The organism is Vibrio sp. 99K-1, from assembly GCF_013114585.1.
Taxonomy (GTDB): Bacteria; Pseudomonadota; Gammaproteobacteria; order Enterobacterales; family Vibrionaceae; genus Vibrio; species Vibrio chagasii_B.
Genome location: NZ_VTXF01000012.1, coordinates 57213 through 114883, shown reverse-complemented (window position 1 = coordinate 114883; position 57671 = coordinate 57213). Strand labels below are relative to the sequence as shown.

The 57671-nt window shown below is 46.0% G+C and carries 53 protein-coding genes (2 of these 53 cut by a window edge); 33 read left to right on the top strand and 20 right to left on the bottom strand.

Annotated features, from left to right (window positions below; translation table 11 throughout):
* From F0228_RS11495 to tatC, 5 genes are all read left to right on the top strand, one after another.
* Nucleotides 1-549, top strand: the 3' portion of a protein-coding gene (locus F0228_RS11495; RefSeq protein ID WP_004740977.1) for an SCP2 domain-containing protein. 57 nt of this gene lie to the left of the window's left edge; only the last 549 of its 606 coding nucleotides appear in the window; the start codon falls outside the window, past its left edge; it ends in the stop codon at nucleotides 547-549.
* Complete coding sequence (gene ubiB / locus F0228_RS11490) at nucleotides 546-2180, top strand: ubiquinone biosynthesis regulatory protein kinase UbiB (RefSeq protein ID WP_102425552.1); 1635 nt, start codon at nucleotides 546-548, stop codon at nucleotides 2178-2180. The genes F0228_RS11495 and ubiB overlap by 4 nt, the downstream gene beginning before the upstream one ends.
* Nucleotides 2181-2233: 53 nt before the next feature.
* Complete coding sequence (gene tatA, locus F0228_RS11485; RefSeq protein WP_008218506.1) at nucleotides 2234-2476, top strand: Sec-independent protein translocase subunit TatA; 243 nt, start codon at nucleotides 2234-2236, stop codon at nucleotides 2474-2476.
* A 3-nt stretch (nucleotides 2477-2479) separates the two neighbouring features.
* Nucleotides 2480-2887 (top strand): Sec-independent protein translocase protein TatB, encoded by a 408-nt coding sequence (gene tatB / locus F0228_RS11480; RefSeq protein WP_061033095.1) that lies wholly within the window; start codon nucleotides 2480-2482, stop codon nucleotides 2885-2887.
* Nucleotides 2888-2953: 66 nt separating this feature from the next.
* Nucleotides 2954-3706 carry a twin-arginine translocase subunit TatC gene (gene tatC, locus F0228_RS11475; protein WP_102425553.1) on the top strand — a complete coding sequence of 251 codons (753 nt, stop codon included), beginning with the start codon at nucleotides 2954-2956 and terminating at the stop codon, nucleotides 3704-3706.
* Nucleotides 3707-3993: 287 nt separating this feature from the next.
* On the opposite strand, the gene F0228_RS11470 is transcribed toward tatC, so the two are convergent.
* Nucleotides 3994-4755: a TatD family hydrolase gene (locus F0228_RS11470; RefSeq protein WP_171762246.1), complete on the bottom strand. Its 762-nt coding sequence runs from the start codon at nucleotides 4753-4755 to the stop codon at nucleotides 3994-3996.
* 208 nt (nucleotides 4756-4963) lie between these two features.
* Between F0228_RS11470 and hemB the strand changes: the two genes are divergently transcribed.
* The 3 genes from hemB to polA all read left to right on the top strand — a co-directional run bounded on the left by hemB (nucleotide 4964) and on the right by polA (nucleotide 10016).
* Nucleotides 4964-6007, top strand: a complete 1044-nt coding sequence (hemB, locus tag F0228_RS11465) for a porphobilinogen synthase (protein WP_004741486.1) — start codon at nucleotides 4964-4966, stop codon at nucleotides 6005-6007.
* Nucleotides 6008-6084: 77 nt separating this feature from the next.
* Nucleotides 6085-6525 carry a GNAT family N-acetyltransferase gene (locus F0228_RS11460; protein ID WP_061033097.1) on the top strand — a complete coding sequence of 147 codons (441 nt, stop codon included), beginning with the start codon at nucleotides 6085-6087 and terminating at the stop codon, nucleotides 6523-6525.
* A gap of 695 nt (nucleotides 6526-7220) precedes the next feature.
* Nucleotides 7221-10016, top strand: a complete 2796-nt coding sequence (gene polA / locus F0228_RS11455; RefSeq protein ID WP_171762245.1) for a DNA polymerase I — start codon at nucleotides 7221-7223, stop codon at nucleotides 10014-10016.
* A gap of 506 nt (nucleotides 10017-10522) precedes the next feature.
* Here the strand turns inward: polA and F0228_RS11450 are convergent.
* The gene (locus F0228_RS11450) at nucleotides 10523-11122 is read right to left on the bottom strand and encodes a GTP-binding protein (RefSeq protein ID WP_116869839.1); all 600 of its coding nucleotides are present in this window, start codon (nucleotides 11120-11122) and stop codon (nucleotides 10523-10525) included.
* Between the two features lie 224 nt (nucleotides 11123-11346).
* Nucleotides 11347-12006: a ribosome biogenesis GTP-binding protein YihA/YsxC gene (gene yihA / locus F0228_RS11445; RefSeq protein ID WP_032498332.1), complete on the bottom strand. Its 660-nt coding sequence runs from the start codon at nucleotides 12004-12006 to the stop codon at nucleotides 11347-11349.
* 148 nt (nucleotides 12007-12154) lie between these two features.
* Here yihA and F0228_RS11440 point away from each other — a divergent pair, with 148 nt between their 5' ends.
* The 5 genes from F0228_RS11440 (at nucleotide 12155) to hemN (ending at nucleotide 16707) form a co-directional block, all read left to right on the top strand.
* Nucleotides 12155-12772, top strand: a complete 618-nt coding sequence (locus F0228_RS11440; RefSeq protein WP_061033100.1) for a c-type cytochrome — start codon at nucleotides 12155-12157, stop codon at nucleotides 12770-12772.
* A gap of 570 nt (nucleotides 12773-13342) precedes the next feature.
* Nucleotides 13343-13981 (top strand): class I SAM-dependent methyltransferase, encoded by a 639-nt coding sequence (locus F0228_RS11435; protein ID WP_171762244.1) that lies wholly within the window; start codon nucleotides 13343-13345, stop codon nucleotides 13979-13981.
* Nucleotides 13981-14538, top strand: coding sequence for a Der GTPase-activating protein YihI (gene yihI, locus F0228_RS11430; protein ID WP_171762243.1), 558 nt, complete (start codon nucleotides 13981-13983; stop codon nucleotides 14536-14538). Before F0228_RS11435 ends, yihI begins: the two co-directional genes overlap by 1 nt.
* A gap of 6 nt (nucleotides 14539-14544) precedes the next feature.
* Nucleotides 14545-15033 carry a DUF2489 domain-containing protein gene (locus tag F0228_RS11425; RefSeq protein ID WP_008218483.1) on the top strand — a complete coding sequence of 163 codons (489 nt, stop codon included), beginning with the start codon at nucleotides 14545-14547 and terminating at the stop codon, nucleotides 15031-15033.
* Nucleotides 15034-15315: 282 nt separating this feature from the next.
* On the top strand, nucleotides 15316-16707 hold the full coding sequence (gene hemN, locus F0228_RS11420) for an oxygen-independent coproporphyrinogen III oxidase (RefSeq protein ID WP_008218481.1): 1392 nt from the start codon (nucleotides 15316-15318) through the stop codon (nucleotides 16705-16707).
* Nucleotides 16708-16790: 83 nt separating this feature from the next.
* On the opposite strand, the gene F0228_RS11415 is transcribed toward hemN, so the two are convergent.
* From F0228_RS11415 to glnA, 5 genes are all read right to left on the bottom strand, one after another.
* Nucleotides 16791-19355: an EAL domain-containing protein gene (locus F0228_RS11415; RefSeq protein WP_171762242.1), complete on the bottom strand. Its 2565-nt coding sequence runs from the start codon at nucleotides 19353-19355 to the stop codon at nucleotides 16791-16793.
* Between the two features lie 107 nt (nucleotides 19356-19462).
* Nucleotides 19463-20866, bottom strand: coding sequence for a nitrogen regulation protein NR(I) (gene glnG, locus F0228_RS11410; protein WP_102423528.1), 1404 nt, complete (start codon nucleotides 20864-20866; stop codon nucleotides 19463-19465).
* Nucleotides 20867-20973: 107 nt separating this feature from the next.
* Nucleotides 20974-22050: a nitrogen regulation protein NR(II) gene (glnL, locus tag F0228_RS11405; RefSeq protein WP_171762241.1), complete on the bottom strand. Its 1077-nt coding sequence runs from the start codon at nucleotides 22048-22050 to the stop codon at nucleotides 20974-20976.
* A gap of 168 nt (nucleotides 22051-22218) precedes the next feature.
* A complete protein-coding gene (locus tag F0228_RS11400) occupies nucleotides 22219-22776 on the bottom strand; it encodes a DUF4124 domain-containing protein (protein WP_061033104.1) in 558 nt (185 codons plus the stop codon).
* Nucleotides 22777-23009: 233 nt separating this feature from the next.
* The gene (glnA, locus tag F0228_RS11395) at nucleotides 23010-24419 is read right to left on the bottom strand and encodes a glutamate--ammonia ligase (RefSeq protein WP_008218471.1); all 1410 of its coding nucleotides are present in this window, start codon (nucleotides 24417-24419) and stop codon (nucleotides 23010-23012) included.
* Nucleotides 24420-24981: 562 nt separating this feature from the next.
* Here glnA and typA point away from each other — a divergent pair.
* Complete coding sequence (gene typA / locus F0228_RS11390; protein ID WP_008218470.1) at nucleotides 24982-26817, top strand: translational GTPase TypA; 1836 nt, start codon at nucleotides 24982-24984, stop codon at nucleotides 26815-26817.
* A 240-nt stretch (nucleotides 26818-27057) separates the two neighbouring features.
* Here typA and F0228_RS11385 read toward each other — a convergent pair whose 3' ends face one another.
* Together F0228_RS11385 and F0228_RS11380 are read right to left on the bottom strand one after the other, a co-directional pair.
* Nucleotides 27058-27588 carry an AAA family ATPase gene (locus F0228_RS11385; protein ID WP_171762240.1) on the bottom strand — a complete coding sequence of 177 codons (531 nt, stop codon included), beginning with the start codon at nucleotides 27586-27588 and terminating at the stop codon, nucleotides 27058-27060.
* A 20-nt stretch (nucleotides 27589-27608) separates the two neighbouring features.
* Nucleotides 27609-28250 (bottom strand): DUF2959 domain-containing protein, encoded by a 642-nt coding sequence (locus tag F0228_RS11380; protein ID WP_171762239.1) that lies wholly within the window; start codon nucleotides 28248-28250, stop codon nucleotides 27609-27611.
* A 221-nt stretch (nucleotides 28251-28471) separates the two neighbouring features.
* Here F0228_RS11380 and F0228_RS11375 point away from each other — a divergent pair, with 221 nt between their 5' ends.
* The 3 genes from F0228_RS11375 to F0228_RS11365 are packed head-to-tail and all read left to right on the top strand — an operon-like array spanning nucleotide 28472 to nucleotide 30774.
* Nucleotides 28472-29416 carry a virulence factor BrkB family protein gene (locus F0228_RS11375; RefSeq protein ID WP_032498328.1) on the top strand — a complete coding sequence of 315 codons (945 nt, stop codon included), beginning with the start codon at nucleotides 28472-28474 and terminating at the stop codon, nucleotides 29414-29416.
* On the top strand, nucleotides 29388-29822 hold the full coding sequence (dtd, locus tag F0228_RS11370) for a D-aminoacyl-tRNA deacylase (RefSeq protein WP_004741469.1): 435 nt from the start codon (nucleotides 29388-29390) through the stop codon (nucleotides 29820-29822). Before F0228_RS11375 ends, dtd begins: the two co-directional genes overlap by 29 nt.
* A 16-nt stretch (nucleotides 29823-29838) precedes the next feature.
* Nucleotides 29839-30774 carry a bifunctional GNAT family N-acetyltransferase/hotdog fold thioesterase gene (locus F0228_RS11365; protein ID WP_004741468.1) on the top strand — a complete coding sequence of 312 codons (936 nt, stop codon included), beginning with the start codon at nucleotides 29839-29841 and terminating at the stop codon, nucleotides 30772-30774.
* Nucleotides 30775-30818: 44 nt separating this feature from the next.
* Here F0228_RS11365 and F0228_RS11360 read toward each other — a convergent pair whose 3' ends face one another.
* From F0228_RS11360 to hslR, 4 genes are all read right to left on the bottom strand, one after another.
* Nucleotides 30819-32789, bottom strand: a complete 1971-nt coding sequence (locus F0228_RS11360; RefSeq protein ID WP_239930752.1) for an AsmA family protein — start codon at nucleotides 32787-32789, stop codon at nucleotides 30819-30821.
* A 154-nt stretch (nucleotides 32790-32943) separates the two neighbouring features.
* Complete coding sequence (gene pckA, locus F0228_RS11355) at nucleotides 32944-34569, bottom strand: phosphoenolpyruvate carboxykinase (ATP) (protein ID WP_171762238.1); 1626 nt, start codon at nucleotides 34567-34569, stop codon at nucleotides 32944-32946.
* Between the two features lie 337 nt (nucleotides 34570-34906).
* Nucleotides 34907-35785, bottom strand: a complete 879-nt coding sequence (gene hslO, locus F0228_RS11350) for an Hsp33 family molecular chaperone HslO (protein ID WP_061033109.1) — start codon at nucleotides 35783-35785, stop codon at nucleotides 34907-34909.
* Nucleotides 35786-35803: 18 nt separating this feature from the next.
* A complete protein-coding gene (gene hslR, locus F0228_RS11345; RefSeq protein ID WP_004741464.1) occupies nucleotides 35804-36190 on the bottom strand; it encodes a ribosome-associated heat shock protein Hsp15 in 387 nt (128 codons plus the stop codon).
* 330 nt (nucleotides 36191-36520) lie between these two features.
* On the opposite strand from hslR, the gene gspC reads away from it, so the two are divergent.
* The 12 genes from gspC (at nucleotide 36521) to F0228_RS11285 (ending at nucleotide 47999) form a co-directional block, all read left to right on the top strand.
* The gene (gspC, locus tag F0228_RS11340) at nucleotides 36521-37402 is read left to right on the top strand and encodes a type II secretion system protein GspC (RefSeq protein WP_061033110.1); all 882 of its coding nucleotides are present in this window, start codon (nucleotides 36521-36523) and stop codon (nucleotides 37400-37402) included.
* Between the two features lie 41 nt (nucleotides 37403-37443).
* The gene (gene gspD, locus F0228_RS11335) at nucleotides 37444-39468 is read left to right on the top strand and encodes a type II secretion system secretin GspD (protein WP_116869832.1); all 2025 of its coding nucleotides are present in this window, start codon (nucleotides 37444-37446) and stop codon (nucleotides 39466-39468) included.
* Nucleotides 39468-40970 carry a type II secretion system ATPase GspE gene (gene gspE, locus F0228_RS11330; RefSeq protein WP_061033112.1) on the top strand — a complete coding sequence of 501 codons (1503 nt, stop codon included), beginning with the start codon at nucleotides 39468-39470 and terminating at the stop codon, nucleotides 40968-40970. Before gspD ends, gspE begins: the two co-directional genes overlap by 1 nt.
* 1 nt (nucleotide 40971) lies before the next feature.
* Nucleotides 40972-42195, top strand: a complete 1224-nt coding sequence (gene gspF / locus F0228_RS11325) for a type II secretion system inner membrane protein GspF (protein ID WP_171762237.1) — start codon at nucleotides 40972-40974, stop codon at nucleotides 42193-42195.
* Nucleotides 42196-42277: 82 nt separating this feature from the next.
* A complete protein-coding gene (gene gspG, locus F0228_RS11320; protein WP_004741459.1) occupies nucleotides 42278-42721 on the top strand; it encodes a type II secretion system major pseudopilin GspG in 444 nt (147 codons plus the stop codon).
* 66 nt (nucleotides 42722-42787) lie between these two features.
* Nucleotides 42788-43381, top strand: a complete 594-nt coding sequence (gspH, locus tag F0228_RS11315) for a type II secretion system minor pseudopilin GspH (RefSeq protein ID WP_171762236.1) — start codon at nucleotides 42788-42790, stop codon at nucleotides 43379-43381.
* Nucleotides 43368-43742, top strand: coding sequence for a type II secretion system minor pseudopilin GspI (gene gspI / locus F0228_RS11310; RefSeq protein ID WP_105057736.1), 375 nt, complete (start codon nucleotides 43368-43370; stop codon nucleotides 43740-43742). Before gspH ends, gspI begins: the two co-directional genes overlap by 14 nt.
* Nucleotides 43729-44478, top strand: a complete 750-nt coding sequence (gspJ, locus tag F0228_RS11305) for a type II secretion system minor pseudopilin GspJ (RefSeq protein WP_171730399.1) — start codon at nucleotides 43729-43731, stop codon at nucleotides 44476-44478. Before gspI ends, gspJ begins: the two co-directional genes overlap by 14 nt.
* A complete protein-coding gene (gspK, locus tag F0228_RS11300) occupies nucleotides 44462-45511 on the top strand; it encodes a type II secretion system minor pseudopilin GspK (protein WP_061033116.1) in 1050 nt (349 codons plus the stop codon). The genes gspJ and gspK overlap by 17 nt, the downstream gene beginning before the upstream one ends.
* Nucleotides 45480-46709 (top strand): type II secretion system protein GspL, encoded by a 1230-nt coding sequence (gspL, locus tag F0228_RS11295; protein WP_171762235.1) that lies wholly within the window; start codon nucleotides 45480-45482, stop codon nucleotides 46707-46709. The genes gspK and gspL overlap by 32 nt, the downstream gene beginning before the upstream one ends.
* Nucleotides 46710-46729: 20 nt before the next feature.
* The gene (locus tag F0228_RS11290; protein WP_061033118.1) at nucleotides 46730-47218 is read left to right on the top strand and encodes a type II secretion system protein M; all 489 of its coding nucleotides are present in this window, start codon (nucleotides 46730-46732) and stop codon (nucleotides 47216-47218) included.
* Between the two features lies 1 nt (nucleotide 47219).
* On the top strand, nucleotides 47220-47999 hold the full coding sequence (locus F0228_RS11285; RefSeq protein ID WP_116869826.1) for a type II secretion system protein N: 780 nt from the start codon (nucleotides 47220-47222) through the stop codon (nucleotides 47997-47999).
* A 119-nt stretch (nucleotides 48000-48118) separates the two neighbouring features.
* Here F0228_RS11285 and cysQ read toward each other — a convergent pair whose 3' ends face one another.
* The 4 genes from cysQ to F0228_RS11265 form a co-directional block, all read right to left on the bottom strand.
* On the bottom strand, nucleotides 48119-48946 hold the full coding sequence (gene cysQ, locus F0228_RS11280; RefSeq protein WP_004741451.1) for a 3'(2'),5'-bisphosphate nucleotidase CysQ: 828 nt from the start codon (nucleotides 48944-48946) through the stop codon (nucleotides 48119-48121).
* Nucleotides 48947-48980: 34 nt separating this feature from the next.
* Nucleotides 48981-49532: an ADP compounds hydrolase NudE gene (gene nudE, locus F0228_RS11275; RefSeq protein ID WP_061033119.1), complete on the bottom strand. Its 552-nt coding sequence runs from the start codon at nucleotides 49530-49532 to the stop codon at nucleotides 48981-48983.
* A gap of 288 nt (nucleotides 49533-49820) precedes the next feature.
* Nucleotides 49821-50405, bottom strand: a complete 585-nt coding sequence (gene nfuA, locus F0228_RS11270) for a Fe-S biogenesis protein NfuA (RefSeq protein WP_004741449.1) — start codon at nucleotides 50403-50405, stop codon at nucleotides 49821-49823.
* A 109-nt stretch (nucleotides 50406-50514) separates the two neighbouring features.
* Nucleotides 50515-51228 (bottom strand): ComF family protein, encoded by a 714-nt coding sequence (locus F0228_RS11265; RefSeq protein ID WP_171762234.1) that lies wholly within the window; start codon nucleotides 51226-51228, stop codon nucleotides 50515-50517.
* Between the two features lie 93 nt (nucleotides 51229-51321).
* Here F0228_RS11265 and bioH point away from each other — a divergent pair, with 93 nt between their 5' ends.
* Both bioH and F0228_RS11255 read left to right on the top strand, forming a co-directional pair.
* Nucleotides 51322-52098, top strand: coding sequence for a pimeloyl-ACP methyl ester esterase BioH (gene bioH / locus F0228_RS11260; protein ID WP_061033120.1), 777 nt, complete (start codon nucleotides 51322-51324; stop codon nucleotides 52096-52098).
* 252 nt (nucleotides 52099-52350) lie between these two features.
* Complete coding sequence (locus tag F0228_RS11255) at nucleotides 52351-52824, top strand: hypothetical protein (protein WP_061033121.1); 474 nt, start codon at nucleotides 52351-52353, stop codon at nucleotides 52822-52824.
* Between the two features lie 267 nt (nucleotides 52825-53091).
* Here the strand turns inward: F0228_RS11255 and F0228_RS11250 are convergent, their stop codons facing one another.
* Both F0228_RS11250 and greB read right to left on the bottom strand, forming a co-directional pair.
* Entirely contained in the window at nucleotides 53092-55422 is a 2331-nt protein-coding gene (locus F0228_RS11250) for a Tex family protein (protein WP_171730404.1), read from the bottom strand.
* Between the two features lie 663 nt (nucleotides 55423-56085).
* Nucleotides 56086-56568 carry a transcription elongation factor GreB gene (gene greB / locus F0228_RS11245; RefSeq protein ID WP_116869822.1) on the bottom strand — a complete coding sequence of 161 codons (483 nt, stop codon included), beginning with the start codon at nucleotides 56566-56568 and terminating at the stop codon, nucleotides 56086-56088.
* Between the two features lie 174 nt (nucleotides 56569-56742).
* Here greB and ompR point away from each other — a divergent pair, with 174 nt between their 5' ends.
* Entirely contained in the window at nucleotides 56743-57462 is a 720-nt protein-coding gene (gene ompR, locus F0228_RS11240; RefSeq protein WP_008218409.1) for a two-component system response regulator OmpR, read from the top strand.
* A gap of 166 nt (nucleotides 57463-57628) precedes the next feature.
* Nucleotides 57629-57671, top strand: partial view of a two-component system sensor histidine kinase EnvZ gene (gene envZ / locus F0228_RS11235; protein WP_105057739.1) — the 5' end (the start) only. It continues 1253 nt past the right edge of the window; the window shows 43 of its 1296 coding nt (coding positions 1-43); the start codon lies at nucleotides 57629-57631; its stop codon lies off the right edge, out of view.

Here is a 57671-nt window from a genome sequence, read left to right as displayed (position 1 = left end):
AACGATGACCCAGCACTGGTTCGTCGTTTGTCTCGCTTAAAAGGGCAGATCATTCAAGTCAATTTGAAAGAGTTGAATAAAACACTTACGTTCGTTTTCAGCCAACAAATTGATGTGTTGTCAGAGTACGAAGGGCAACCGGATTGCTACTTATCTTTGAACCTATCCGTGTTACCTGAACTGCGTGAGCAATCGAATATCACTAAGCTTATCAAGCAAGATAAGTTGATTTTGGAAGGTGATATTCAGTTGGCACAGAAGTTTTCTCAGCTGATGACAGACTGCAAACCTGACTTGGAAGAGTGGTTGTCTCGCGTGACAGGTGATGTGGTGGCTCATACCTTGGTCCAAGGCGTTAAGAATGTTGGTGGCCTTGTGGCTAAGCAAGCGACCAAACATCAAAACCACTTCGCTCAAGTTCTGACTGAAGAGTGGAAGATCGCTCCAGCGCCATTAGAGGTGGCACATTTTTGCGATCAGGTTGACGACGTGAAAAGCTCAGCTGCACGCCTTGAAGCTAAGTTGAACGCTCTGTTGGAGAAAGCATGACCCCAACAGAACTGAAACGTCTTTATCATATTATCAAGGTACAGTTGGAATATGGCCTTGATGAATTGATGCCAGAGCACCAATTGACCAAAGCACCTCTGTTGGCGAGAAAGTCACTGTTTTGGATTAAGAACAAGCACAAAGATAAAGAGTTAGGGCATCGTCTACGTCTGGCTTTGCAAGAGCTAGGGCCTGTGTGGATCAAGTTTGGACAGATGATGTCGACACGTCGTGATCTGTTCCCCCCTCATATCGCTGACCAGTTGGCATTGCTGCAAGACCAAGTGGCGCCGTTTGATGGTGAACTGGCTAAGCAAGATATGGAGAAGGCACTGGGTGGCAGTTTAGACAACTGGTTTACTGACTTCGATATTACACCGCTTGCTTCAGCGTCTATTGCTCAGGTGCATACTGCGAAGTTAAAAGAGAACGGCCGAGAGGTAGTTCTGAAGGTAATTCGACCAGATATTCGCCCGGTGATTGATGCAGATCTAAAACTGATGCATCGAATGGCGAGTATAGTCGCTAAGTCGCTTCCTGAAGCACGTCGTTTAAGACCGGTTGAGGTGGTTCACGAGTACGAAAAAACCTTACTTGATGAATTGGACCTACGCCGAGAGGCTGCAAATGCCATTCAACTGCGTCGTAATTTTGAAGGCAGCGAAGAGCTATACGTTCCTGAGGTGATTCCTGATTTAAGCAGCGAAACCTTGATGGTATCAGAGCGTATTTACGGTATTCAGGTGTCGGATGTTGAGACCTTAAAAGCCAACGGCACTAACATGAAATTGTTGGCGGAACGTGGTGTGACAGTATTTTTCACCCAAGTGTTTCGAGACAGCTTTTTCCATGCCGACATGCACCCAGGGAACGTCTTCGTTAACCCTGAGAATCCAGACAACCCTCAATGGATTGGTCTCGATTGTGGCATTGTCGGCACACTCAACAGTGAAGATAAGCGTTATTTAGCTGAAAACTTGCTGGCTTTCTTCAACCGAGATTATCGTAAAGTCGCAGAACTGCACGTTGATTCGGGCTGGGTACCGCACGATACCAATGTGAACGATTTCGAGTTCGCGATCCGCATGGTGTGTGAGCCGATCTTTGCTAAGCCACTGGGTGAGATCTCATTTGGCCATGTGTTGCTAAACTTATTTAATACAGCAAGACGTTTCAACATGGAGGTTCAGCCTCAGTTGGTACTTCTGCAAAAGACCTTGTTGTATGTTGAAGGGTTAGGTCGTCAGTTGTATCCACAACTCGACTTGTGGGAAACAGCAAAGCCTTTCCTTGAAACTTGGATGATGAATCAGGTGGGGCCGCAAGCTGTGATTAACGCAGTGAAAGAGCGAGCGCCATTCTGGGCAGAAAAACTGCCAGAGCTGCCAGAGTTACTTTATGACAGCTTGCGCCAAGGTAAAGCGATGAACCACAGAATGGATCAGCTTTACCAAGGTTACCGAGAGAGTAAGCGTCAGCAAGCAACTGGAAAGTTTTTGTTTGGCGTTGGAGCCACTTTAGTCGTATGCTCCGCAATATTAGTTTCAAGCCCTTATGAGCAGCTATCTATGGGCTGTGGCATCGCAGGTGTCACATTTTGGCTGCTTAGTTGGCGAGCTTACCGTCGTTAGACAGTAGACTCTCTTTATATTTTTTTGTGTAGACAGACCCGAGGACAATGACAATGGGTGGTATCAGTATTTGGCAACTTCTAATCATTGCTGTAATTGTAATTTTGCTATTCGGAACGAAGAAACTGCGCGGTATGGGTGGTGACTTAGGTTCAGCGGTTAAAGGCTTCAAGAAAGCAATGAGCGATGATGAAAAGCCTGCAGACAAGAAAGACGCAGACTTCGAACCAAAGAATATTGAACAGCAGAAGACAGAAGCGACTGCTGAAACAAAGAAAGACAAAGAGCAGGCGTAAATCGTGTTTGATATCGGTTTTTGGGAACTGGTATTAATATCTGTCGTTGGGTTAGTGGTTCTAGGGCCTGAGCGTTTGCCTGTAGCAATTCGCAGTGTATCCAAGTTTGTGGGTGCGGCGAAAAGTATGGCAAACAGTGTGAAAGATGAACTTTCTCACGAGCTTAAGGTGCAAGAGCTACAAGAAAATCTACGCAAGGCGGAACAAATGGGTATGGAAGATTTATCTCCAGACCTTAAAGCGTCAGTCGATGAACTAAAGCAGGCCGCTGCTGAAGTTCAACGTCCATACGCTAAGCCTGAGTCTGATAAGCCAAGTGAGACTAAACCTAGTGTCACGGAAACTGTGGAATCTGAAACCATTCAGGTTAACAGTGAAGCTTCAGCACCGTCAGATAAAAAAGCCGAATAGTCTCGCAAGGAGGGGTCGCCAGATATACGCGGCTCCTTTTCGATCTTCCTGTTTAAGAGGTTTGAAATGTCTTCGACTGAGCAGACACAGCCTTTAATTAGCCATCTTCTAGAACTCCGTAATCGACTACTACGATCGATTCTTGCCGTTTTAGTGGTGTTTATCGGGCTAATTTATTTTGCTAATGATATTTATGAATTCGTATCAGCACCTTTGGTAGATCGCCTACCTGAAGGGGCGACGATGATCGCAACCGATGTTGCATCGCCATTTTTCACACCTTTAAAACTAACGTTAATTGCTGCTGTGTTTGTTGCGGTGCCGTTTATTTTGTATCAGGTGTGGGCTTTTGTGGCTCCGGGTTTATACAAGCATGAGAAGCGCTTGATCATGCCACTTTTGGCTTCAAGTTCTCTGTTGTTTTACTGTGGTGTGGCGTTCGCTTACTTCGTGGTATTCCCATTGGTATTCAGCTTCTTTACGGCTATCTCGTTAGGGCAGGTAGAGTTTGCGACGGACATATCGAGTTATCTTGATTTTGTACTCGCACTGTTCTTTGCTTTTGGTATTGCCTTTGAAGTACCAGTGGCGATTATCTTGTTGTGTTGGACGGGTGCAACGACACCTAAAGCGCTAGCCGAGAAGCGCCCTTACATTGTCGTGGGTGCTTTTATTATCGGTATGATGCTGACACCACCAGATATGATTTCTCAAACACTGTTGGCGATTCCAATGTGTATCCTGTTTGAGATCGGTCTGTTCTTCGCTCGCTTTTATGTGCGTAAGCCTGATGCTGATGAAGAAGAAGCGGAATCGTAAGTCAGAGCTCTGCAGCAAAAATCAAAGAATAAAAAAAGCGGCCCTAGGCCGCTTTTTTATTCTTCTTCGTTATCGAATTTTCAACTGATAGCCACAGTTCTGACATACATAGAGCTCTTTAATGCCCAAGACTTTATGCCATAGAGTTCGATGCTGACGTTGTAAGTATTGTGAGTGGTCACACATTATTAACTACCTCTATATGCAGGCGGTTGATAATATACATGTCACCCTGTTTTAACAAATGAATTTTATTGAAAACAATAGAAATTGGTTATCTATATTGTTTATAAATTAAACAATGATTTAGCGTTGGCTGTTGTGATTTTTTCAACCTCTTCTAGAGTGATGCCTCTTAGCTCTGCAATGCGCTTTGCGACTAACTCTGTGTACGCAGGTTCATTGCGTTTACCACGGTTTGGCGCTGGCGCTAAGTAAGGGCAGTCTGTTTCTAAGATAACGAAGTCCATATCAAGGTGTGGAATCACCTTATCCATACCTGAATTCTTAAAGGTCGAAACACCACCTAAACCAAGGTGGAAGCCGAGCGCATTGATCGCTTGAGCTTCTTCTAGGCTACTGCCAAAGCAGTGAAATACACCACGTAAGCTGCCGTTTTGTTCTTGTTTTAGCAGAGTCAGGGTCTCTTCTATTGAATCGCGAGTGTGGATCACCACCGGCAGGTCGAGCTCTTTTGCCCACTGCAGTTGGGTAACGAAAGCCATCTCTTGTTCGGCTTTAAAGGTTTTATCCCAGTAGAGGTCGATACCGATTTCACCCACTGCGATAAAGTCGCGTTTATCGAACCAAGCGCGAATGGTCTTTAGCGTTTCTTCAATATTTCCATCCACATAACAAGGGTGTAAGCCCATCATTGAACGACATACTTCCGGAAATTGAGCTTCCGTTGCTAGCATTGGCTCGATAGATTCTAGGTCGATGTTTGGTAGTAGAATCGTATCAATACCTTGAGCCAGTGCGCGCTGCACTACCTGTTCGCGGTCTTCATCGAATTCGCTAGCGTAAATATGAGCATGAGTGTCGATCATTGTTTTGTCCTGAATGCGGTCTTTACTGAGTTGCCATGAGTATACGGCAGTGTGAGGAGAAGGTCATTTTTTGCCATTTCTCCCTGTTTTTGAGTGGGTTTTATATTTTACTGCTAGCGTCCTGAGCCATCAGTGATATGCTTTTGCCTGTATTTAGCACTTTTCATATCTGAGTATTTCGGTACTTAGACTAGGCAAGGAGAATCTAGTGTCTGTTTCAATTCAAGGTCAATTCCCAGGTCGCCGTATGCGCCGTATGCGTAAGCACGACTTTAGCCGTCGCCTAATGGCAGAAAATCAATTGTCTGTGGATGATCTAATCTACCCAATGTTTATCCTAATGGGTAAAGACCGCCGCGAGCCTGTAGAGTCTATGCCGGGTGTTGAACGCCTGTCGATCGACCTTATGCTTGAGGAAGCGGATTACCTTTCTAAATTGGGTGTTCCTGCGATTGCTCTATTCCCAGTCGTGAACCAAGATGCTAAAAGCTTATGCGCGGCTGAAGCCCATAACTCTGAAGGTTTGGTTCAGCGTGCTGTACGTTCACTAAAAGAACATGTGCCGAACATTGGTGTTATCACAGATGTCGCGTTAGACCCGTTCACCACACATGGCCAAGATGGCATCATCGATGAAGATGGCTACGTGATGAATGATGAGACAACAGAGGTGCTGATCAAACAGGCACTGTCTCACGCTGAAGCGGGTGCCGACGTGGTTGCCCCATCGGACATGATGGATGGCCGTATCGGTAAGATTCGTGAAGCGTTAGAAGAAGCGGGTCACATTCACACTCAAATCATGGCGTACTCTGCGAAATACGCGTCGTGCTACTACGGCCCATTCCGTGATGCTGTCGGCAGTGCATCTAACCTGAAAGGTGGTAACAAGAAGAACTACCAGATGGATCCTGCAAACAGTGATGAAGCCATTCACGAAGTCGCTATGGACCTTAACGAAGGTGCGGACATGGTGATGGTTAAACCGGGCATGCCTTACCTAGATATCGTGCGCCGCGTGAAGCATGAGCTGCAAGCTCCGACGTATGCATACCAAGTGTCTGGCGAATACGCGATGCACAAAGCGGCGATTCAAAACGGCTGGCTGAAAGAGCGCGATACAGTTATGGAATCACTACTGTGCTTTAAGCGTGCTGGTGCGGATGGCATCCTAACTTACTTTGCTAAAGATGTCGCTGAGTGGCTAGCTGAAGACAATGCAAAGGCCGCAGAGCACCTAAGAGAAAAGTAACGACTTTAGGTTAAGCTAAAAGATTATTTAAAGGGTTGGCCGTCGTGCCAACCCTTTCGTTTATGAGGGGGGAAAGTATGTCAGTCATCGTACGTGAAGGCTCACTGGAAGAAGTGGTTTCGGTTGTTGAGCAGATTGACGAGTTTGCTCAAAAAGAGAGTGTGGCTTCTCTTTCACAACGCTTATCAGGCAAAAAGAGTTTGATTTTAGTCGCGGAAGAAGCGGGCGTGCTACTGGGTTTTAAGATCGGCTATGAATTGGAACCGAACACTTTTTACAGTTGGTTTGGTGGTGTATCGCCGCTCGCTAGAAACAAAGGAGTCGCACAGGCTCAATTAGATGTGCAAGAACAGTGGGTGAAACAACAAGGCTACCAACAACTCAAAGTGAAATCGCGTAATCAGTTTCCTGCTATGCTGCGCCTATTACTGAGGAATGGTTACCAAATCGAAAAACTGGAAGAAAAAGAGGATATTCGAGAGCATCGTATTCATTTCGTGAAGCAACTATCGGCATAAGTAACGTCTCGAATTCGTGGCATTAATCAGTCAAATGAAATTAAATGAGATTTATTATCATTTAATTGTTGACTATCAAATGAGAATCATTATTATTAACTTCGTCTTAGGGAATGAGGAAATGTTCACAAGGATGTTAAGTACTCAAGTATCTACTTGGTTACCCAACAGAATTCTCGCGAACTTGTACTAAGTTCTTTTTGACACGACATTGCTCACATTGCTTCCAGTGTAATTTATAGCTTTTAGGTAAAGCTGTGGTATTCAATTTGAATGGCTTTACCGGTTTTTGCTAGGCGACATCTTCGGGTGTCGCTTTTTTTATACCTATCATTTCAACAAGATGCATATTTAGTGGCACGTATTTTTATGAATAAAACGCCATCAGCATTCTTTTCCACAACGCAAGATCGAGAAAAGATCGTTGATCATCTGTTCGATCTGTAAAATTATTCTTTATTTTCAGTTATTTATTGGTGTTTTTTGAGTTGTTCACCTTAGTTCTCAACAGGGAGGATAAATAATATAAACAGAGTTATCCACAGAACGCTTGCGTCTAAGAACAAAAAATAACAACAAATCGATTATAACGAACACAACCGAGTGAACGGATACAGATCGACAACGTGGAATCCAACCAACAGACGTGGCATTCTTAACAGATAATTTCTGTACTTACTGGATACACAAACATTATGGCTCGTATTCCTGATAATCCATTGATTCTGATCGATGGCTCTTCTTACCTATATCGCGCGTTCCATGCTTACCCTGGCACAATGAGCAATGGTGATATCCCAACTAACGCTGTTTACGGTGTAGTTAACATGCTGCGCAGCATGATGCGTCAATTTGCTTCTGATCGTATTGCGGTAATTTTTGATGCGAAAGGAAAGACGTTCCGTGATGACATGTACCCAGAGTACAAGGCAAATCGTCCACCGATGCCAGATGATCTTCGTTGCCAGATTGAGCCTTTGCACAATGTGATTCGTGCAATGGGTTTGCCACTTATCTCTATTCCCGGCGTTGAAGCGGATGATGTGATCGGTACGCTTGCTTCTCAAGCTTCTGCGATGGGTATGCCTGTGCTTATTAGTACTGGCGATAAAGATATGGCGCAGTTGGTTGATGACAACGTTACTCTGATCAACACTATGACCAACGTAGTAATGGATCGTGAAGGTGTGATTGAGAAGTTTGGCATCCCGCCTGAGCTTATCATCGACTATCTCGCGCTGATGGGCGATAAAGTCGATAACATTCCAGGCGTTCCGGGTGTCGGTGACAAGACAGCGACTGCTCTGCTGCAAGGCATTGGTAGCATCGAAAAGCTGTATCAAAACCTTGATGATATTGCCGCTCTTGGCTTCCGTGGTTCAAAAACCATGGCTAAGAAGCTGATTGATAATAAAGACAACGCTGAGATGTCTTATCAGCTTGCAACAATCAAACTGGATGTTGAGCTTGAAGAGACACCTGAATCATTGGTAAAAGCACAACCAAATACGGATGAGCTGATTAAGCTATACGGCCAACTGGTCTTCAAATCTTGGCTAAACGAGCTACTTGAAGGTGGCAGCGGTGTGGTTGAAGCTGATGAGAAGTCGGGAGCTGTTCGCAGCAGCACTGCAACAACGTCTACCGTCGAAATGAACACGGCTGCTGTGACGATTGATCGCAGCAACTACGAAACCATCCTCGATGAAGCTTCATTCAATGTTTGGTTAGAGAAACTGAAAGCGTCAGAGGTGTTTGCCTTTGATACCGAAACAGATAGCCTAGATTACATGGTGGCTAACTTGGTTGGTCTATCATTCGCAACTGAAGAAGGCGTTGCCGCTTACGTACCGGTTGCCCATGATTACCTAGATGCACCGCAGCAGCTGGATCGTGACTGGGTACTTGAACAGCTTAAGCCAATTCTTGAAGATGATGCACAAGCGAAAGTAGGTCAGAACCTTAAGTACGATATGAGTGTGCTAGCGCGCTACGGTATCGAGATGAAAGGCATCAAACACGACACCATGTTGGCGTCTTACGTTTTCAATAGCGTAGGTGGCAAGCATGATATGGACAGCCTAGCGCTACGTTTCCTACAGCACAGCTGCATCTCATTTGAGCAAATCGCAGGTAAAGGTAAGAAACAGCTTACTTTCAACCAGATTGAGCTGGGTGAAGCGTCTCCATACGCAGCAGAAGATGCAGACATAACACTACGTCTTCATAACCGCTTAATGGAAAACATTGAACAAGATGAAAAGCTAAAAGCCATCTATGAAGAAATCGAAGTACCACTGATCCCTGTAATGTCTCGCGTTGAACGTACTGGCGTATTCATCGATGACATGCTGCTAGGCGCTCAATCGCAAGAGATTGCGGTTCGTCTGGATGAGTTAGAGCAGAAAGCTTACGAGATTGCAGAGCAAGAGTTCAACATGAACTCGCCAAAACAACTGCAAGCGATCCTGTTTGAGAAAATGGGTCTGCCAGTTATCAAGAAAACACCATCAGGTGCGCCTTCAACCAATGAAGAAGTGCTGCAAGAACTGGCTCTTGATTACCCGCTACCTAAGCTGATCATTGAGTATCGTGGTCTTGCGAAACTCAAGTCTACCTACACAGATAAACTACCGAAGATGATCAACGCTGAAACGGGTCGTGTTCACACGTCTTATCACCAAGCGGTGACAGCAACGGGTCGTTTGTCTTCGACTGATCCAAACCTACAGAACATCCCAATTCGTAATGAAGAAGGTCGTCGTATCCGCCAAGCATTCGTTGCACAACATGGTTGGAAGATTCTAGCGGTCGACTACTCTCAAATTGAATTGCGTATCATGGCGCACCTATCGGGTGATAAAGCGCTTTTGGAAGCGTTCCAACAAGGCAAAGATATCCACGCGGCAACGGCGGCTGAGATCATTGGCGTTAATATTGAGGATGTGACGACTGAACAACGTCGTCGTGCTAAAGCCGTTAACTTCGGTCTTATCTACGGTATGAGTGCCTTTGGTTTGGCTAAGCAACTGGGTATTCCTCGTGGGGAAGCACAACACTACATGGATACTTACTTCGAGCGATACCCTGGTGTGATGCAGTACATGGAAGACACACGCAGCGCTGCTTCAGAGCAAGGCTTTGTAGAAACCATTTACGGTCGTCGTCTGCACCTTCCTGAAATTCAATCTCGTAATGGTATGCGTCGTAAGGCAGCTGAACGTGCGGCGATCAATGCGCCAATGCAAGGTACAGCGGCAGACATCATTAAGAAAGCGATGTTGTTGGTTGATGAGTGGATTCAAGCAGAAGGCGATGGTCGTGTGAAACTGCTTATGCAGGTACACGATGAATTGGTATTTGAAGTGGAAGAGTCATCTTTAGCCGAAATTGAAAGTAAAGTACAACAATTGATGGAATCCGCTGCAGAGCTAGAAGTGCCGCTTGTGGCGGAAGCTGGCCACGGTGACAACTGGGATCAAGCCCACTAATCAGTTTTTGACCTTAATAAGCAAATTTGTATGAGCCAGTGCACAAACACTGGCTTTTTTTTGTCTAAAATAAAGTTGAGTCGCAATAAGAATTTAGGTGTTTTAATAAAACATTCATGAAAAAAAACTACAAAAATTGTTTTCATTTCTGAGCAATTGTTGTACATTAAATCTCGTAGGGTACAGAGGTAAGATGTTCTATCTTTCAGACCTTTTGTTTCACGTTATTGGATTAGGCTGATTCAGCCGCCCCAGTCAGTATTTGACTGGGGCGTTTTTTCTTGTGCGAAAGAAAAATATTTCCACCCTACAACTCCCCTGAAAAACGCCCCATTTCTAGTTCTTTTATTACGCTTTTTACGTGTCTTCTTTCTCTCTTTCATTCGTGGTGAATTTGGAATTCAATCAGCAATTGGTAATTTAAATCCACACATAAAATGATTGTTTTATCATTTGAAATAACTTTTATTTTACAAGTTGCCGATAAAGGATTGATCGCTCGCGCCCTATTTATCAGTGCATTGAGTGGGTGAATGCTCAATGTAGTCCATGATTTGCTGTTGTTTTTCTGTGCTGTACTTGAGGGCTTCGGCGGTGATCTGTATGGACTGCGCCATTGAGGAGATATTGTTGGTCGCCTTTACCAAGGTTTGCTGCATTGGCTTCAAGATCAGTAGATAAATCGCGGTTAGGGCGATAATAATCACACCGACAACGGCAACCAACGCAATGATGATCTTGGTTTGGATATCATCGAGCAGCGTTTGGCTTGTCTGCTTAAAGGCAACGCGAGATTGGTCTAAGGCTTGTGGCAGTTGATGGAGCGAGGTCTTGGTTGTATCGGCAAGTTTGTTGATGCTTTCAACCGTTTGATTAAGCGCCAGTTGTTGCTCGTCGCTAAGGTTAGGGTTATTAACGATGGCCTGCAGCGATTGTGATATTACCTCAAGAGACTCACTCGCATCTTGAGCGTATTTCTCCATACCATCTAAGTCTAAGGTCATATCAACGTTGATCAGCGGAGTTTCTGTTGTGTCTGCTTCAGAGGCGAACCCTGAAAATGAAACCATTATCAGTGCCATTGTGACTAGGGGTATTTTCCACATGAGTGTTCCTTTCTCATTGTACTGTTTATAAAAGTTTGTCTTTTAGTATGGTTCACTTCTGTTGTTTGTAACGGGTTTATCTTGCTTTTTATTCTCGGTTTTTGAGTTTAAACCGCTAATTTATAGACAAAAAAATACCCCACTTATATAAGGCAGGGTATTGATAAGGTGCGATCTGTTGAAGTCGCGATCGATTCGCTATGTGCTCCCTCTATATATAGAGGTTACTCTGAATCGTTGTGCTCTTCGTTTTCTAGCTCGTCGATGAGTTGTTCAGCAAGCGCTGGAGCAAACCATTCATCCATCTTGTTACGCAGTTGGTCAACACCAATGCCTTTCAATGAAGAGAATACGTCAACGGCGACATCACCACCGAAAGACTCTGCATCTTTGCGAATCTTCAGCAGCTGTGCTTTACGCGCGCCTTGTTTCAGCTTGTCGGCCTTAGTTAGCAGTACTTGTACTGGAATACGGCTATCAATGGCCCAGAAAATCATTTGTTGGTCTAGGTCTTTCATCGGGTGGCGAATGTCCATCAATACCACCAAACCTTTTAACGATTCACGTTTTTGTAGGTATTCACCTAGCGACTTCTGCCACTTTTTCTTCATCTCAAGCGGTACTTGAGCAAAACCGTATCCAGGTAAATCGACGATATGACAACCGTCCGTTACCTTAAATAGGTTAATAAGCTGAGTTCGACCAGGTGTTTTACTGGTTTTCGCTAAGCTTTTTTGGTTGGTAACGCGATTTAGCGCGCTAGATTTACCAGCATTGGAGCGTCCTGCAAACGCAATTTCGATCCCTTCGTCTTCTGGTAAGTGACGAATATCAGGTGCACTGGTAATGAAATGCGTGTTTTGATAATGAATTTTTACGCTCACTGTTAACTCCATCTCGACTTTGTGTAGTCGATTGATTACTTTTTTGTGAATTTGTGTAAAATAACCGTGCTCGGCATAAGGTCGCCTATTGTACCATGAGTGGCAACATAGAGTGGTACTGGAAGCTTGATAATTATAATGGAATGTCATGAAGAAATTAGCGCTAATTTTGAGTCTTTTAGCCAGCTGCTCAGTATGGGCTCAAGGTAGTATTGAAGCTGGTAAAGCCAAATCACAAACATGTGTTGCCTGCCACGGTGCTGACGGCAACAGTCTGATCACTCAGTACCCTAAGTTGGCTGGTCAACATGAGAAGTACCTAGAGAAGCAGTTAAAGGAGCTTAAGCTAGGTATGACGAGTGGTGGTAAGCAAGGTCGTTATGAACCTGTAATGGGTGCAATGGCGATGCCTTTATCTGAAGAAGATATGGCTGACCTAGCGGCATACTACGCATCTCTACCTATCTCTAACAACTCTACACCTGAAAACGTAGTTGATGAAGGTAAGGTACTTTACACAGCGGGCAACGCAGAGCGCGGCCTAACAGCGTGTATCGCTTGTCACGGCCCTCGTGGTAACGGCACCGAGCTGTCAGGTTTCCCTAAGATTTCAGGTCAACACGCAGAATACATCAAGGCTCAACTTGAAAAATTCCGCGATGGTAGCCGTAATAACGACATGAATGCGATGATGCGTGATGTAGCTAAAAAGTTAACAGACGCAGAAATTGATACCTTATCGAAGTACGTTGGTGGTCTACACTAATTTGTCGGTTTCTCGCTCTTAGCCAGAGTGAAGAAATGTACGTTCGAGCGAGATTGAAGAAGACGCCCTGATCAGAAATGATTGGGGCGTTTTCTTTTTTAAGTGCTATTTAATAGATATTTGTGATACTTTGTCTTCTTATGTCTAATTTATCTATGTGTGATCAATTTATGTGCGAAAGTGTGAAGTCGCACTATTGTAGTCTTTTTGTAACACGGTAAAGTAACCGCCATCAGCTAGGAGCTGACTTAGATATGGATGATCATCTAGTCTAACGGTATAGACAGAAACGGATCAGGCTAGGACAGCCCAGCAACAAGGTGTTAGAAAAGGATAGCCAAAACTCATCAGGACGATGAACAACAAACAAATTTGGCATGGAAAGCACCAATAACAAATGGAGATTTGTGTACCAAGTTGAGTATGCAAATTTTGGCCGATATAGGCAGATTTAGAGAGCGATAGGTTTTCCTATCGCTTTTTTTATTGATTTGATGAAAAAACACCCAATACCTCTCCACTATAAACGCAGTTTCTGGTATGTTTCGCATCCCTGTTTAAGGATGTGCTATGTATACTTGTCCCTTATGCCATCACCATGGCGTGAATCACTATTTTGAAGACAAACGCAGAGCCTATCTGCAGTGTCAGCAATGTGAGCTGGTATTTGTAAAACCAGATCAAAGGTTAGAAGCAAACGAAGAGAAAGCGCACTATGATCTTCATGAGAACGATCCTAGTGATGCTGGTTATCGCCGCTTTTTATCTCGCATCGCGGATCCATTAACAGACAAAATTTCATCTAACTCATACGGGTTGGATTTTGGTTGTGGCCCAGGCCCTACGCTATCTATTATGTTAGAAGAAGCCGGACACACCATGGAGTTATACGATATTTACTACCACCCAGAAACTTCTGTGCTGGAGAAAACGTATGACTTTATGACTGCCACCGAGGTGATAGAGCATCTTTACCACCCAGATCAGGTGTGGCAGCAATGGTTGAATTTAGTTAAGCCCAAGGGCTGGATTGGTCTGATGACCAAGCTAGTAATAGACGTTGACGCGTTTGCTGGTTGGCACTATAAGAATGACCCGACACATGTCGTCTTCTTTAGTCGTCAAACATTCCAGTTTTTGGCTGAGCGGGATAAGCTCGAACTCGAATTTATTGGAAATGATGTAATTTTACTGAGGAAGACCCAGTAATGAGCCGTAGTAAAAAATCTAGAAAGCCGGGAGCATATGGTGCTCCTGAAGTTATCGTTACTCGTAACCGTAGCGAATCTGACGTTGAAGGTCGTGAACGTAAGCGTATTAAAAAGCGCAAGGGCCTAAAATCGGGTAGCCGCCACTCAGATGGTAGCGAAGCAAAACAGCGTAAAGCTGCACAAGATCGCGACCCACGTTTAGGTAGCAAGAAAAAAATCCCACTGATCGTTGAACCAGTGAAGAGGCTGACTAAGCAAGAGCGTAAGCTATCTAACGAGCAAGAGTTAGAGATGCTTGAGAATGATCCACAGCTGAACACACTACTAGATCGTATCGAAAATGGTGAAAACCTAGGTGCTGGTCTACAGAAGTTCGTTGATGAGAAGCTTGATCGCATTGAGCACCTAATGGGCCGTTTAGGTTTGCTAGAGCCAGAAGACGATGAAGACGAAATCTTCGAAGAAGCACCCGTTGTATCGAAAAAGAAAGCAAGCTCTGACGAAGACTTGTTATCTCAGTTCGAAGACATCGACTTAGACAGCTTTAAAGGTTAATAGCCAATGAACGTAACCTTATTAGCAATTGCTGGTGGAATTATCATTCTCGGCTTGGGCTCTTACGCAGGTTACCTTCTACTTCAAGTGAAGAAGCAGACGGAGTTGCAAAAGCAGCATCAAGCACTAGCGATTGAAAAACGTAACGCGACGATTTACGAAAACGTAAATACTTTGTGTCTTGCGGGTATTCAAGGCCAGTGTGATTTGCCTGAGATCAGTATCCGAGTGTGTATCATCATGGATAATGTTCAGGGAGATGAGCGTGTCGACCTTGACGCAGAATATCCGGCCCTTTCCGAGTTGTACCATATCGTTAAAGATATGGCGCGCGGAGAAGAAAGGCAGGAACTGACAAAGAAAGAGCGCATGCAGCAGAATCTCACACGCCACAAGGCAGAGACTCGCTTGAACGATGCAGTCATCGAGGATTTGAAAAGGTTGCAGGAGAAGGTTAAGCCTCTTAACAACCAAATCAACATCCAGATGATCTAGTCGCTAAGACTATTAAATATAGAGGCTTGTTTACTACCGGTGTTTTTAAGATGAATTATCTTTAACCCGAGTGCTAAATGAGCCTTCTTACCTTTTGCACCTCCGTATTCCGGTGCATTGTTAGTGATCAAGCTAGCAGTTCTGAGTTTTTATCTAGAAAATGGATTTTGTCTTGAAACGACCTTACAGGTCGTGTGGCAAAATAACCCGTCTATATTTTAATGTATGTAAATTGATTTGAGAGAGCCTAGGTTCTCGCGGATCTAAATTGGAAGTACCGCTATGTCGAGCAAGCCAGTAACAACGAATCAGCAAATCGTTTGGGACCAAGAAATCTTAAACAAGTACAACTATTCGGGACCTCGTTACACTTCATACCCAACTGCGTTGGAGTTCCATGAAGCGTTTACCGTCTCTGATTACGACATGGCGTGTACGCAATACCCAGAGCGTCCACTGTCGCTTTACGTGCATATCCCGTTCTGCCATAAGCTTTGTTACTACTGTGGTTGTAACAAGGTGATTACTCGTCACTCGCACAAAGCGGACGAGTACCTAGATGTGATTGAGCATGAAATCCGCCAACGTGCTTCTTTATTGAATGGTCGCGAAGTGACTCAATTACACTTCGGTGGTGGTACACCAACCTTCCTAAGCAAGACACAAATCACGCGTCTAATGATGATTCTACGTGATGAGTTTAACTTCACTGCTGACGCTGAGATCAGCATCGAGGTTGACCCACGTGAGATTGAACTCGATGTGCTGGATCACCTGCGCAACGAAGGCTTCAACCGCCTGAGTATCGGTGTTCAAGATTTCAATAAAGAAGTGCAAAAGCTGGTTAATCGTGAGCAAGATGAAGAGTTCATCGTCGCTATGGTTCAGCGTGCTAAAGAGCTTGGCTTCCGTTCAACGAACCTAGATTTGATTTACGGCCTACCGAAGCAGACTCAAGCATTGTTCGCTGAAACGCTGAAGCAAGTGCTTGAGATGAAACCGGGTCGTCTATCGGTATTTAACTACGCTCACATGCCACAACTGTTTGCGGCGCAGCGTAAGATTAAAGATGAAGACCTGCCAAAAGCTGAAGAGAAGATGGCGATCTTGCAAGATACTATCGAGACGCTAACGGGTGCTGGTTACCAGTTTATCGGTATGGACCATTTCGCACTTCCTGAAGATGAGCTAGCAGTGGCGCAGCGTGAAGGTGTGTTGCACCGTAATTTCCAAGGCTACACGACTCAGGGCGAATGTGACCTAGTAGGTTTTGGTGTGTCGGCTATCTCTATGGTGGGTGACTCTTACGCGCAAAACCAAAAAGAGCTGAAGAAATACTACGCTCAAGTGAATGACCTTCGCCATGCGCTTTGGAAAGGTGTAGCACTCGATAACGATGATTTACTGCGTCGTGAAGTGATTAAGCAGCTGATCTGTAACTTCAAACTCGACAAGACGATGATCGAATCTGAGTTTGCTGTTGATTTTAATCGCTACTTCAAAGAAGACTTAGAGCTTCTGCAAACCTTCATCAACGATGACTTGGTTGAGGTAGACGACAAGGAAATCCGTGTAACGCTTCGTGGTCGTCTGTTGATTCGTAACATCTGTATGTGTTTCGATAAATACTTGCGTGCTAAGGCTCGCCAACAGCAGTTCTCTCGAGTTATCTAATTACTCGCTCGAGAATAAAAACATAAAAAATGCCAGCATCACGCTGGCATTTTTGTATTCGACTTACTCTAATCTTAGCTTGCTTAGGCAGTAGTCTGTTTGCGGCCTTGTTTAGCGTTAGCAAGATCAGTCGGCCATTGGTCAAACGGCACCGGGCGACTGTATAGGAAGCCTTGCGCCTGCGGACATTGTAGCTGTTTAAGCAAGTCAGCTTGCTGCTGAGTCTCAACCCCTTCAGCGACTAAGCTAACCTTGAAGCCTTTGGTGATATTGACGATAGCGGCAACAATTGAGCTGTCTAGGTTCTCTTTATCGAGCTTGCTGACGAAGCTGCGGTCGATCTTAAGGCAGTCGAATGGCAGTTTTTGTAGGTAGGCCAGCGACGAGTATCCGGTACCAAAATCATCAATCGCAATTGAGATACCTAATGCTTTGAGTGTCAGCATGTTGTCGATGACCGTTGGGTCGTTATCGACGATTCGCGATTCGGTGATCTCCAAGGTGAGGTTCTTCGCTGGTAGCTGAGTGTCACTCAGAGTCTTCTTCACTAAATCAATGAACCCATTCTCACTAAGCTGGTCAACCGAGAGATTAACGTGAATAGAGAAGTCTTCACTCCACTTGCCTGACTCGATTGCGATGGCGGTATCTCGACAGGACTTGTGCAGGATCTGCTTACCTATGTCGTAGATGAGCCCACTCTCCTCGGCAAGAGGAATAAACTCTAATGGCGAGATAATGCCTTCATCTGTTACCCAACGCGCTAGCGCTTCAGCCCCTATGGTTGAGCCTGATTCGAGATCGATGATTGGCTGATAAAATGGTTCGAACTGTTGAAGGTCGATCGCTTTATTGAGGCGCGCCAACATCTTGGTTCTATGCCTAGAAGCGTTCCCCATTTCCGGGCTGTAGATACTGACGCGGGCTTTGTCTTGCTTGGCGTTACTCAATGCGATGCTGCTATTACGAAGCCACACGGTAAAATCTTGCTCATTGGACACATGGACAATACCGATTGAGACTTTAATCATCACGCTCTCAGATTCCATTGCAAACGGAGAGGCGAAGGTTTGCAGTAAGCGGTTTGCCAGCAGCTGAACATCACTTTCTTGGGTCACGTTCGGTGCGTAGATAGCAAACTCATCACCACCAGTACGAGCCAGTAGATACTCTGATGGCAGCATGCCTCGTAAGCGCGCTGCCGATATGATCAACAGTTGGTCGCCATTGTAATGGCCAAGGCTGTCATTGATGTCGCGGAAGCGGTCAATACCCACCAAGAATAGCGTGCCTTTCTCGTTAGCTGCACTCTTCTTAGCGGCATCGATCAAACCTTCTCTACTATATAGCTTAGTGAGCGAGTCGTAGGTCAGTTGAGACTGCAATTGCTTAAATGAGGCCTTTAAGTTGTTGGCCATTTCATTGAAGGCTTCAACCAACATACTGGTTTCATAGATATGGCCAGACCTCGGCATATTGGTATCCCAATCACCGTTGGCAAGGCGCTTTGCCGCATCAGCGGTTGAGGTGATTGGCTGAGTAACGCGGTTGAAAGCGATTAAGCCTAGTAAGATGCCAATGCAGCTCACGGTAAGTCCAATTAGCCAGCTATCTCTTTGGTTTTCAGGTAGCTCGCCAAGCAAGTTGGTTTTGGGTATCGACATACCGATAAACCAAGTGATGCCATGTTCATCTTGGTAGGGAGTGATTTGATTGAAGTACTGTTCGCCTTCTAAGGTGAATCTGAAGCGTTGGAGTCCCTCTTTTTCAATCAAGTGCAGTTGGTCAACGTAGCTAGCACTCTCACGTATTATTGGGTTAGCGCTCTCGGTAGCTAATAAGCGTTGGCCTCTATTGGTTTTGCCTGTGCCCCAAGAAATCACACTGCCACTACCTGAGTGGGCAACCAAGCGTTGCTGCTGATCGATGATGTAAACCGACGCATCGGTTTTTTCTTTCAGTTCTCTCAAGAATGCGTTGAAGGTGTTGATCTTGATATCGCTAACGATAACCGCTTTGAACTCGTTGTCGTCATAGATAGGAGCAAGAGCCGAAAGGGTGATCTCTTGGCGTTCGTCCGCGTTGGCATAGATTGGAGACCATGACGGCTGTTTGTCATTGACCACAGGGCGATACCAAGGACGAACTCTAGGATCGTATCCGGAAATGACCGAGCGAATATCGTCACTGATCTTACTGCCGCGATAGATAACCAGCTGATCTTGAGTGCGGTCATCTTGGAGCATTAAGGTATAGCCGTTGTTGGCCTCTTTACGAAAACCGACATAGTTACCGTCTTCTGAACCAAAGCCGATCACATCTAATTGAGGGACGGCTGTGAAATGGTCAGAAAACTTATAAAGGATGTAGTCTTGAACCTTGCTAAGGTTTCCAGGCTGATACAGCTTGTGATAGCCGATGTTTTGGCTTAACGAGAGGTTGGCGTGAAATGGCTTCTCTAAGAACTCATCTAGGCTTTGATGAACGTTATCTGTGAGTGATGTTAGCTGGCGTGCACTAATATCACTCACCATCTCTTGGTAGCTTTGCTTTTGAGTGAAAACCATTACGCCCATAGTGAACAGAAAAATCAGCACGAAGGGCAGAACCACAGCGGTTCTCAATGTAATTTGTGTTTTCAAAGACATCGTTGCTACAACTTTGGTGAATAGTGTACTGTAATTGTACCGACACTATTCAAACCAAGCGACACTTTTTTGGTTAAAAAGTAGCTGCATCGAGAGTCATATAAGGCCTAGTACAGTTCTTTGAGCTTACGAGTTAGGGTGTTTCTTCCCCAGCCCAAAACCTTGGCTGCGTCCTGTTTATGACCATTGGTATGGTTGAGCGCAGCCTCTAGCAGTATACGTTCAAACTCTGGCAAAGCGTAAGTAAGTAGCTCTTTTTCTCCTGAATCAAGCGCACATTTTGCCCAATTAGCAAGCAGCTGCTGCCAGTTATCGCCAGTGCCTGATGGTGCGACGGTTTTCTCTTCCAATAGCTCCGGTGGTAGATCTGAAGGAAGGATTTCACTGCCACTTGCCATCACGGTCAGCCAACGACAAATGTTCTCTAGTTGACGAACGTTACCTGGCCAATTTAGCTGGTTCAGCTTGATTATGGTTTCTGGGTGCAGTGTTTTTACTTCCACACCAAGCTCTTCAGCCGCTGAGGCTAGGAAGTGATGAGTCAACTTTTCGATATCTTGTTTACGTTCACGTAGGGCAGGAATGTGAATCCGAATCACGTTGAGTCGGTGGAACAAATCTTCACGGAAATCGCCTTCATGCACTAGTCGCTCTAGATCTTGGTGGGTTGCCGCAACGATACGAACGTCTACCTTAACTGCAGAGTGACCGCCGACACGATAGAACTGACCATCAGAAAGTACACGCAACAAGCGAGTTTGGATATCGAGTGGCATGTCACCGATCTCATCCAGAAATAGGGTGCCGCCGTTGGCTTGTTCAAAGCGTCCTTGGCGAACGCTGTTAGCGCCGGTAAAGGCACCTTTCTCGTGACCAAACAGTTCGGACTCGATGAGGTCTTTAGGTATTGCCGCCATATTGAGTGCGATGAAAGGCTTCTTTGCTCTTGGGCTATGACGATGTAAAGCGTGAGCAACCAACTCTTTACCGGTACCTGACTCACCGTTAATCAGTACTGATATTGATGAGCGAGACAGACGACCAATGGCTCGAAATACCTCCTGCATTGCCGGAGCTTCACCAATGATCTCTGGCGCATTGGTCTCTTCAGAGGCTTCACTGGCTTGTTCGCGCTTCTGCTCTTGGCTGTGGGCGATCGCTCGTTCTACGAGCGTGAGCGTTTCATCGATATCAAATGGCTTAGGCAGATATTCAAAGGCACCTTTTTGATAAGCATTGACTGCAGCATCTAAGTCGGAGTGCGCCGTCATGATGATCACCGGGAGGTCGGGAGAGCGCTGATGCACTTGATGCAATAGTTCGATCCCGTCAATGCCGGGCATGCGGATATCAGACACCAGTACATCGGGTGTCTCGCGTTCAAGAGCAAGCAGGACGCTCTCGGCATCAGCAAATGTTTCACACTTTATATCCGCAGACGAAAGTGTTTTCTCTACTACCCAGCGGATAGAGCTGTCGTCATCGACGACCCAAACGTATCCCTTACTCATAATTCAATTCCTTTGCAGCCAAATCTATTGTGATAATCATTGTTTTTATTGTTCTGTATTCGTTCCTTGCCTGAAACTCAGTTTCTCATTGAGAGGTGTCACTTCGTTTAAATCGGCAAGTAAATCGTAAATGTGGTGTTCCCTGGCCAGCTCTCGACATCGATTTTTCCGTTGTGCTGGTCGATCAGGTTCTGAGAAATGGATAGTCCCAGCCCTGTGCCGCCTTCACGGCCACTGACCATGGGGTAGAACAGGGTGTCTTTTAATTCATCGGGGATGCCCGGACCGTTATCGCTGATCTCAATACGTGCCGCGAGTTTGTGTCGCTGACCATGAATGTTGGCTTGATGCACCGTTCTGGTGCGAATGGTAATTTTGCCCGAATCTTGTGCCTTTAAAATCTGAGCCGCATTGCTCACGATATTGAGCATCGCCTGTTCCACCTGCGCTGAGTCCATCACTATTGGTGGCAAGCTTGGATCGTAGTCTCGCTCAATCGCCAGTGTGGAGCCGGACTCGAGCTCGACCAACTGTCTGACTTTTTCGAGTATCTGGTGGAGGTTCTCTTCTGACTTGGTTCCCGGCTTTTGTGGGCCAAGTAGGCGGTCGACCAGAGCACGCAAGCGGTCGGCTTGCTCAATAATGATCTGGGTGTATTCATTCAGCGACTGATCGGGAAGCATCTTTCCAAGTAATTGTGCTGCCCCTCTTAAGCCACCTAAAGGGTTCTTTATTTCATGAGCTAAACCGCGCACTAACAGCTTCGCCGCTTGTTGTTGCGCATGCTGGTTTAACTCTTGGCTAAGGCGCCTTTGCTGGTCTATCTTGCGCATCTCTACGAGCAACAGGGTTTCACGCTGCCAGGTAATTGGACTAACCGTCACCTCAAGCATCAGCGGGCGGTTGTCGACGACAAAGGTCACGTCACTGTCGGTAATGCTCTGGCCGCTTTGTAGAGGTTGCGTAAGCAGTGCTAAGTCGAGCGAGGCGTGTTGGATAAGTTGACTTAGTGGGTGATTAACAATGCGTCTCGCACTTTGTGAAAAGAGTTGTTCAGCTGCCGGGTTGGCGTATCGCACGTATAACTGTTCATCGAGCATCAATGTCGAAGTCACCATATTGTCGAGAATGGCGTTGGAAAGATGGTGTGTATCTATGCTGTCGCTTTTGGCTGATCGATTCACTGTTTCGTCCTTGAACTGGTGTTTTTCTCACTGCACCAAATTGGTGCGTAGCTAAGTTCAAGTATGGCGCATATCAATCAGAAGCTAAAGATAATTCAATAAAGTTGCTGAAAGCTGCTGAGAACAGGTGAAAAATCGCGGTAATTCAGTCTCTTTTAACCCATTGGCCTACTTGATCGTCGCTCGATGTAAATACACGGTGACTGGAGTAGTAGATGCAATAAGCTTGCCGCTTCTATGTGCTTGAATTGCAATGGTGTGAGTACCTCGATCGATATCTTTCAACTGCCAAGTCGGTTGAGTTTGTGGTGCGCCATAACGTCGCCCATCGAGCATCAATTGCAGTTGCTCACCAATGCCCAGTTTGCGGTTGAGTTCGATTTGAATCGAGACTAACCCACGGTTGCTACGAATGGTTTGATCGTGAATAGGAGTGAGCATGGTGAGAGCTAGTGGCGCAGGGACCTCTCGCTCAGGTTGTTGTGTGTTAGGTTGCTCTTGGCTTGGAGAGGGTGTTGAAGCTTTTGCGTCAACGGGTTGAGAGCTCTCAAATTTAGGTGCGGGTGCTGAGGCTTGAACATCCGGAAGCTGAAGTGATTTGGCACCTTCGCCTGTTGGTGTATCACTAAAATGGAGTACGCCATCTTCATCCACCCAGGTATAAACCGTTTGAGCAGAGCATGAGAGTGCGACTGTTAACCCGATCAGGAACAGTATGTTTTTCATATGGTTGGCCTCTTTCCACCGTTAGGTGATTTCACGTTTGGCGTTAGCTTTGTTATTGATTTTATTGTGTTTAGTTCGACAGGCTCTGAGGGCTTTTGTCTATTATCTAAGGCATGTTACGAAGAAGGAGGGGTTGGGAGAATATAAAAAAGGCCCGCCTGCGAGGCGAGCCTAATATTTAGTTAGCGATTCTTACAAGGTTGCAGTAAGAAATGGCTTATCTCTACCAGAGATTAAACTGAGTAGTACAGTTCAAACTCAAGTGGGTGTGTAGCCATGTTTACGCGTTGTACGTCGTCAGATTTCAGAGCGATGTAAGAATCGATGAAGTCGTCAGAGAATACGCCGCCAGCTGTTAGGAACTCACGGTCTTCGCTAAGCGCTGCTAGAGCTTCTTGTAGAGATTCTGCAACTGTTGGGATTTCAGCTGCTTCTTCTGCAGGAAGGTCGTATAGATCTTTATCCATAGCTTCGCCTGGGTGAATCTTGTTCTTGATGCCGTCAAGGCCAGCCATAAGCATTGCTGAGTAGCATAGGTATGGGTTAGCTGCTGGGTCACCAAAACGTAGCTCGATACGACGTGCTTTAGGGCTTGGTACTACTGGGATACGGATAGAAGCAGAACGGTTACGTGCTGAGTAAGCAAGCATTACAGGTGCTTCGAAACCAGGTACAAGACGCTTGTACGAGTTTGTAGATGGGTTAGCAAACGCGTTGATTGCACGAGCGTGCTTGATTACACCACCGATGTAGTAAAGCGCCATTTCAGATAGGCCGCCGTACTTATCACCAGCAAACAGGTTAACACCGTCCTTTGCTAGAGATTGGTGAACGTGCATACCAGAACCGTTATCACCAACTAGTGGCTTAGGCATGAATGTCGCTGTTTTACCAAATGCGTGAGCAACGTTGTGTACAACGTACTTGTAGATTTGAGTTTCATCAGCTTTTGCTGTTAGCGTGTTGAAGCGAGTTGCGATTTCGTTTTGACCCGCAGTTGCTACTTCGTGGTGGTGAGCTTCAACTACTAGGCCCATCTCTTCCATTACTAGACACATTGCTGAACGGATGTCTTGAGATGAATCTACAGGAGCTACTGGGAAGTAACCGCCTTTAACGCCAGGACGGTGACCTTTGTTACCGCCTTCGAATTCAGTACCTGTGTTCCAAGCTGCTTCTACGTCGTCGATCTTGAAGAAAGAACCAGACATGTCGTTTGAGAACTTAACGTCGTCAAATAGGAAGAACTCTGGCTCTGGACCAACTAGAACTGTGTCTGCGATACCAGTAGAACGTAGGTACTCTTCAGAACGTTTAGCGATAGAGCGTGGGTCACGGTCGTAGCCTTGCATTGTTGCAGGCTCTAGAATGTCACAACGGATGTTTAGTGTTGCGTCTTCTGTGAATGGGTCCAGTACAGCAGATGCTGCGTCTGGCATCATTACCATGTCAGATTCGTTAATGCCTTTCCAACCAGCTACTGAAGAGCCGTCAAACATTTTGCCTTCTTCGAAGAAGTCTGCATCAACTTGGTGAGAAGGAATAGAGATGTGCTGCTCTTTACCTTTTGTATCAGTAAAACGTAAGTCGATAAATTTAACTTCGTTCTCTTGGATCAGGGATAGTACATTTTCTACTGACATCTTGGATAACCTCCAGTGTTATTAATTCGGTATTAGCTCGATTCGGTTGAAACTAGCATTGATTAATGTCTAACAAGTGCATTAATCGATGCTGATTTATCTATAGCCAAAAGCGTGCCAAAAAAATTATTCCATTAATTTCAATGATTTACTTGTTTTGTTGTTTCACTTACTTCTGATTTTGCACCAAAATGATCTCTGGTTGCACCAAGTTGGTGCAATTGTTTGTCTGTGCACCAATATGAGACAAAAGCGAACACCATTCAGCAATGAATTGCAGTCATTGTCAATCCACTTTTATTATTTAGCCAGAGTTTCGGCGAGTTACTCGCGAACGAGACTTTTTAGAATCCTACAGATTTTGCTAGCCAACACTGTACTGAATCAAAGTTAAGCCAATGTGAATCGCTAACTAAGAAAAAAGCCTTGGTTCAGATCACATATTTCTGGGTTTTTGTCTAGAATCTGGTATATTATTGACCGTTTTTTTAATCAAGCTAGTGGCATTTCCTCTATTTTCAGAGGTCATTTGCGGCTACTTTTATGAGTGAATCGAGAATCCATGTCTACTCCACAGATTGATAAGTTAAGAAATATCGCGATCATCGCGCACGTTGACCACGGTAAAACGACTTTGGTTGATAAACTGCTACAACAGTCAGGCACTCTTGAGTCTCGTGGTGAAGCTGAAGAGCGTGTCATGGATTCGAATGACATCGAAAAAGAGCGTGGCATTACCATCCTTGCTAAGAACACAGCAATCAACTGGAATGATTACCGCATCAACATCGTAGATACCCCGGGACACGCGGACTTCGGTGGTGAAGTTGAGCGTATCATGTCTATGGTTGACTCTGTTCTGCTTATCGTTGACGCAGTTGACGGCCCAATGCCTCAAACTCGTTTCGTAACGCAAAAAGCATTCGCACACGGTCTTAAGCCAATCGTTGTAATCAACAAGATTGACCGCCCAGGCGCTCGTCCTGATTGGGTTATGGATCAAGTATTCGACCTTTTCGACAACCTAGGTGCGACTGATGAGCAGCTAGACTTCACAGTTGTTTACGCTTCAGCTCTAAACGGTTGGGCAACAATGACTGAAGGCGAAACTGGTACAGACATGGAACCACTGTTCCAAGCTGTTGTTGATACAGTAGACGCGCCAGCTGTTGACCTTGACGGTCCACTACAAATGCAAGTTTCTCAACTAGATTACAGCTCTTACGTAGGTGTTATCGGTGTTGCACGTGTTACTCGTGGTTCTGTTAAGCCAAACCAACAAGTATCTATCATCGGCGCTGACGGTAAGAAGCGTAACGGTAAAGTAGGTACTGTACTAGGTTACCTAGGCCTTGACCGTCACGAAGTTGAACAAGCTAACGCTGGTGACATCATTGCTATCACTGGTCTTGGTGAGCTTAAAATCTCTGACACTATCTGTGACGTGAACAACGTTGAAGCGATGACTCCGCTTTCTGTTGATGAACCAACAGTAACAATGACGTTCCAAGTAAACACTTCTCCGTTCGCGGGTAAAGAAGGTAAGTTCGTAACTTCACGTAACATCCTTGAGCGTCTAGAGAAAGAACTAGTACACAACGTTGCACTACGTGTTGAACAAACAGACGATCCAGACCGTTTCCGTGTATCTGGTCGTGGTGAACTTCACCTTTCTATCCTGATCGAGAACATGCGTCGTGAAGGCTTCGAGCTAGCAGTATCTCGTCCAGAAGTAATCATCAAGAAAGACGAAGATGGCAACCTAACAGAACCGTTTGAAACAGTGACTATCGACGTTCTTGAAGAGCACCAAGGTGGCATCATGGAAAACATCGGTCTACGTAAAGGTGAGCTAACTGATATGTCTCCAGATGGCAAAGGCCGTGTTCGCATGGACTTCATGATGCCTTCTCGTGGTCTTATCGGTTTCCAAACTGAGTTCCTAACGCTAACGTCTGGTTCTGGTCTTCTTTACCACACGTTCGATCACTACGGTCCACACAAAGGTGGCGTAATTGGTCAACGTAACAACGGTGTTCTAATCTCGAACGCAACTGGTAAAGCTCTGACTTACGCTCTATTCAACCTACAAGAACGTGGTCGTCTATTCGCTGAGCACGCGGACGAAGTATACGAAGGTCAAATCATCGGTATTCACAACCGTTCAAACGACCTGACAGTAAACTGTCTGAAAGGTAAGCAGCTAACGAACGTTCGTGCATCTGGTACTGATGAAGCACAGGTTCTTTCGCCACCTATCCGTCACACTCTAGAGCAAGCTCTTGAGTTCATCGACGAAGACGAACTAGTAGAAGTAACGCCAGAAAACATTCGTATCCGTAAGAAGCTTCTTACTGAAAACGAACGTAAGCGTGCAGCACGTCCAGCTAAAGCTTAATTGCTCGCTGACTAGCTTCTAGCTAAGTAAATAAGAAAGCCCTGAGTAGCCAAGCTGCTCAGGGCTTTTGTTTTTTAGTTAGCTAAGATACGAGTAAACGAGATGCGGGATACGAAGAGCGTGTTTAGACTGGAGATAGTCAATTACTAGGAGGGTGACTATCTTCGGTGCCTGTTCTCTTTTATCCATTTCCTGTCATCGCATCGTCATTCCAGAATTGAGGAACGAGATATCTGGAATCTAGCTTTTGATTCCCAAGTAACCTTCAACGAACTGAACTCGCTCATCCACCGACATAAACGGCACTTCAACCACCTCATAACCTAGCTCTTGATAGACGTTGACTAGAGCGTGGTGAAGCTCTAACGCTTCTTCAAATGGGTAAGGGCGCACTTCATCTTGAACATAGATCGAAACCTCGGGGCGACAGAATAATACTTGAGAGTGGTAACCTTGGCTTGCTTCTCGGTAGGTCGCATCGATCTCTAGGTTAGCCTGAGCCAAATAACCGCAGATGTCGGGAATGGCGCGATCGAGAAAGGCAATCGGATGTTGATTGGCTTGATATTTTTGCTCGCACATCACACCTAAACAAAGCTCAGCAAAGCCGGGAAGGTCTAGCCAAGGCAAGATACCGTCTTCAAGCTGACTTTGTTGTTCTATTAACTGGCGAGAAGACTCTGCGAAGGTGAGGTAGCCCGTATCAGCCAACGCATTAATAAGTGTGGTTTTTCCAGCGCCAGGGCCGCCAGTTATAATGGTTGGGTTCATACGGGCTTATCTTGTTTTGTCTACTTTTGATTCAGCTGAGCAAGGAATTTATCCGACTCGGCAATCGCTGCATTCATCTGTTTGATCGCGTACGCGATGTCTTTTTCTAGGCTCATAAACTCACCTTGCAGTGAACCAACCGTACTCGCATTGAGGTTGTGTTTCAGATAGAGGGTGTTGTCTCGCAGAGTATTGAGTACTGGGTCCATCTTCTTCTCAGCACGCTTCATTGCTGACAGCATCGTTTGGTAAGACGATTTAGTTTCACGCAGCTTTTGCTCACTCGAACGACGTAAAGAGTCACTGGTGTAGAGGTTGAGCTCGGTTTGCCACTCTTCAAACAGCGCATCAGATACATCTTCAATCGCAGCGATTCGGTCAGTCACATTTTGCGCCGCTTTTTCGCTGTCTTGGTATTTATCGTTTATCTTGTTGTACATGTCTTCTAGGTCGCCGCCACTGAAATTAGTCAGGCTGCTGAGTGCTTCAAGTGCGCTGGTAAACTCTTCCTGAGCATCCTGCTGCGACTCTTTTGCATCTTCCACTCTGTCGACCATGATGTCACGTTTGTGATAGCCCACTTGTTCCATTGCAGAGTAATAAGCGGATTGGCATCCAGTAAGAGTAAAAATAGAGAGGACTATAACTATTAAATAAGGCATCCTTGTTTCCTATAGTTAAATAATATCAATCGTAGTAAATAACCGCTCAACCTAGCTTGTTAAAATGCTCGATAACGGCGTTAGAATTTTTGATTGTAGAATAACTACTTATCAAAACTATTCTTTGCCGAGAAGGACTGCCTTGTTCTCTAGCCTTTTTCCTACGCTATTTTTGAACACTTATTCACTGTGATTGATATATTGGAATAATAATTAGGACTATGAACGAGTTACCAGGGAGTTACAAGTTGAAGATAACAAAGGTCGGCATACTTAGTATCCAGTATTTTCGCTACCTTTTAGCACGTATGACGCATGACCGAGTCAATGTGAATGCGGGCTATTTGGCGTACATTACCTTGCTTTCAATCGTACCCATGTTGACGGTTTTGCTCTCTATCTTGTCATCATTCTCTGTGTTCGCGGATGTGGGTATCGTGATTCAAAACTTCATCATTACTAACTTTGTTCCAGCGTCAGGGGATGCGGTACACGGTGCCTTGTTGGAGTTCGTTGCCAATACCGGCAAGATGACTGCGGTTGGTAGTGTGTTCTTATTCATCGCTGCGTTGATGCTGATCTCTAATATCGATAAGAACCTAAATTACATCTGGCGTGTTACCGAGAAGCGACGCGCAGTGCTGTCTTTCTCAATGTACTGGATGGTGCTCACTCTCGGGCCAATCTTGGTTGGGGCGAGCATTGCAGCCACCTCATATGTGACATCATTAAGCTTGCTACAAAACGAAGTGGTATCTGGCGCCTTTAATACTCTGATTCGCAAACTCCCTCTGATTCTCTCTTTCTTTGCGTTCTTTGGTTTATACCTATTGGTACCGAATAAGAAAATCCACTTTTCTCATGCAGCCGCTGGTTCTTTGGTGGCGGCATTACTGTTCGAACTCAGTAAGAAAGGCTTCGCTGCTTATATTACTCAGTTCCCTTCATATCAGGTGATCTATGGCGCGTTAGCGGCTATCCCGATTCTGTTTGTTTGGGTTTATTTATGCTGGCTGATAGTGCTGGTGGGGGCTGAGGTGACAGCTGCGCTCGGTGAAAAGGAAGAGTGGAGTGAGACGCAAAAAATAATGGTACACTCCACGGATAACGACAAAATCACAGAGCAAGGAAACAACAGTGATAGCACTGATTCAGAGAGTAAGTGAAGCTGCCGTCCGTGTTGATGGCGAAGTAGTTGGTGAGATAGAACAAGGCTTATTAGTACTATTAGGCGTAGAAAAAGGTGACGACGAAGCCAAAGCGAAACGTTTGATGGAACGAGTGACGACTTATCGTGTCTTTGGAGATGAAGACGATAAAATGAACCTCAACGTGAAGCAGGTGAATGGCAAGGTATTAGTAGTTTCTCAATTCACACTGCCAGCCGATACCAAAAAAGGTACACGAGCAGGTTTTTCTCGTGGTGCTCATCCAGAAGATGCCGAGCGTCTTTACAATTATTTCTCTGACCAATGTGAATCAGTATTGCCAACGGAACGTGGCCGATTTGCAGCCGACATGAAAGTGTCTCTGGTTAATGATGGCCCAGTAACATTCTGGCTGCAGGTTTAAGCTTAAAGGAATAAGCATGTTTAAACTCATAACCCCAACCACCGAAAATCAACTGAACAAGTATTACCATTTTCGTTGGCAGATGTTGCGTGAACCTTGGCGAATGCCTGTAGGTTCTGAGCGTGACGAATACGATGGCATGAGTCACCATCGCATGATTGTGGATGGGCGAGGTCGTCCGATGGCGATTGGTCGTCTGTATATCACCCCAGATCTCGAAGGCCAGATCCGCTACATGGCGGTAAAAAACTCTCGCCGTAGTAAAGGCATGGGCTCACTGATTTTAGTCGCACTAGAGTCGCTGGCTCGCCAAGAGGGCGCTAAGCGCTTGGTGTGTAACGCGCGTGAAGATGCGATTTCATTCTATGAAAAGAACAGTTTTGAGCGTCGTGGTGAGATTAACGACCAACGTGGTCCTGTTCGTCACCAACAGATGGTGAAGCCGCTTGATCCAATGGCTGATGTTCTGCGCAAGCCCGAATGGTGTAATGAGCTTCAGCAGCGTTGGGAGCACCAGATCCCTATCAGCGATAAGATGGGCATCAAGATCAACCAGTACACAGGTTATCAGTTCGAGTGTAGTGCTCAGCTGAATCCAAACCTGAACCCTCACAACACCATGTTTGCTGGTTCAGCTTTTACTCTGGCAACCTTAACGGGTTGGGGGATGACATGGTTACTGATGAAAGAGCGCGGCCTAACCGGAGACATCGTTCTAGCAGACAGTAATATTCGTTACCGTCATCCGGTCGAGCAAAACCCTGTCGCTTCTACTTCTTTAGATGGTATCAGTGGTGATTTGGATCGCCTCGCATCAGGAAGAAAAGCTCGTATCATTATTCACGTGACCATTCATAGTGGCGACGTGGAAGCGGTAGAGTTTACCGGAACTTATATGTTGATCCCTGACTACAAGAAGATCCTGTCGAGTGACAGCAAGGTGAGCGAATAACTTCACGCTCGCTTGATGATAGCTTGAGTTATGAATTGAAAGCGCTACTCCTTTGGAGTGGCGCTTTTTTGTTGGCAGTTATTAATCGCTGTGTACTCCGGTTGATCAAGTTTGCCAGAGACTTGGTTGCATGGGTCGGACAGCATAATTGAGAGAGAGTGTTGCTCTGCTTTGAGTAGGTCTAGCTCTCCAGAAGCCTCACCATTGAGCGTTTGAACTCTTTGTGAGCCTTCCTCTACGGCCGATGCACCAATAATGTGCATCGGTTCTAGTGTGAAGCGACCACGGTCAAAATTCGCGCTGAGTTCAGGGATTTCAAACACGTTATCGGTCGAGGTTTCAGAAAGCTTATCGTTAAAGGTCATCACACCCTGGCGAACGCTGCCTTTAAGTTGACCTGTGGTTGAATAGCCCAACATGAGCGAATCACCGTAGAGACCAGAAGCTTGAAGCTCAAACTCACTATAACCTGTTGCATCGAGTGGTAAGTCGAGTTGCTGCAACATGGGTGAGATAGGCAAGCCATCGGCTGAGATGTCTATGCTCCATGGCTTACTGATTTGGTTAAAATCGAGTGTCGCATTAGCTTCAATGTAGCCATTTCTGAGAGGTGCAAACAGACGTGTCAGCGTCCATTTCCCTTGTTCGCTATTCATTTCAACCACAGGCTGTGCGCTGAGAATATTTTTGTAGCTGGCATCATTGGCGCTCGCCATCAGCTTCCCTTGCCACAAACCTAGCTTTCTATCTTGAAGCAGTTGAACTTGGTGTCCTTCAATGTGCAGCCCAGAGACTTGCCAGTAAGGCTTTTGTGCAAGCTGGATAAGTTGGGTGCGTTCTACATTCAATCGTTCTATAGAGACTTGCTGAAGCTCTTTAAGCCAAGGTAATAGGCGCATGGCTGGCAGAGTTTGATCTTGGTTTTCTGTGACCCATTTAATACCTTGCAGATCGAGCTGCGCTAATTCAATGCTGCTGGGCGTGACTTCGCCGTTGAGCTGAACGGTGCCTTGCAGGACTTGAGCGTAGAAATCTTCAATCTGTATTTGGTTTGGCTCTAGGCTTAGCTTGATATTTGGCTCGACAAACATGTCATCATCAACAGTGACTCCTTCGGCTTGCAGAGAGAAAAGCGCTTTCTGTTGTCTCCACAGTTCGAAAGGTAACTTGATGTTTTCTACTGAAGCATCAAAGGCTGCAAGATGTCCGCTTTGCCATTCGATGTCACTACGTAAAATATCTAAGCTGTTGATATGGTTGATACGAATGCCCGCTACATCCCACTCTTTGCTCACTAGGCTCTGAGTTTGCTGCTGGTTGAGGCGTAAGCCATCAACGGTAACGTTCACTAATGACCAATCATGCTTATATTGCTCTGCTTGCCCAGAAATTTTGGCTCCGCGCCACTCAAACGAAGCGCCGTAAAGGGTGCTGTCGCTCGCTTTAAGGTCAAGGTTGATCAGAAGGTTATCGAAGGCTTCACCTTGCCAATAGAGTTGCGAAGCGGAAAGTTGGGTTTTGCCGTAAGGCAGCAGTGTTTGATTATTGCTAAAGGTTGGCTCGGCGATCTGCAGGTCGATGCCTCGCACATTAAAGCTGTTGGTTGAAAAATCCAGGTTATTGATCGCCAACTGGCGGAGCTTGAGCTTTTGTTCGGTTAACAGTGGTGAGAGCGTTTCTAGATCGTTCGCTTCCAACTGGATACCACTGATTAATACAGAGTCTAAGACGAGTTTGGCTTCAATGAGAGAGTCAGGGCTGAACCAGAGATCGACCTTATCGATATACAGAGGTGGTTGCTTTTCTGGTTGGGTATAGGTGATTCCCATTAGGGTGATGTGATAAGGCGCTTGATACTCGACATCTTCAATGACCACCGGTTGGTCAACCGTGTGCTTGATAAAAAAGTTAGCAACATCCGCACGGTATTGAGTCTGTAGGCTTAATAGCAACGCTGCGATAATCGCAACGGCGATAGCCAACACAATGCCGAACACCATGAATACCTTTTTCATTCCCTGAAAGCCTTACATTTCAATAGTCTTAAAACAGAGTGGAACAAAAAGGGGCAAGCATCAACAAAAAAGCCCCTCAAAAGAGGGGGCTTGCTACAAAAATATCGTTTTAAATGGGCGTTCGCTTTTGGCTTAGCCCGAGCAGATGCTTGGATTAGTCGAGTTGTGGGCCTGCCGCAACCAGTGACTTACCTTCAGCGTTGTCAGTGTACTTATCAAAGTTATTGATGAAGCGTTCTGCTAGATCTTTCGCTTTGCTTTCCCATTGTAGTGGGTCTGTGTATGTGTCGCGTGGATCTAGGATCGCTGGGTCAACATCGTGCAGCGCTAGAGGCACTTCTAGGTTGAACATAGGGATAACCTTAGTGTCAGCCTTGTCGATAGAACCATCTAGGATAGCGTCGATAATGCCACGCGTATCTTGGATAGAGATACGTTTGCCAGTACCGTTCCAGCCCGTGTTTACTAGGTAAGCTTCAGCGCCAGCTGCTTCCATGCGTTTTACAAGTACTTCAGCGTACTGAGTTGGGTGAAGCGTTAGGAACGCCGCGCCGAACGCTGCAGAGAAGGTTGGAGTTGGCTCTGTGATGCCGCGCTCTGTGCCTGCTAGTTTCGCTGTGAAACCAGACAGGAAGTGGTACTTCGTTTGCTCTGGAGTCAGTTTAGAAACTGGTGGTAGTACACCAAATGCATCAGCAGTCAGGAAGATAACCTTTTGAGCGTGACCTGCTTTTGATACTGGCTTAACGATGTTGTCGATGTGGTGAATCGGGTAAGAAACACGAGTGTTTTCTGTTTTAGAACCGTCATCAAAATCGATAGAACCATCGCCACGAACCGTTACGTTTTCTAGCAGTGCATCACGACGGATTGCATTGTAGATTTCTGGTTCTGCTTCTTTGGATAGACGGATCGTCTTCGCGTAACAACCGCCTTCAAAGTTGAAGATACCGTCGTCATCCCAACCGTGCTCATCATCACCGATTAGCTCACGTTTAGGGTCTGTTGATAGCGTTGTTTTACCTGTACCAGATAGGCCGAAGAATACCGCTACATCGCCTTTCTCGCCAACGTTTGCACTACAGTGCATTGAAGCAATACCTTGCAGAGGAAGTAGGTAGTTCATCATTGCGAACATGCCTTTCTTCATCTCACCGCCGTACCAAGTACCACCGATGATTTGAACGCGCTCTGTTAGGTTGAAAGCAACGAAGTTCTCAGAGTTTAGGCCCTGTTTTTCCCAATTAGGGTTGGTTGTTTTAGCACCGTTCATTACCACGAAATCTGGCTCGAACGTTGCTAGCTCTTCCTCTGTTGGACGAATGAACATGTTCTTAACGAAGTGCGCTTGCCACGCTACTTCAGTGATAATACGTACACTTAAGCGTGTATCTGGGTTAGCACCACAGTAACCGTCAATCACAAACAGGCGCTTGCCAGATAGCTGAGTTGTTACAAGCTCTTTTAGCTCGTTCCATACTTCAGTTGTGATCGGTTTGTTATCGTTTTTGCCTTGATCTGACCACCACATGGTATCGCGGGTCGTGTCATCTTTAACAATGTACTTATCTTTCGGTGAGCGGCCAGTAAAGATACCAGTGTCAACAGCAACTGAGCCTAGTTCCGTTACCACGCCTTTTTCGTAGCCTTCCAAACCAGGCAGCGTTTCTTCAACGAATAACTGCTCGTAGCTAGGATTACGAAGAACTTCGGTAACGCCAGTAAGTCCGTGCTTAGTTAGATCAATTTGTGCAGCCTTAGTATGTTCCATAACGGTCATAGGTGCTCCTTGTAGGATATTTTGTAGGGATTTTGTATTAATTTTTTATTGTTATCTGCTCACCATGCTAGCAACGAGACTCGGGGGAAACAGGGATACAGCTCAAAAAATATCCATATTAACCATAGGGTTTTAAGTGTCTCGTCACATATTGGCCCAACTAGTCTATCCTGTACGCAAACCTTTGCGCTAGGGGCGGGAACATTATTAATTGATTAAAATTAAGCGGTGATTTTATTACGAGATGTTACGAGGTTTGCGCTATTTTGATCACAAAAAAGGCCAGCTTAGTGCTGACCTTTTTGGGGTAAATTACGTGTTTTTGGTACGACGTAAATTAATGAACCGTATTGCTGCCTTTATCTGCTGCTTCTGCATACAGTGCATCAACATCGTTCTTATCGAACGAGTAGTTTGTGCCACAGTAATCACAGTGCAGAGCAACGCTTCCTTCGGTGCTTAGGATGTCGTAAATCTCTTCTTGAGCAACGGTAATGATCGCTGCTGCGCTTCGTTCACGAGAACAACCACAGAAGAACTCAACTGGTTGTGGAGTGAACAGCTGTACTTTCTCTTGGTTGTACAAACGGTAAAGCAGTTCGTTTGCTTCAAGAGAGAATAGCTCTTCGTTTTTCACTGTGTCTGTTAGTTGCTCTAAGTGCTCGAAGTCATTTGGAGTACCTGTGCCATCAGGCATAACTTGCAGCAACATACCTGCAGCGTGTGCTTTGCCTTCGTGCTCACCAGTACGTAGCCATAGACGAGTCTTAAGCTGCTCAGAGTTTGCGAAGTAACCTTCAAGTACTTGAGCTAGTGTGTCGCCTTCAAGACCAACGATACCTTGGTAGCGTTCACCTTTCTTAGGATCGATAGTGATCACTAGGTGGCCTTTACCCATTAGATCGTGTAGACCTGCGTCGTCAGCAATTTCGCCTTCAAAGCGAGCAACACCACGGATTTTTTGGTTATGGTCGCCATTGATAACTGCTAGAGATACTGGGCCGTCACCTTGCAGTTGCATAGTGATAGAGCCTTCAAACTTTAGGGTCGCAGTCAGTAGCGTAGTTGAAACCAATAGCTCACCCAGCAGCTTTTGTACTGGAGCTGGGTATTCCTTGCTAGAAATAATCTGTTGGTACGCTTCATCCATTTGTACCAATTCACCACGTACTGATAGGTCTTCAAATAGGTAGCGATTTAAAACATTGTTTGCCATTTGGCTATTCCTTCTAGCTTATTGATGCTTGAACTTGATGATGTCACGACGTTGCTTTTTATCAGGGCGACGCTCTGGAGCTGGGTTATGTGCATGCAGTTTGCGCTGTTTTGCAAACTCTTCTCTTTTTGCCAAGCTCTCGGTGGTTTCTTCATAGAGGGTTTGAGCGATCGGTGCTCCACCACGATGGGCTGAGATTTTCTCGATCGTTACCGTCTTTTCTTCATTACCTTGGCGCAGTGTAATAACTGCCCCAAGTTCGACAATCTTACTTGGCTTGCTGCGCTGACCATTATAGTGGACTTTGCCACCATCGACCATGTTACGAGCAATAGACCGAGTTTTGTAAAAGCGTGCTGCCCACAACCATTTATCGAGTCTGACAGCTTCATTAGAAGTTTTCATATAGGGCTGTGCCTTATTAAGTGAGAAATGAATGCGGTTTAACTGTAGTGAACAGTGCGCAACATGTTTTTGATGATGCTTATCACATTAGGTAGAAGTTTTATGTGGAGGCGGTTAGCATTTTTTTCAAGTCATATTGCAAAATCGCTATGTAATGCCGATTTATCGATTTGCTATGATATAGTTCAAGATCTTATGCTTATATAAGCTCGGTATCGAACGAATGAATAAAAAAGCTGAAAGTTTAATAGTTTGCAGCGTTTGTTGTCATGAGAAGGGGCAAGGGAAGTGAACTTTTTAGAGCTCAAAAATCGTATAGGAAATTCTCCTATGTTGAGCCGCTTATTAGATAATGGATTTGTGCTTCAGCAGAAACTGAGTATCGCCACTTGTTGTGTACTCATTGCCGCTTCAGCATGGATTTTAGGACAACTTGTCTGGTTTGTTGAACCTGCCGAGCAAACGGTTGTGCCTTGGAAAGCAACGGTGTCGTCGTCTGCTACGCCTCAGTCGACTCTCGATATCTCTTCTTTACAACAGAGCAACATGTTTGGTGCCTATAACCCAAGCAAACCCGCAGTGGTTGAGCAACAAGTGATTCAAGATGCACCCAAGACACGCCTTAACCTCGTCTTGGTTGGTGCGGTTGCCAGTTCTAACCCTGAATTGAGCTTAGCGGTGATTGCCAACCGTGGTACGCAAGCGACTTATGGGATCAATGAACAGATAGAAGGCACCAGAGCTAAACTAAAAGCCGTGTTAATCGACCGCGTGATCATTGATAACTCAGGTCGTGATGAAACGCTGATGCTAGAAGGTATTGAGTACAAGCGTTTAGCGGTATCAGAACCTGCACCACGTCGTGCCTCTTCTTCAGTTCGTGGTAATAACCCGGCTTCTGCAGAAGAGAAGCTTGATGAGATTAAAGCGAAGATAATGAAAGACCCGCAACAAATCTTCCAATATGTTCGATTGTCTCAGGTGAAACGCGACGACAGTGTGATCGGTTATCGTGTGAGCCCTGGCAAAGATTCAGAACTTTTTAACTCTGTTGGGCTCCAAAACGGAGATATTGCAACTCAGTTAAATGGTCAAGACCTGACAGACCCAGCCGCGATGGGCAACATATTCCGTTCAATCTCAGAACTGACAGAGTTAAATCTGGTCGTTGAGCGAGATGGACAACAACATGAAGTGTTTATTGAATTTTAAAACTTTGCGTCTAACGAAAGACGAAAGTGTAGGAGAAGTACGTGAAGCATTGGTTTAAGAAAAGTGCATGGTTATTGGCAGGAAGCTTAATCTGCACACCCGCAGCCTTCGCTAATGATTTTAGTGCCAGCTTTAAAGGCACTGACATTCAAGAGTTTATTAATATTGTCGGCCGTAACCTTGAGAAAACGATCATCGTTGACCCGTCGGTGCGCGGAAAAATTGATGTGCGCAGTTATGACGTACTCAATGAAGAACAATATTACAGCTTCTTCCTCAATGTATTAGAGGTTTACGGCTATGCGGTCGTTGAAATGGACTCAGGTGTTCTGAAGATCATCAAGGCTAAAGACTCTAAAACCTCTGCCATTCCTGTTGTCGGTGATCGTGATTCTATCGCGGGCGACAGCGTAGTAACACGTGTTGTTACCGTTCGTAATGTCTCGGTTCGTGAGCTTTCTCCTCTGCTTCGTCAACTGAACGATAATGCGGGCGCGGGTAACGTTGTGCACTACGACCCAGCGAATATCATTCTAATCACTGGTCGCGCGGCGGTCGTAAACCGCTTAGCTGAAATCATCAAACGTGTTGACCAAGCCGGTGATAAAGAGATCGAAGTGGTTGAGCTAAAGAACGCTTCAGCCGCTGAAATGGTGCGTATTGTCGATGCTTTGAATAAAACCACCGATGCGAAAAACACCCCAGCATTCCTACAACCTAAGCTGGTAGCGGACGAGCGTACCAACGCAATCCTTATCTCAGGTGATCCTAAGGTTCGTAGCCGTTTAAGAAAGCTGATTGAGCAACTTGATGTCGAGATGGCAACCAAGGGCAACAACCAAGTTATCTACCTTAAGTATGCAAAAGCAGAAGACTTAGTTGATGTACTGAAAGGAGTGTCGGACAACCTGCAGTCAGAGAAGCAAACTTCAACCAAAGGTAGCTCATCTCAACGCGATAAAGTCGTGATTTCGGCGCACAGCGATACCAACTCGTTAGTCATTACCGCGCAACCTGACATCATGAATGCGCTGCAAGACGTGATTGCTCAGCTAGATATTCGTCGTGCTCAAGTACTGATCGAAGCTCTGATTGTTGAGATGGCAGAAGGTGACGGCGTTAACCTTGGCGTGCAGTGGGGTAACCTAGAAACAGGTGCCATGATTCAATACAGCAACACTGGTGCATCGATTGGTGGTGTAATGGTGGGTTTAGAAGAAGCTAAAGACACTGAAACGACCACCGCGGTTTATGATGAGAATGGTAAGTTCCTACGAAATGAAACCACGACAGAGCAAGGTGATTATTCAACATTAGCTTCTGCTCTTTCTGGCGTAAACGGCGCAGCAATGAGTGTGGTGATGGGTGACTGGACTGCCTTGATCAGCGCGGTAGCAACCGACTCTAATTCAAATATTCTGTCTTCTCCAAGTATTACCGTGATGGATAACGGTGAAGCGTCGTTCATCGTTGGTGAAGAAGTTCCGGTTCTGACAGGCTCGACGGCGGGCTCAAGCAACGACAACCCATTCCAAACGGTTGAGCGTAAAGAAGTCGGTATCAAGCTTAAAGTGGTTCCACAGATCAACGAAGGCGACTCAGTTCAATTACAAATAGAACAAGAAGTATCAAACGTATTGGGCGCGAACGGTGCGGTTGATGTTCGTTTTGCGAAGCGTCAGCTAAATACGTCAGTAATTGTTCAAGACGGCCAAATGCTAGTGCTTGGCGGTCTGATTGATGAACGCGCATTAGAGAGTGAATCTAAGGTGCCGTTCTTGGGTGATATCCCAGTACTTGGCCATCTATTCAAATCAACCAGTACTCAGGTTGAGAAAAAGAACCTAATGGTATTCATCAAGCCGACCATTATTCGTGATGGTATGACGGCCGATGGTATTACTCAGCGTAAATACAACTTTATTCGTGCTGAGCAGTTGTATAAGTCAGAGCAGGGCCTGAAGCTGATGGATGACGATAATATTCCAGTGCTGCCTAAATTTGGCGAAAGCATGAATTACCCGGCTGAACTTCAAGCCTTCATTGATCAGATGGAAACAGAATAATGGCTGAATTGGTAGGGGCGGCACGTACTTATCAGCGCTTGCCGTTTAGCTTTGCGAATCGTTACAAAATGGTGCTGGAGTATCAGCACCCAGAGCGCGCACCGACACTGTATTATGTTGAACCACTGAAATCAGCGGCGATCATCGAGGTGAGCCGTGTAGTGAAAGATGGTTTCACACCACAAGCGATCACTGCCGACGAATTTGATAAAAAACTGACCGATGCGTACCAACGTGACTCTTCAGAAGCGCGTCAATTAATGGAAGACATTGGTGCTGACAGTGATGACTTCTTCTCGTTGGCGGAAGAGCTGCCACAAGATGAAGACTTGCTTGAGTCAGAAGACGATGCGCCAATCATCAAGCTAATCAACGCGATGCTGGGGGAGGCGATCAAAGAAGGTGCTTCGGATATCCATATCGAGACCTTTGAGAAGTCGCTGTCGATCCGCTTCCGTATTGATGGTGTGCTGCGTGATGTTCTAGCGCCAAGCCGTAAATTGGCGCCGCTGCTAGTGTCACGTGTAAAGGTTATGGCGAAGTTGGATATTGCGGAAAAACGCGTGCCACAAGATGGTCGTATTTCACTGCGTATTGGTGGCCGAGCAGTCGATGTTCGTGTATCAACCATGCCTTCATCACACGGTGAGCGTGTGGTAATGCGTCTGTTGGATAAAAACGCGACCCGCCTAGATCTGCACAGTTTAGGTATGACGGCAGAGAACCACGAGAACTTCCGTAAACTCATTCAACGTCCGCACGGCATTATCTTGGTAACGGGTCCTACAGGTTCGGGTAAATCCACAACCTTGTATGCAGGCCTGCAAGAGCTCAACAGCAACGAACGCAATATCCTTACCGTTGAAGATCCAATCGAATTCGATATCGATGGTATTGGTCAAACACAAGTGAACCCTAAGGTTGATATGACCTTTGCTCGTGGTTTACGTGCGATTCTTCGTCAAGACCCGGATGTGGTGATGATTGGTGAGATTCGTGACTTAGAGACCGCGGAGATTGCCGTTCAAGCTTCTTTGACGGGTCACTTAGTGATGTCGACCCTCCATACCAATACCGCAGTTGGTGCGATTACACGTCTGCGCGACATGGGCATCGAACCATTCCTTATCTCTTCTTCACTGCTGGGTGTTTTGGCCCAGCGCTTAGTTCGTACTTTGTGTAACGACTGTAAAGAGCCTTATGAAGCGGACAAAGAGCAGAAAAAGCTGTTTGGCTTGAAGAAGAAAGACAGCCTGACCCTTTACCATGCCAAAGGTTGTGAGCACTGTAGCCATAAAGGTTACCGAGGCCGTACTGGTATTCATGAATTACTGATGGTTGATGAATCGGTTCAAGAGCTGATTCACAGTGAAGCGGGTGAGCAAGCGATCGAGAAAGCAATTCGTGGCACAACCCCAAGTATTCGAGAGGATGGCTTGAGCAAAGTTCTGAAAGGGGTAACGTCCCTAGAAGAAGTGATGCGAGTGACCAAGGAAGTCTAGTATGGCGGCATTTGAATACAAAGCGCTGGATGCCAAAGGCAAAAGTAAAAAGGGCTCGATTGAAGCGGATAACGCTCGTCAGGCTCGTCAGCGCTTAAAAGAACAAGGCTTAATGCCGGTTGAAATGGCTGAAGCCAAAGCAAAAAGCAGTAAAGGAGGCAGCGCGCCTTCTACTGGTTTTAAGCGTGGTATCAGCACGCCAGACCTTGCTTTGATTACTCGCCAAATTTCTACATTGGTTCAATCAGGTATGCCGCTAGAAGAGTGTTTGAAGGCCGTGGCAGAGCAATCGGAGAAGCCTCGCATTCGCACTATGTTATTGGCGGTTCGTTCTAAAGTGACGGAAGGCTACTCGCTAGCGGATAGCTTGGCTGATTACCCGCACATCTTTGACGAACTGTTCCGAGCCATGGTGGCGGCAGGTGAGAAATCTGGGCACTTAGACGCGGTACTGGAGCGATTAGCCGACTACGCAGAAAATCGCCAAAAGATGCGCTCTAAGCTGCTGCAAGCGATGATCTACCCTGTGGTGCTGGTGGTGTTTGCGGTGACTATCGTTTCGTTCCTATTAGCAACGGTAGTACCCAAGATCGTTGAACCAATCATCCAGATGGGACAAGAGCTTCCTCAATCAACCCAATTTTTATTGGCATCGAGTGAATTTATCCAGGATTGGGGCATCCAATTACTGTTGCTGATCATTGGCGTGATTATATTGATTAAGACCGCGCTCAAAAGACCGGGCGTGCGTCTAAGTTGGGATCGCAAATTGTTGAGTATCCCGCTGATCGGCAAGATAGCGAAAGGTATCAACACCTCTCGCTTTGCACGCACACTTTCAATTTGTACCTCAAGTGCGATTCCAATCCTTGAGGGGATGAAGGTTGCGGTTGACGTTATGTCGAACCACCATGTCAAACAACAAGTATTACAAGCATCAGATAGCGTGAGAGAAGGGGCAAGCCTGCGTAAAGCGCTTGATCATACTAAGCTCTTCCCGCCGATGATGCTGCACATGATTGCCAGCGGTGAGCAGAGTGGCCAATTAGAGCAGATGCTGACTCGTGCAGCTGATAACCAAGACCAAAGCTTTGAGTCGACGGTAAATATTGCGTTAGGCATTTTTACCCCGGCACTTATCGCTCTGATGGCGGGTTTGGTGCTGTTTATTGTGATGGCGACTCTGATGCCAATGCTTGAAATGAACAATTTAATGAGCGGCTAATTCCGTTCATAGAATGTTTTTGGATTATCGAGAAGAAGGACACCATTCCCCTCAACTCGTTGTCTGTACTTTGGAGAAAATAATGAAAAATAAAATGAAGAAACAATCAGGCTTTACCCTACTAGAGGTGATGGTGGTTGTGGTTATTCTTGGCGTGTTGGCGAGCTTTGTTGTACCTAACCTATTGGGTAATAAAGAGAAGGCTGATCAACAAAAAGCCATCACAGATATCGTGGCGCTAGAGAATGCGCTAGATATGTACAAACTGGATAACAGCGTGTACCCAACAACGGATCAAGGTCTTGATGCACTGGTTTCTAAGCCAAGCAGCCCAGAGCCTCGTAACTACCGTGATGGCGGCTACATCAAGCGTCTACCTAACGACCCATGGGGCAACGAATATCAATACCTAAGCCCTGGTGATAACGGTACTATCGACATCTTTACACTTGGCGCTGATGGCCAAGAAGGTGGTGAAGGCATTGCTGCGGATATCGGTAACTGGAACATGCAAGACTTTCAGTAAGCCTAGGCTTATTGTCGCTTGACGCCGTTATTTGATGGTCGGACGTAAACATATGGAGTCTGCAAGGTGAAAACTACGCACAAACAGCCAGGTTTCACCTTGATTGAGATTCTTTTGGTGTTGGTATTACTTTCAGTAACGGCGGTCGCAGTGATTGCGACCATTCCTACCAATAGTAAAGATGTCGCCAAAAAATACGCTCAAAGTTTCTATCAACGAGTTCAGTTACTTAGTGAAGAAGCGATTTTGAGTGGGTTGGATTTTGGCATTCGCATCGATGAAAAGAAATCGACCTATGTTCTGATGACGCTGAAGTCTGAAGGTTGGCAGGAAGTCGAATTCGAAAAAATACCCTCTTCAACAGAGTTACCGGAAGATCTTGCTCTATCACTCAGCTTAGGCGGTGGCGCATGGGCAGACGATGATCGGTTATTCAACCCAGGAAGCTTATTTGATGAAGATATGTTTGCTGACCTTGAAGAAGAAAAGAAACTTAAGCCACCTCAAATCTACATCTTGTCGAGTGCTGAAGTGACACCATTTACACTCTCTTTTTATCCCAATACAGGCGATACCATACAAGATGGGTGGCGCATTAAAGCGTCGGATAATGGTGTGATTCGACTGTTGGAACCAGGAGAAGAAGATGAAGAGGAATAACCGTTCTCCTTATCGCTCTCGTGGTATGACGCTACTTGAGGTGTTAGTGGCACTCGCGATATTTGCTACTGCGGCGATCAGTGTGATTCGTGCCGTAACCCAGCACATCAATACATTGAGCTATTTAGAAGAAAAGACCTTCGCGGCTATGGTCGTTGATAATCAAATGGCTTTGGTGATGTTACACCCGGAGAAGCTGAAAAAGACACAAGGCACGCAAGAGTTGGCGGGTCGAGAGTGGTTTTGGAAAGTTACCCCAATTGATACGGCTGATAATCTGCTGAAAGCCTTTGATGTCAGCGTGGCAACCAGCAAGCAAGCTTCTCCAGTCGTTACGGTGCGCAGTTATGTGGTCAACTAAGAGAATGCGGTTAGTTAAAAGCATGACGGTAAATAACAGTATGGCTCGCAAACAAGGTCTATCTTCAAAAGGGAGAGGTTTTACCTTAATTGAGGTGCTCGTTTCGATTGCTATCTTTGCCACACTGAGCATGGCGGCCTATCAAGTAGTGAATCAGGTGCAGCGAAGCAACGAGCTTTCAGCTGAGCGCAGCGCTCGTTTGAATCAACTGCAGCGCAGTTTAGTTATCTTAGATAATGATTTTCGCCAGATGGCAGTGCGACAATTTCGTACTGATGGTGAGGAAGCATCATCTAAGCTGATTATAGTGAAAGAGTATTTATTGGATTCTGATAGCATTGGCATCGTGTTTACTCGTCTTGGCTGGCACAACCCACAGCAGCAGTTCCCTCGAGGTGAAGTCACTAAAGTGGGCTACCGCCTTAAAGAAGAGACCCTCGAACGCGTATGGTGGCGCTACCCAGATACACCAGCAGGGCAGGAAGCGGTTATTACCCCTTTGCTTGATGATGTTGAAACTTTGGAGTTCGAGTTCTACGACGGAAAGCGTTGGGGCAAAGAGTGGCAAGCCGATAAGTCGCTACCGAAGGCGGTGAGACTTAAGCTGACGTTAAAAGATTATGGTGAGGTAGAGCGAATTTATCTGACACCAAGTGGCACCCTAGATCAGGTTGGTGGTGACTCAAACAGTGACTCTTCAGGCAGTAGCGAGGGGAACGATGATGCCTCGAACTAATCAGCTTGCATTAACGAGACGAGCGTTAGGACGTAAGCAACGTGGTGTCGCGCTGATCATTATCCTGATGTTACTGGCGATAATGGCAACCATAGCTGGCAGCATGTCGGAGCGCTTGTTTACTCAATTTAAACGCGTTGGTAACCAACTGAATTACCAACAAGCTTATTGGTATAGCATAGGCGTTGAAGCGCTCGTGCAAGATGGTATTAGGCAAAGCTACAAAGACAGTGATACGGTCAACTTAAGTCAGCCGTGGGCGTTAGAAGAGCAGGTATTCCCGTTAGATTATGGACAAGTTAAGGGGCGTATTGTTGATGCGCAATCTTGTTTTAATCTCAATGCACTGGCTGGAGTGACAACCACTTCCAGCAACCAGACACCTTATCTAGTGACGGTTTGGCAAACCTTATTGGAAAACCAAGACGTTGAGCCTTATCAGGCTGAGGTTATCGCGCATTCAAGCTGGGAGTTTGTCGATAGCGATACTCGAGCAACTTCTTCAGCAGGCGTCGAGGACAGCACCTATGAGGCGATGAAGCCACCTTATGTCGCAGCAAACGGTTTAATGGCGGATGAGTCTGAGCTAAGAGCGGTGTATCAGGTGACTGGTGAAGTCATGAATAAGGTTCGTCCTTTTGTGTGTGCCTTACCGACCGATGATTTTCGACTGAACGTGAACACATTGACGGAGCAACAAGCGCCGTTATTGGAAGCGATGTTTGCACCTGGCTTAAGTGAGTCGGATGCGAAACAGCTGATTGATAAACGCCCGTTTGATGGCTGGGACACCGTAGATGATTTCATGGCCGAGAGCGCCATTACCGCGGTCAGTGCTGAAGTCAGCAAAAAAGCAAAAGCATATTTAACTGTAGATAGCGCCTATTTTGAGCTAGATGCAGAGGTTTTAGTTGAGCAATCTCGTGTACGTATACGAACGCTTTTCTATAGTAGTAATCGAGAAACAGTGACGGTGGTACGCCGTCGTTTTGGAGGAATCAGTGAGCGAGTTTCTGACCGTTCGACTGAGTAGCGAACCACAGAGCCCAGTGCAGTGGTTAGTTTGGTCGACAAGCCAACAAGAAGTGATAGCAAGCGGTGAACTGTCTAGCTGGGAACAGCTTGGTGAGTTAACGCCTTACGCTGAAAAGCGCAGTTGTATCGCTTTATTGCCGGGAAATGAGTGCTTAATTAAGCGTGTTGAGATCCCGAAGGGTGCTGCTCGCCAGTTCGATTCTATGCTGCCGTTTTTATTAGAAGACGAAGTCGCGCAAGATATCGAAGACTTACATCTGACTATTTTAGATAAAGACGCAACGCATGCCACCGTGTGTGGTGTGGAACGCGAGTGGCTGAAGCAGGCGCTGGATACTTTCCGCGAAGCTAACATTATCTTTCGTAAAGTATTGCCTGATACCTTAGCGTTGCCTATAGAAGAGCAGGGCATCAGTGCGCTACAGATCGACCAACATTGGTTATTGCGTCAAAGCAACTATCAAGCAGTGTCGATCAATGAGGCGTGGCTAGCGATGTTCTTACAAAGCGATTGGGTTGCCTTAGATGACGAAGAGCAATCACCAACGATTTTTAGCTACACCGCACTGCCAAGTGATGACGTTCAACAGCAAAGTGGCATTGAGTGGCAAGCTAAGCCTGCTGAACTGGTGATGTCTTTACTGAGCCAACAAGCCATCACAAGTGGCGTAAACTTACTGACTGGCACCTTTAAAACCAAATCTTCATTCAGTAAGTACTGGCGTGTATGGCAAAAAGTAGCGATCGCAGCTTGTTTGCTGGTGGCGGTGATCGTCACTCAGCAAGTCTTAAAGGTTCAGCAGTACGAAGCACAAGCCGAAGCGTACCGAACGGAGAGTGAACGTATTTTTAGAAGCGTACTTCCGGACAAGCAACGTATTCCGACGGTCAGCTACCTTAAGCGCCAGATGAACGACGAAGCTAAGAAGTATGGTGGCTCGGGTGATGGTGATTCCTTACTTGGATGGCTAGCGTTACTGCCAGAAACTTTAGGACAAGTGAAAGCCATCGAAGTGAATAGTATTCGCTACGACGGCAACCGCTCAGAGGTGAGATTGGAAGCGAAAAGTTCTGACTTCCAACATTTCGAGACTGCGCGAGTGAAACTTGAAGAGAAGTTTACTGTTGAGCAAGGGCCGTTGAATCGTAATGGTGATGCCGTATTTGGTAGCTTTACCCTTAAACCCCGTCAATAAACTGCGTAAGGAGATCAGTGATGAGAAATATGATTGAGCCACTCCAAGCGTGGTGGACTTCAATAAGTCAAAGAGAGCAACGATTAGTGATCGGTTGTTCTATTCTATTGGTGGTAGGCATCGTGTACTGGGGGCTATTGCAGCCGCTTAGTCAGCGAGCTGAGATGGCGCAAAACCGTATTCAAAGTGAGAAGCAACTGCTGACTTGGGTAACCAATAAAGCCAACGAAGTGGTGGAGCTGCGAGGAAGTGGTGGGATTGTTGCTAGCCAGCCTTTAAACCAATCTGTGCCAGCTTCTATGCGTCGTTTCAAGATTGAATTAATTCGAGTTCAGCCGCGTGGCGAGATGCTGCAAGTCTGGGTGAAACCTGTGCCTTTTAATCAGTTCGTAGATTGGCTGACATACTTGAAAGAGAAGCAGGGTGTCGAAGTTGAGTTTATGGACATTGATCGCTCCGATAACCCAGGGGTTATTGAGGTCAACCGACTACAGTTTAAACGAGGTTAATGTGAAACGCGGTTTATCTTTGAAGTTAGGTTTACTTTTTGGCGGCATCTTTATTGTCTTTTTCTCGGTTAGTCTGTTGCTGCATCTACCGGCCTCTTTTGTAATCAAACATGCACCGGCTTTGCGTGGCTTGAATATTGAAGGTGTTGAAGGAACGGTTTGGCAAGGCAGCGCTAATAATATTTCTTGGCAGCGTGTTAATTATGGTTCAGTGCAGTGGGACTTCCAGTTCTCTAAACTCTTCCAAGCCAAAGCTGAATTAGCGGTTCGTTTTGGTCGTAATAGCGACATGAACTTGTCAGGAAAAGGGCGCGTTGGGTACAGCATGAGTGGTGCGTATGCGGAAAACTTAGTAGCATCAATGCCCGCTGCTAACGTGATGAAGTATGCGCCAGCGATTCCAGTCCCGGTTTCAATTGGTGGACAAGTAGAGCTGACGATCAAGCATGCGGTTCATGCTCAACCTTGGTGTCAGTCTGGAGAAGGCACTGTGGCTTGGTCTGGTGCTGCAGTCGACTCGCCAGTGGGTTCGTTGGATCTTGGCCCTGTGATTGCTGACATCACTTGTGAAGATAATACACTGGCAGCCAAGGGCTCTCAGAAGAGTGCTCAAGTGGATAGCGAGTTCTCTGCGAATGTTACACCAAATCAAAGCTACACCTCGGCAGCATGGTTTAAACCGGGTGCAGAATTCCCGCCAGCCATGCAGAGTCAGCTTAAGTGGCTTGGTAATCCAGATAGCCAAGGTAAGTACCAGTTTAGTTATCAAGGGCGCTTCTAGTTAGCTTCTTAATAACTAGTTTCTGCTGGTTATCCGATAACAAGACATAAAAAAATGGGCACCTCATCGAGGTGCCCATTTTATTTGAATACTGTATCAGATCGAAAGGTCAACAGACCCTAATCTTTGCTCTGTAAGATCTCGGCCCATGGTAAGTCTGCATCACCCAGCACAATGAAGTTCGGGTTCTCAAGCGTCTCTCTTTCATTGTAAGAGAGTGGCTCTAATTGCGTGCTTAAAATGCGTCCACCCGCCTCTTCAACAATGCACTGCGTCGCGGCGGTATCCCACTCACCAGTAGGCCCAAGGCGCAAGTAACAATCGACAGCACCTTCTGCGACCAGGCAGGCTTTCAAAGCTGCTGAGCCTAATGGCACTAAGTCATAGTTCCAAGCGGGACTCATACGGCTAGTGATACGATTGATGTCTTGGCGACGGCTAATCGCCATTGCAATAGATTGGTTTGGTAACTCATGACGATGCGTTTTGATTTTAACGCTGTCGTTAAGGTCTGGAATCTTCCAAGCCCCTTTACCGCTGTAAGCGTAATAGCTCACACCAGAAACTGGTGCATACACCACACCCATCACCGGCTTATTGTGCTCAATTAGTGCAATAATTGTCGCGAAATCACCGCTTCTTGCGATGAACTCCTGCGTTCCATCTAATGGGTCAACCAGCCAGTAGCGATCCCATTGCGCGCGCTTTTCTAGGCTAATGTCAGCGGCCTCTTCAGATAGCACTGGGATATCTGGCGTGAGCTCACTCAGTTTTTTCGAGATCAGTTTATGCGCTGCCAGATCGGCACTGGTGACTGGCGTGTCGTCACTTTTGGTGAACTCTTCGTAATCTTTCTTTTCGTAGATCTCTAAAATGAGCTGGCCTGCAGAGCGAGCAACTTCAATCACAGAGGGTAGGAGATGAGACAAATCTTTTGTTGTTGGCATAAATATTCTCTTACTCTTCGGAGCGCTTATGGCTTTAGTTATTATTTAGCGAGCGAAGGGTCAATAGTAGGGCGGTAATACTGCGAGCTTCACAGAAGTCGAGATGCGTTAATAGCTCTTCGGCTTGAGCAAGCGGCCAGCGCACAATGTCCAGTGGTTCAGGTTCATCACCTTCTAGCTTCTCTGGGTAGAGGTCTTCTGCGATAAACAGCGTCATTTTGCTAGAAAAGTAAGAGGGAGCGAGAATCACTTCCTTGAGCGGAGTGAGTTTGTTAGCACCAAAGCCAATCTCTTCTTTGAGTTCACGAACCGCGGCGTCACTTGGTTGCTCACCTGGATCAATCAGCCCTTTTGGAAAGCCGAGTTCGTAGCGTTCAGTTCCCGCTGCATATTCACGTACTAATAGAATATCGCCTTGCTCAGTAATCGGAACCATCATCACTGCGTTGCGCCCGCTAGGCTTCATGCGTTCGTAAGTGCGCTCTTCACCGTTTGAAAAGCGTAAGTCGAGAGACTCGATAGAGAATAGTCTTGATTGAGCGACAGTTTGTTTAGCCAAAATCTCTGGCTTGGTCCTTTTTGTCATTGCGCTCGCTCCTTAGCTCATTGGAATTCTTTCTTATAAAGTCATTCTAATATAGGGGAAATGACCTTGAGTTCCTAGATCCGAGTTTTCATATCCGAAAATTATTGAAGCAAGAATCGATTACGATCACTTGAATACCTTACTCAAGATGGTAACGAGGTGAAGTTTTACTGGATAACAAAAGAGTATAGAGAGAACGTGATAGTCCTAACTTGTTCATCCATAAAACAAAAAAGGTTGACGCTTGCGCATCAACCTTTCAAAAAATCATTCATACTTAATCAGAGATTAGTAGTAAGAGTGCTCACCACGATCGTGCTCTGTTGCATCACGAACAGCAGTCAGTTCACCTTCGAACTGTTGAAGAAGCTCTTTTTCGATGCCTTCTTTTAGCGTTACATCAACCATAGAACAACCGTTACAACCACCACCGAATGCCACGATAGCTGCGCCGTCTTCAGTGATTTCTACCAAGCTAACGTGACCGCCGTGACCAGCAAGTTGTGGGTTAACTTGTGTTTGAATTGCGTATTCAACACGTTCTAGAAGTGGTGCATCGTCAGCTACTTTACGCATCTTAGCGTTTGGTGCTTTAAGCGTTAGTTGAGAGCCCATTTTGTCAGTAACGAAGTCAATTTCAGCTTCATCTAGGAACGGTAGGCTTAGCTCATCTACGTATGCAGAGAAAGCTTCGAATTTAAGTTCTGTGTCAGACGCTTCAATAGCATCTGTAGGGCAGTAAGAAACACCACACTCTGCGTTTTGTGTACCCGGGTTTACCACGAACACACGAATGTTTGTACCTTCAGGCTGCTGTGACAGCAGATTGGCAAAATGAGTTTGAGCTGTTTCTGTAATAGTAATATTTGACACGACGAATACCTGAGTAAATTTGTAGGCTATTAGCGCCATTCTACTCCTGTCAGATTTGTAATTCAGCCCTTTTTTGTTGGATTGCTGTACAAGTAGCGACTCACGCCAGTTATCCAGAGGGCTCAGGAGTGCGGCAGATGCAGTAAATATCAATCCTTTTCACCCCTACTTCAAGTAATAATTGGCATAATTGATGCACAGTACTGCCTGTGGTTACAACATCATCAATTATCGCGACATGCGAGTCATCCATCGCTGAGAAGCTGGTGTTTCTCATCGCGAATGCGCCTTTCAAATTACTTTTTCTGGCTGATTTAGTTAGCCCTTGCTGCGAAGCGGTTGAACGGATGCGCTTGAATAAAACGGCATGCTCCACCTTGAGGTCTTGAGCGGTGTAACGCGCCAGTAGCTGACTTTGATTAAAACCACGATGAAAGTATCGACGCCAATGTAAGGGAACACTGGTGACTAGCGATGCCGGTTCTTTGATGCGTGACGCGAGCAAGGTCGACAGATCTCGGGCAAACCAGAATTTATCGGCATACTTCATCTGTTGGATATAGCCTGCAGTTGGAAAGGTGTAATCACCGACACAATATAGCCGATGCCAAGGTGGCGGGTTAGCTAAGCACTCACCGCATTGTTCGACGGCTGTGACCGTTTTCAATCCGCACCTTTGACAGCGAGGCACTAGCTCGAACAGCTTTAGGCAACTATTGCACCATCGAGGGTGGTGATCATCTGGCTGTTTATCTAGCTTACAGAGGTGGCATTGAGGTGTGACCAGACGTGGTGTGTGTTTTTGTAGCCAATCGGATAACATAGCTCGCGATGCTTTTGGGTTATGGTGTTCCTTTTGCTCACCATACTGAAAAGTGCAGGTTATCGCTGATGGAAAAAGTAGGGAATATTGAGAATGAGTGACGCGTTATATTGGCATGTTTCAGGACAGGGCCCCGATTTGGTGTTGGTTCACGGCTGGGGAATGAACGGTGCTGTCTGGCAGCAAACCGTTAATGCGTTAGAGACTGATTTCCGTGTGCACGTTGTCGATTTGCCAGGTTACGGACACAGCTCTCATTGCCACGCTCAAGATCTTGAAGAGATAGCCCAGCAACTGTTGGCCGAAGCACCAAAGCAAGCGATTTGGGTCGGCTGGTCACTTGGTGGCTTGGTAGCGACGCATATGGCTCTTCATCACCCCGATTATGTGAGCAAGCTGGTGACGGTTGCTAGTTCACCGAAATTCGCAGCCGCGAAAGAGCCGGTGCTATGGCGCGGTATCCAACCCAACGTATTAACCGCGTTTACGGAACAGTTGGTGGAAGATTTCCAAACCACCATCGAACGCTTTATGGCATTGCAAGCCATGGGCAGCCCATCAGCAAGGCAAGATGTAAAACAGCTCAAGCAAGCGGTGCTGTCTCGCCCATTACCAAACCCTGATTCATTATTGTCAGGACTGAAGATGTTGTCTGATGTCGATTTAAGAGAGCAATTACCGGAGATTTCCGTTCCTATGCTGCGCTTGTATGGTCGATTAGACGGGCTAGTACCAATCAAGGTTGCCAAAGACTTGGGCAATGCACTGCCTCACACCGAGCAATACATCTTTACTCAATCCTCGCATGCACCGTTTATGACGGAAGCGGATGCCTTCTGCAGTGAGCTAGTCAGCTTCGCACAAAAATAATTGCTAAATTTATATCCGGCTCGGTCGATATATAACCTAATACCAATCACAGTAAGTGTTCAACAATAGCGTTTTAACAAGCTAGGATGATCAGTTATTTACTACGATTGGTATAACACCAACGTGTTGCATGATACTCAGACCTAACTCTCTCCAGAGCTGATTGCGGTAAGTTGGGCTATGCCTGTTGTGTGTTCTCGGTACAACAGTGTTATGGCAATAGTGATGGGCGATTCTTGAGGAGAGTTCGCGATGATTGTGTCACCTGCAACTGCAGTGAGTGTGCCACTAATCGCCCCGTCCGTTAATGTGCAAACAGAGCAAGTTGCGCGTGATAATAGAGTCCGAGAGCCTGTTGCTCCCGCAGTAGCATTGGCGAGAACCAATGCAGAGCGTAAGGTAAAATCAGACGATAAACGAAGGCAGCAGTCGGCTTGGGATCCTTCTGACCATCCAGGTTATGAAATGGAGAACGAGTCAGAGGCCAATTCGGTTAGCCAAGAAGAGCCACAAGACCCTTTTGAGCGGCTGTTCAGCTTGTTAGCGCTGAGAACATACAGTGCTGACCAAGGAAAAGGCTATACCATGCGTTTCCGCCTGCCAAAGCATGTTTTAGATGCGGCGATTCAGGAGGGACAGATGGAGAAACGACGTAAGGTCATAAAATATCATTATGGTCATGCTGTTGCGCCTCATGCTCCGTCAGAGATGTTGGTCGTATTATAATTATACTCTTCATACTTGAAGCTGCAGCGTTGTTAACTGCGTAAGTTCACCCTAATCACATAGACCCCCTATGCTCATAGGGCTGAACTTCATACCTTTGTAAGGAAAAGGTTGCCTAGCTGCAACTCCAATTATTTTGAGTATAAACACGAAGGATACAACCAAGCTTCGATGTCTCTTTTGAACACATAATAAAAAAACCTGCATACCCTAAGGGATGCAGGTTTTCTGTTTTAGGCGAATCTGTTTTTCAAATGCGCTATTGGATTATTTTTTCGCTTTAGCAAAAGCAGCTGCGAATGCACCGCCCATTGCGCCATTTTGTTGTGGCTCTTCACGACGGCGTTGTCCACCTTGCGAGTGTTGATTCGGGCGGCTTTGCGTGCGGGGTGCACTTGAACGTTGAGCTCGGTTGTCTTGTCCCGGCTCATCTTTCATACGCATGCTGAGTGCAATACGTTTACGCTGAACATCCACTTCCATCACTTTCACTTTCACGATGTCACCCGCTTTAACCACTTCACGTGGATCAGAGACAAAGCGATCGGTAAGCGCTGAAATGTGTACTAAACCATCTTGGTGAACGCCGATATCGACGAAGGCACCGAAGTTAGCCACGTTTGATACCACACCTTCTAGAATCATGCCTGGCTCCAAGTCTGAAACGCTGTTTACGCCGTCGGCGAAGGTAGCAGTCTTGAACTCAGGGCGAGGGTCACGGCCGGGCTTATCCAGTTCTTTGATGATGTCAGTCACCGTAGGTACACCAAAGTTTTCATTGGTGTAATCAATCGCATGCAGGCCGCGTAGGAAGTCTGTGTTACCTACCAAAGACTTGATGTCTTTCTGGTTTTTCTCAGCGATGTTCTTCACCACTGGGTAAGCTTCTGGGTGCACCGATGATGCATCTAGCGGGTTCTTGCCGTCCATGATACGCAGGAAGCCAGCACACTGTTCAAAGGCTTTAGGCCCTAAACGAGCGACTTTTTTCAGTGTCGTACGTGCTTCAAAGCGACCATTTTCATCACGGTAGTCGACGATGTTCTGAGCGATAGCGCTAGAGAGGCCCGCTACGCGAGTTAGCAGCGCAGCCGAAGCGGTATTCACATCAACCCCCACCGCGTTTACACAGTCTTCGACAATCGCATCTAGGCGCTTAGCAAGCATGGTTTGGCTTACATCGTGTTGGTATTGGCCCACACCGATCGATTTAGGGTCAATCTTCACAAGCTCCGCCAGAGGATCTTGTAGACGACGCGCGATAGATACAGCACCGCGCAGCGATACGTCCATGTTCGGGAACTCTTTCGCTGCTAATTCAGACGCTGAGTACACCGATGCCCCGGCTTCGCTGACAATGATTTTTTGCGCTTTTAGGTTGCCACGCTTAATCACATCAGCCACAAAGCTATCGGTTTCGCGTGAAGCGGTACCGTTACCAATTGCAATCAGGTCAACGTTGAACTGACGAACCATCTGCTCAACAACGTGTGCTGATTTGTCGTATTGCTTTTGTGGTGGGTGAGGGTAAATGGTTTCTGTCGCGAGGACCTTACCGGTTGAATCGACAACCGCGATTTTCGAACCGGTACGTAAACCTGGATCTAGGCCTAACGTTGCACGAGGGCCAGCAGGCGCAGCCATCAGTAGGTCTTTTAGGTTGGTGGCGAATACTTCAATTGCTTCGATCTCTGCACGCTCTTTCATCGCGCCCATGAGTTCGGTTTCCATGTGCATAGAAACCTTAATACGCCATGCCCAGCTGATCACTTGCTTACGCCATGCATCTGCAGGTGCACTGCTCAGTGTAATACCGTAGTGATCAGAGATGATGTTTTCACAGTAAGAACCACGAGCGCCTTCTTCTTGTTCAGGGTCGGCATTCATCGCTAGGGTTAGGAAGCCTTCATTTCGGCCACGTAACATCGCAAGTGCACGGTGAGAAGGCACCTTGCTGAGTGTTTCGTTGTGCTCGAAGTAGTCTTTGAACTTCTCGCCTTCTTGCTCTTTACCTGTCACTACACGAGCGACTAGCTCTGAGTTGCGTGTTAGGTGTTGGCGAATCTTTTCTAGTAGGTTTGCGTCTTCCGCAATGCGTTCCATGATGATCGCACGAGCGCCATCGAGCGCGGCTTTGGTATCGGCAATGCCTTTATCGTTGCTGATGAAGTTCGCTGCTTCCGTTTCTGGATCGTGCTGTGGTTCATTCCACAGTGTGTCGGCAAGTGGCTCTAAACCTGCTTCAATCGCGATCTGACCTTTCGTGCGACGTTTTGGTTTGTAAGGTAGGTATAAATCTTCTAGACGAGTCTTGCTGTCGGCGTGAGTGATATCACGCTCGAGCTCTGGCGTGAGCTTACCTTGGTCTTGAATCGACTTAAGAATCGTTTGGCGACGATCATCAAGTTCACGAAGGTAAGAAAGGCGACTATCAAGGTTACGTAATTGGGTATCGTCTAAGCCTCCCGTAACCTCTTTACGGTAGCGGGCAATAAAGGGAACGGTATTACCGTCGTCAATTAGGGTTACTGCGGCGGTGACTTGCTCAGAACGAACATTCAGTTCTTCAGCGATCAGTCGACAGATAGCTTGGCTCATCCGATGAATCTCTTATTTAATATTGTGACAAATATATGGGGGTGAGCGTACGCTTTTTCTAGCTTTGACTGTGTAATTATCCTGTCAGAAGTCGAATTTCCGTTTGTGATACCCGCTTTGTGCGAGATCTCTTACAAGTGATGTGAGACTAAGTCACTTTAAACTCAGAAAATTGTCCCAATAAAAATATAAGTTAATGATTTGATTGGTTTTTATGTTTTTGAGCGTATTTCCCACAGCAAATGTTTTTTAGGACTATCTAGGAAACACGGCCATTTCCCGTAATATTTAACTTGTCGACAGGGAGTTGGCAGGAACAGGAAAAAGCCTAATGGACTAGGTATCTTCAGGATGAAGATTTGATTACTTAGGATGAGTGGTCAGCAAGGAAGTGATAATCTCTGGATGAGATTCGCCAGTCAGGACGACAGGCTAGAATGGACACCGCTAGGATGGCGATGAACAAAAAGGAAATTGGTTAAAGGATTTAGCCATTATCAAGGAAAGATGCAGGGAGCACCTTATCTAGAAGAGATAAACAGTAGCCGGATTGCTGCGATAGAGACTTAACCCCGCTAGGCGAAAGCCTTGCGGGGTTTTCTTTTATCTGGAGTTTGGGTTTTATAGATACTCAGTACATCGCTAAGTGACTAATAAGTAGAATTATTTGTTGTCTGCGTAGCGAATCGAGTTAATGAACCACTCTTTGTCGCCTTCCGGTGTTTTTACCGTAAATTCATCATCCACTTCTTTCTTAAGTAGAGCTCTAGCCATTGGCGAGTCGATAGAGATATAACCTTTAGCATCGCCATAGATCTCTTCTGGACCGACAATTCGAAACTTCTTAATTTCCCCATCATCATTCTCGATTTCGACCCAAGCCCCGAAAAATACCTTACCTTCTTGTTGTGGCGAGTAATCAACGATCGTGACATCAGGTAGGAACTTTCTTAAGAAACGAACTCGGCGATCGATCTGACGAAGTAGACGCTTATTGAAGGTGTAATCTGCGTTTTCTGAGCGATCTCCAAGGCTTGCCGCCCAAGTGACTATCTTAGTAATTTCAGGGCGTTTCTCGTGCCATAAGTGGTCATGTTCGGCTTTGAGCTTGTTATAACCTTCTCGGGTGATAAGTTTGGTTTTCATAAATCTTACTTAATGAAATGATGATCTAAGATAGAATATATAGAAAGGCAACATACGTTAACAATTATTTAGGCGACTTTTTCTCCAATAATGTTACATTTTTAATGTATTAACTCATTAGACTGTGCCCAAAAGCTTATAACCCAATAAGCGATTAATAGGTGGAACCATTACATGCAAGAAAACTACAAAATTTTAGTGGTCGATGACGATGCTCGTTTACGTGCACTGTTAGAGCGCTATCTGTCAGAGCAAGGCTTTCAAGTGCGTAGCGTGGCAAACAGTGAGCAGATGGACCGCCTGTTAACCCGTGAAAATTTTCACTTGATGGTATTGGATTTAATGTTGCCGGGCGAAGATGGTCTATCGATCTGTCGTCGTCTACGAAACGCAAACAACTCACTGCCTATTCTAATGCTGACGGCAAAAGGTGATGAAGTGGACCGTATTGTTGGATTGGAAGTCGGTGCTGATGACTACCTACCAAAACCATTCAACCCACGTGAATTGCTTGCTCGTATCAAAGCAGTATTACGTCGCCAAGTGATTGAAGCACCAGGCGCACCAAGCACTGAAGAGTCTGTGGTTGAGTTTGGTGAGTTCCGCTTGAACCTAGGTACACGTGAAATGTTCCGTGGCGAAGAACCAATGCCGCTTACTTCGGGCGAATTTGCAGTGCTTAAGTCACTAGTTACCAATGCTCGTGAGCCAATGTCTCGCGATAAGTTGATGAATATGGCTCGTGGCCGTGAGTACTCAGCAATGGAACGCTCTATCGATGTGCAGATCTCACGTCTACGTCGTCTAGTGGAAGAAGACCCAAGCAAACCTCGCTACATCCAAACGGTGTGGGGCTTAGGTTATGTCTTTGTTCCTGATGGTAAGGCTGTGTAAGTCAGCTTAATAAGCTCTACAGCAGCTTTATTGATTCTGTGATTCAGAATTCTCTATTTACGGGCCATCTCATTGATATGTGATGGCCCGTTTTGTATTCAGGATAATTGTTTAGAGTTATAGTCATATAACGCTTTGTTTTTTCTCTCTACACTTTGGGTGCCCCATGCGCATACGTAGCTCCTTTACTCAGTCGATAGTGCTTTTCT

Coding starts and splice junctions, on each gene's coding strand:
- F0228_RS11375 (WP_032498328.1), top strand. CDS start 28,472: ATGAACGAGTTACCAGGGAGTTACAAGTTGAAGATAACAAAGGTCGGC.
- F0228_RS11435 (WP_171762244.1), top strand. CDS start 13,343: ATGTATACTTGTCCCTTATGCCATCACCATGGCGTGAATCACTATTTT.
- F0228_RS11365 (WP_004741468.1), top strand. CDS start 29,839: ATGTTTAAACTCATAACCCCAACCACCGAAAATCAACTGAACAAGTAT.
- glnG (WP_102423528.1), bottom strand. CDS start 20,866: ATGAGTAAGGGATACGTTTGGGTCGTCGATGACGACAGCTCTATCCGC.
- polA (WP_171762245.1), top strand. CDS start 7,221: ATGGCTCGTATTCCTGATAATCCATTGATTCTGATCGATGGCTCTTCT.
- F0228_RS11290 (WP_061033118.1), top strand. CDS start 46,730: ATGAGAAATATGATTGAGCCACTCCAAGCGTGGTGGACTTCAATAAGT.
- gspG (WP_004741459.1), top strand. CDS start 42,278: ATGAAAAATAAAATGAAGAAACAATCAGGCTTTACCCTACTAGAGGTG.
- gspC (WP_061033110.1), top strand. CDS start 36,521: ATGTTGAGCCGCTTATTAGATAATGGATTTGTGCTTCAGCAGAAACTG.
- F0228_RS11415 (WP_171762242.1), bottom strand. CDS start 19,355: ATGTCTTTGAAAACACAAATTACATTGAGAACCGCTGTGGTTCTGCCC.
- ompR (WP_008218409.1), top strand. CDS start 56,743: ATGCAAGAAAACTACAAAATTTTAGTGGTCGATGACGATGCTCGTTTA.
- cysQ (WP_004741451.1), bottom strand. CDS start 48,946: ATGCCAACAACAAAAGATTTGTCTCATCTCCTACCCTCTGTGATTGAA.
- F0228_RS11460 (WP_061033097.1), top strand. CDS start 6,085: ATGTCAGTCATCGTACGTGAAGGCTCACTGGAAGAAGTGGTTTCGGTT.
- F0228_RS11380 (WP_171762239.1), bottom strand. CDS start 28,250: ATGCCTTATTTAATAGTTATAGTCCTCTCTATTTTTACTCTTACTGGA.
- tatC (WP_102425553.1), top strand. CDS start 2,954: ATGTCTTCGACTGAGCAGACACAGCCTTTAATTAGCCATCTTCTAGAA.
- gspJ (WP_171730399.1), top strand. CDS start 43,729: ATGTGGTCAACTAAGAGAATGCGGTTAGTTAAAAGCATGACGGTAAAT.
- F0228_RS11450 (WP_116869839.1), bottom strand. CDS start 11,122: ATGTGGAAAATACCCCTAGTCACAATGGCACTGATAATGGTTTCATTT.
- F0228_RS11440 (WP_061033100.1), top strand. CDS start 12,155: ATGAAGAAATTAGCGCTAATTTTGAGTCTTTTAGCCAGCTGCTCAGTA.
- F0228_RS11265 (WP_171762234.1), bottom strand. CDS start 51,228: ATGTTATCCGATTGGCTACAAAAACACACACCACGTCTGGTCACACCT.
- gspK (WP_061033116.1), top strand. CDS start 44,462: ATGATGCCTCGAACTAATCAGCTTGCATTAACGAGACGAGCGTTAGGA.
- gspF (WP_171762237.1), top strand. CDS start 40,972: ATGGCGGCATTTGAATACAAAGCGCTGGATGCCAAAGGCAAAAGTAAA.
- F0228_RS11360 (WP_239930752.1), bottom strand. CDS start 32,789: ATGAAAAAGGTATTCATGGTGTTCGGCATTGTGTTGGCTATCGCCGTT.
- F0228_RS11425 (WP_008218483.1), top strand. CDS start 14,545: ATGAACGTAACCTTATTAGCAATTGCTGGTGGAATTATCATTCTCGGC.
- hslR (WP_004741464.1), bottom strand. CDS start 36,190: ATGAAAACTTCTAATGAAGCTGTCAGACTCGATAAATGGTTGTGGGCA.
- F0228_RS11470 (WP_171762246.1), bottom strand. CDS start 4,755: ATGATCGACACTCATGCTCATATTTACGCTAGCGAATTCGATGAAGAC.
- yihI (WP_171762243.1), top strand. CDS start 13,981: ATGAGCCGTAGTAAAAAATCTAGAAAGCCGGGAGCATATGGTGCTCCT.
- bioH (WP_061033120.1), top strand. CDS start 51,322: ATGAGTGACGCGTTATATTGGCATGTTTCAGGACAGGGCCCCGATTTG.
- greB (WP_116869822.1), bottom strand. CDS start 56,568: ATGAAAACCAAACTTATCACCCGAGAAGGTTATAACAAGCTCAAAGCC.
- F0228_RS11400 (WP_061033104.1), bottom strand. CDS start 22,776: ATGAAAAACATACTGTTCCTGATCGGGTTAACAGTCGCACTCTCATGC.
- hslO (WP_061033109.1), bottom strand. CDS start 35,785: ATGGCAAACAATGTTTTAAATCGCTACCTATTTGAAGACCTATCAGTA.
- F0228_RS11255 (WP_061033121.1), top strand. CDS start 52,351: ATGATTGTGTCACCTGCAACTGCAGTGAGTGTGCCACTAATCGCCCCG.
- tatA (WP_008218506.1), top strand. CDS start 2,234: ATGGGTGGTATCAGTATTTGGCAACTTCTAATCATTGCTGTAATTGTA.
- glnA (WP_008218471.1), bottom strand. CDS start 24,419: ATGTCAGTAGAAAATGTACTATCCCTGATCCAAGAGAACGAAGTTAAA.
- nudE (WP_061033119.1), bottom strand. CDS start 49,532: ATGACAAAAAGGACCAAGCCAGAGATTTTGGCTAAACAAACTGTCGCT.
- gspE (WP_061033112.1), top strand. CDS start 39,468: ATGGCTGAATTGGTAGGGGCGGCACGTACTTATCAGCGCTTGCCGTTT.
- hemN (WP_008218481.1), top strand. CDS start 15,316: ATGTCGAGCAAGCCAGTAACAACGAATCAGCAAATCGTTTGGGACCAA.
- ubiB (WP_102425552.1), top strand. CDS start 546: ATGACCCCAACAGAACTGAAACGTCTTTATCATATTATCAAGGTACAG.
- F0228_RS11250 (WP_171730404.1), bottom strand. CDS start 55,422: ATGAGCCAAGCTATCTGTCGACTGATCGCTGAAGAACTGAATGTTCGT.
- pckA (WP_171762238.1), bottom strand. CDS start 34,569: ATGACCGTTATGGAACATACTAAGGCTGCACAAATTGATCTAACTAAG.
- gspI (WP_105057736.1), top strand. CDS start 43,368: ATGAAGAGGAATAACCGTTCTCCTTATCGCTCTCGTGGTATGACGCTA.
- F0228_RS11385 (WP_171762240.1), bottom strand. CDS start 27,588: ATGAACCCAACCATTATAACTGGCGGCCCTGGCGCTGGAAAAACCACA.
- typA (WP_008218470.1), top strand. CDS start 24,982: ATGTCTACTCCACAGATTGATAAGTTAAGAAATATCGCGATCATCGCG.